The organism is Microcoleus sp. FACHB-1515 (genome assembly GCF_014696105.1).
Classification (GTDB): Bacteria; Cyanobacteriota; Cyanobacteriia; order Elainellales; family Elainellaceae; genus JAAUTJ01.
The window spans coordinates 1-57,379 of record NZ_JACJPO010000047.1 but is presented as its reverse complement, the minus strand read 5'-3'; the positions used below and the strand labels follow the sequence as shown (position 1 = coordinate 57,379).

The window sequence follows — 57,379 nt, the reverse complement described above, 5'->3', positions numbered from 1 at the left end:
ACACAGGCAGCTTAAATCTTCGCGGCCCCGCGCTGCCGGGATTGAGATACAAAACGCCGGCGCGCTCTTGAATCAAAGGTTTATGTGAATGGCCGCTGATGATCAGGTGAATTCCTGCTGATTGCGGCACGATCGAAAGCTCTTGAATAATGTGCAGCAGATGAATCGAAACGGCTTCAATTTGCAGCGTTTCCTGCTCCGGAATGGCTTCTGCCCAATCGCCTTTATCGTTGTTGCCGCGCACCGCAATTACAGGCGCGATCGATCGCAGTTTTTCTAACACCTCCGGCTTGCCAATATCGCCTGCATGAAGAATTAATTCGCAGCCTCGAAGTGCGTCGATCGCTTCTGGGCGAACCAAACCATGTGTATCTGAAATAACGCCAATTTTTGCAGCCATCAGGATATAAATCTTGCTTTAGATAAAAACTGATCGGACAAAGACGATCGCTTCCCTTCCGCTTGATTTTGCAGCAAAATCGTGAAGCTGCCTGCTCCTAATTTAAACTGCGGAAATAAGCGGTAACAAGGCAAGTTTGTCAGGTGCGATCGATAGCTTGCAAGATGGGGGATTTCGATCGCTTCAAACTGCGGAAACTTGCTCAGCAACCATTCTGCAACCTGTTCATTTTCTTCTAGTGAATAGGCACAAGTCATGTAGGCTAAGTAACATTGTGGCGCAACAATCTGAGCCGAGTTTGCCAAAATTCGCTTTTGCCGATTGGCGTTTTTGTTGATATTGACCGGATGAAAACATCCGAGGGCTTTGTCACCTTTTGCCAGCAAAGATTGACCTGTGCAAGGTGCATCCACGATTACCAGATCGATCGCGCCCGCAATCTCGTTTGCCAAAATCTGAGAATCAACATTCAGCGTTGCACTCTGCTGAATTCGGCAGCGCTTCAGGTTTGAGACGAGTGCGCCGATCCGCTTGCCGATTACTTCATTACAAAGCAGTAATTCCGGCTGTAGAGCTTGCCACGCAAAGATACTTTTGCCACCCGGAGAGGCGCACATATCCAGCGCAATCGAGATGGGTTGCTCGATCGCCTGCAAAACAGAAGCCGCAAACACCGAAGAGAAATCGAGACAGTAAAAATCGCCTTGCTGATGCAAAACGTTCTGTCCAGGTTTTGTGCCAATGGCTAATCGATCGACAAATTTCGGCTGCCAGGATAGCGGTTCAATGACTTCAAAAGGTGGCTCGATCGGGCGATCGTGACACCACAAAATGCAAGGTGAAAACGGCTGTGGCTGAATGAGCGCATCAATGAAGCCAGCTTGCTCGATCGGATCATCAAATAATCGCTGTGCTAGTTTGCGTAAGAGGTTAGAAGCTTCCATTTTTAAGACACTGCGATCGCTGATTCAATTAACTGCTGATGCGCTTTTATCAGTCGCAATGCACTTTCGCGATCGCTGCAATTGGTGACATCGATCGTATGAACAAAAATCCGACGTTTCTCCAGGTCATACTGATAGGTTTTGTCGTAATAGTCCAGCACAATATCAAATGCTTCTGCAAGTTTTTTCTGTCGAAGCAAATCGATCGCCTGCTGAGTTCGCAAGCCGCCCAAATGTTTGCGAATGCGATCGGTTGCGGTTACTAATTCTTCAATTTCAGCCGTGCCGTACATTTCAACTAATAACTTGAGGCGTTCCGATCGCGAACGGACAATCTGCAAAATCGGCGCTTGTTTCATCTGATTGAAAATGCCAATTGGAATGCGACAGCGACCGATGCCGCGACTTTCCGCTTCGATCCAAACGGGTCGATCGCGATCGAATTTCGCCCACTGCATTGCAATCAGATTTTCAAACTGCTCAGTACTCGGCTGCGGTGGCAAGCCCAACGCCCCGTAGCTGCTGCCGCGATGATTGGCGATCGCTTCAAGGTCAAGCACCTGCTCGCCTGCCGCCGCCAGTGCCGCCAGAATGTTCGTTTTGCCCGTTCCGGTCATGCCGCCCAGCGTCACGACGGAGAGCGATCGATCGTTCTGCCGCATTGCCCAGTGCCGAAACGCCTTGTAGCCGCCTTTGAGCGTCGTCACTTCAAATCCGGCCATGCCCAGCACCCAGGCGAGCGCCCCGCTTCGCATTCCGCCGCGCCAGCAGTGCAGCCGCACTTGGCGATCGGGCGCAATTTCCCTTGCCTGAGCGATGAATCCGGCGAATTTGCCGCCTGCGATCGCAAAACCGAGTTCGACAGCGCGATCGCGTCCCTCCTGCTTGTAGCAAATGCCAACTTGCGCCCGCTCCTCGTCCGTGAACAGCGGAAAACTGATCGCGCCCGGAATATGCGCCTGCGCGAACTCGCCCGGACTCCGCACATCGAGAATCGGGTGATCTAACGCTAAAAATTCGACGATCGCTGTCATGATTCGATCGTAATCGCTGCTTGCTTGGATGGCGGCAGAACTTGCCCGATGATGCGGCTGTGGGTGTAGCCTTTGGCGATGAGCGTTTCCAAACAGGCGATCGCTTCTGCTTGCGGAACGCTTGCCAGCAAGCCGCCCGCTGTCTGCGGATCGAACAAGAGCGGATAGTGCGGATGCTGTCGGAGTGCGGTGTGAACGAGGCGATCGACCCGCGAATTCTGTGGATGCAGCGAACTCAAAATTCCCTGTGTGGCAGTCGTGACGGCTCCATCCAATAGCGCGATCGCCTCCAGTTGCAGCGACACCGAAACGTTTGACGCCTGCACCATTTCGGCTAAATGTCCCAATAGCCCGAAGCCTGTTACGTCCGTGCAGGCATTCGCGTGATGCGCTTGCAGAACGCTGGCAGCGGCTTGATTCGATTGCAGCATCGAAGCGATCGCCCCTTCGATCCAGCGGCCTTTCGCCTGCAACCGCATATCCGCCGCAAACAGCGTCCCCGTCCCGATCGCTTTCGTCAAAATCAGCGCGTCCCCAATTTGCATTCCGCTTTTTCGCAGCAGGCGATCGGGCAGCGCAAAACCGTTACAGGTCAGGCCAAACGCCAGTTCTGTCCCCTCGATCGTGTGTCCGCCTACCAAAACCGCATTGGCCTGATTGAGAACGTCGATCGCCCCCGCCATCAGCGCATACAGCGTTTCTTCCTGCTTCGACTCGATCGCTCTGGGTAAGGTGGCGATCGCCAGGGCACTTTGCGGACTCGCTCCCATCGCAAATAGATCGCTCAGGCAGTGATTCGTCGCAATTTGTCCGAATAGATACGGATCGTTCACCAAATCGCGAAAGTAATCGATCGTCTGGACGAGGACGCGATCGCTCGGAACTCGCACGACAGCCGCATCATCCGGCGCATCTAGCCCAATCAATACCTCTTCCCGCTGCGACCACTCCGACTGCTTCAACCGCTGCAAAACGCTTTCTAACGTTCCACTGCCCACCTTCGATCCACAGCCCGCACACTGCATCACCGCTGGCTGTTCTGCCTCCCATCGGCTGCCGCTCTGGGAAGTTTGCCCGCTGCCTTCTGACCCCATCGGCTCCAGATCGCGGAACTTCTGCATGAACTGGCGATCGATCCGGTCTTTCCAGTTCCAAATCCAACCCGCCGCACCGAAGCAGAACGGGTCGCGAGAGGCGATCGCTGCTCCGGTTCCAGTTCCCAGCAAAATCAGATAGTTCTTCTGCGGCTGAAACGGGCGGAGCAATTCGCCTTGCAGGGCGCGACGCAGGTTTTGGGCGAGCGGCTGACCTTGCCGGACGGCAAACACTCCGGCTTTGGGGCGCGGATGATTTTGCATCGTGGCGACATCACCAGCGGCGAAAATTTGCGGATGCGACGATCGCAAGCAGTCATCCACCAGCACAAAGCCATCTTCATCGGTTGCCAAACCCGACTCGCGTAGCCAAGTTGCTGCCGATGCCTGCGTCACCCAGAAGACAAAAGCGCATTCGATTTCGAGTCCTGATTCGCAGCGGATGCGATCGCGCTCCACCTCGATCACCGATTCGTTTAGATGCAGATGAACGTTGCGATCGCGCAGCAGTTTTTCGACCTTTCGCGCAAACGTCGCGCTGCGGCTCGGCAAAAGTCGATCGCCCCGATGCACCAGATGCACCTGTAAATTTGCGGGAGGCTGACCGCACTGCTGATAAATTCGCTGCAAATTCGCCTGCACTGCCAGCGTTAGCTCCACGCCGCCCGCGCCACCCCCGACGATCGCCAGCGTCAACGGCTCCTGCGGATTTTCACGGACGCGATCGAGAATTTTCTGCCATTGGTCGAGAAATTTGGCGATCGGTTTGACGGCGATCGCGTATTTGTCTGCTCCGGGGACGGGCGCGACGGTCGGCGTACTGCCAATGCCGATCGACAAAACATCGAACGCGATCGGCGGACGGTTCGCACAAATCACGCGCTGATTGACGAGATCAAGTCCGACGGCGCGATCGACGACGATTTGCGCTTGGGCAAAGTTGCTCAGCGGTCGCAAATCAATGTGGCACTCGTCAAAGTCATACAGTCCGGCGACATATCCAGGCAGCATTCCCGAATACGGCGTTTGCACCACATCGGTAATCAGAGTGATACGAACACCCGGAATCGGTTTCATGCCAAACTGCTTCAGGGCGATCGCGTGACTGTGCCCGCCCCCAACCAAAACGAGATCTTGCGCGATCGGTGCAACCTGCATTTCAACCCGGAAAACTCACCTTTCTATGATGACGGCTGGCTGCGTTTCGATCGCAGCAGGTGCAAGGCTCAAAGCGCTTCGAGGTATTTTAGCAAGTCGGCCATTTCTTGCGGACTCGGCTGAAACTGCGGCATCGGCGGCGTTTGACCGCTGATCACCTGATTGATGATGCGTACTGAGGATTTACGTTCAGACACATGATGCAGATTTGGCCCCACCATGCCGTCAGCGTAAATGCCGTGACAGCTTGCACAGTTCATTTGAAAGATCGCTTCGCCCTGCTGGGCATTGCCCTTCAGCGCCAAAACGCTCTCGATATAAGGATCGGTGTGGCTAAACTGATAAACACCCAGCACGATCACCAGCAGGGCAAACAGCGCTGCCAGAATTGCCAGAGCAATCCCCTGAATCCAGGTGTCCGTCGTTGAAATCTGGTTATTCAAAAGATCTCTGGTCAACGTCTTGCAACAAAAAGGTTTTCAATTAATAAAATAACTTAAGTTTTTGAAAGTAGCCTAGCAAGGCGATCGCGAAACCTGAGCGCGATGCGATCGATATTGCTTAAAACTTCAAGATTTTGCTGAAATTTCGGCTGATTGTTGTGCAAATTTGCATTCGTCTAGTGGTAGCAACTCGCGATATGATGACGATATACAAACTTAAATGAAGCAATGTGACAGCGATCGTCCCCAATCGAGCGACCTAGTCGGGCAGACAGCGGGCGATCGACACGATAAACTAATGTTGTGACAAGGTTAAGGAGCAAAACTGTGGTTGAACCGTTGCTGTCTGGAATCGTGCTTGGCTTAATTCCCGTGACTCTGGCGGGTTTGTTCGTAGCCGCCTATCTGCAATATCGTCGGGGCAATCAGCTTGGTCTGTAAGCACGGTTAACTGAGTTCTCTTGGCTTGAGCTTGATTTCTATACTCCGATCGCTCTTCTAGTCGCTGCTTTTGCGCTAGAGGAGCTTTTTTCTCGCGAATTTGTCAGCCTCAAGCGCGTGAATCAATTGCAATCGCAGCATCTTGGAGGTTTCCAGGTTAAGCTAGAAGGGCGTAGGTGAGTGAGGCGATCGTCACGCTTGCATCCAGCTTCGGAACCGCGCATTGGTGTTGTTAATTCTTGGCGATGCTGCGAATTATTACTCAGCGATCTGAAGCAAAAGCCGAGCTGCGGCGAATTTGCGATCGAACTCAGGACGACCAGATCGTTCACAAAGAGGCGACCGTGCAGCAAGTCTTGCAGGCCGTGCGGCGACAAGGCGATCGCGCTGTCCTCCACTACACCGAAGAATTTGATCAGCAAACGCTCAAGCCTGAAGAACTGCGCGTCAGCGGGGCAGAACTCGAAGCCGCCTATCGCCAAGTTCCTCAAGATTTAATTGACGCAATTCAGCTTGCCTCCCGCAAAATCGAAGCGTTTCACTGCCAGCGAATTCCGAAAAGCTGGGTGCAGTTTGAGGCCGATGATGTCGTGCTGGGCAAGCGGTATACTCCGGTCGATCGCGCCGGACTCTACATTCCCGGTGGCCGTGCCGCTTATGCCAGCACGGTTTTGATGAACGCGATTCCCGCCCGCGTTGCCAAAGTACCGCGCATCGTCATGGTGACGCCGCCCGGAGCGGAAAAAGCCGTCAATCCTGCGGTTCTGGTGGCTGCACAAGAAGCAGGCGTTTCGGAGATTTATCGAGTCGGTGGGGCGCAGGCGATCGCTGCCCTTGCCTATGGAACCGAAACGATCCCCAAAGTAGACGTGATCACAGGTCCCGGCAACATCTACGTGACGCTGGCGAAAAAGCTGGTCTACGGCACGGTTGGAATCGATTCGCTGGCCGGACCTTCGGAAGTGCTGGTGATTGCCGACAGCAGCGCCAAGCCTGTTCACATCGCTGCCGATCTGCTGGCGCAAGCCGAACATGACCCGATGGCGGCGGCCATTTTGATTACCACTGATGCCGCGCTTGCATCTAACGTCGTCCTAGAAGTGAAGCAGCAGTTGATCAACCATCCGCGCCGACTGCTCACTGAGAAAGCGATCGCCCACTATGGCCTGGTCATCGTCGTCGATTCTCTTGCCACCGCCGCCGAACTCAGCAACGAATTCGCCCCGGAACACCTCGAACTGGAAGTGAGCGATCCCTGGAGCCTGCTAGAGCAAATTCGTCATGCAGGAGCGATTTTCCTGGGTCACTCCACACCCGAAGCCGTTGGCGACTACCTTGCCGGACCAAACCACACGCTGCCCACGTCCGGATCGGCTCGCTATGCATCTGCGCTGACGGTGGAAACCTTCATGAAGCACTCCAGCTTGATTCAATATTCGCAGACGGCACTAGAGCAGGTTTCGGGCGCGATCGAAGCCCTCGCCCTCGCTGAAGGTCTACCCTCTCACGCCGAATCGGTGCGGCTGCGCGTTCAGGAACCGCCCAACGAGGACGCGATCGACCTGGGCGAGGATTAGGACTGGTTTGCCCCCTAAATCCCCCACGAGTGGGTGACTTTGAACGACGCTCTTGGAAAGCCTGGCAAGGCTTTGAAAGCGCACCGTCATTAAACGACGCGATTTTGGCGGATGCATTCGCGGTACCAGTGGTAGCTAGATTTGGGAATGCGCTGCTGAGTCGGATAGTCAATGTAGATGAGTCCGAAGCGGCGATCGAAGCCCCACGCCCATTCAAAGTTGTCCATCAGGCTCCAGACAAAGTAGCCTTGCAGCGGATAGCCTTCCTGCGTTGCCCGGAGTGCCTGCCGGAAATGCTGACGCAGATAGAAGATGCGATCGGTGTCGATTACTTCGCCGTTTTTGAGCTGGTCATCGGCAGCGCAGCCATTCTCGGTAATCCACATCGGCAAATCCGATCGCCCCACCGTTTCGCTCACGTGCCGCACTGCCCAGTAGATGCACTCTGGCACGACTTGCAGCCAAGGCATGTGTAAGCGCGGATAGCCCGGAGGAACGTCGAGCAGTTCAAAGCCCGGATCGCGATCGATCGCCCGCACATACGTTCCCGTGTAGAGGTTCAGTCCCAAAGCGTCGATCGGCTGGTGAATGATGTCTAAATCTCCAGGCTGCATATCCGGCGCATCGCGGCCTAATCGATCGAGCAAGGCGGGATGATACTTGCCAGTCAGGGCGGGATAGAGCAGACCACCATTCGCAGCAGAGGCGAAGCTGGCAACCGGAAACGCAGCTTGCGCGGCGGCAATGTCGGCAGGCGATTCGGTGAGGGGAATCGTGACGACCGGATTATCCACAAGGGCGATCGAACAGTTGCCCGGTGCAGCCGTCCGAATCGCCTGAACCGCCATGCCGTGAGCCAGCAGCGCGTGATGCGACGTTTGCCACACGTCTTTCTGTCGCTTCACCTGCTTGCCCGGAGCGTGGGGCGGATGCCAGCCGACCGCATAGCTCAGATGCGTGAAGCAGGCAATTTCGTTGAGCGTCATCCAGTGCGAGACGCGATCGCCCAACTCTCTGACTACAACCGTCGCATAATCTGCAAAATCCGAAGCGATCTGGCGATTCTGCCAGCCCCCGTAAGCTTGTTCGAGGGCTTGCGGCGTGTCCCAGTGGAACAGCGTGGCGTGTGGCGTGATGTTGTGTTCGCGCAGCGTATCAACCAGTCGTTTGTAAAAGTCGAGTCCCTTCTGATTCACGGCTCCGCGTCCCTCTGGCAGGATGCGCGGCCAAGCGATGCTGAAGCGATAGTGGCGGATGCCAAGGTCAGCCATCAGCTTCACGTCGTCTGCGTAGCGGTGGTAGTGGTCGCAGGCGATCGCGCCCGTATCCCCATTCAGCACCTTTCCTGGCTTCTGGCTAAAGGCATCCCAGGTACTCGGCTTGCGGCCATCTTCTAGGGCTGCACCTTCAATCTGATAGGCGGCGGTGGCTGCGCCCCACCAGAAATTATCGGGAAAGCGATCGCTCATGTTGAATGTCGGGAATTGGGTGTGGGCGATCGAGCCTATCAAAAAAATTGAAGCTCAAATCGTCTTTCAATCTAGAAGCAGCGGCAGTTCAGGACATCCGGAAATTGACAGAGTTCAGTTTTGAACAGGTTCGGCTTGATACAAGCTCATGACGCGCTCGATCGCCAATCGCGACTGCGCTCCCAGCGTCAAGGGCGAAACGTGACCCGCTTCCAGATGAGCCGCCGCCGCGCAGCCGATCATGGCGGCATTGTCCGTACAAAACTTCATCGGCGGAAACATTACCCTGAGATTGTGTTTTGCTGCGGCTGCTTGGAGATGCTGACGTAGACCGCTGTTTGCTGCCACGCCGCCGCCAACTGCGATCGTGTTCAGTCCGAAATCCAAAGCGCAAGCGATCGCCCGCTTCGTCAAGGCTTTCGCAACAGTAGCCTGAAAGCTGGCCGCCAAATCGTTTACGGGCAGTTCGTCCTCCTGTAGCTTTTGAGTCAAACGCAGAACCGCTGTTTTGAGGCCGCTGAAACTCGAATCGTAGCGGTGAAAGCCGCCCTGCGGAAGAGAAACTTGGCCTTCGGGCAGCGGAAAAGCTTGGGGATTGCCGGATTGGGCGAGGCGATCGATCGCTGGTCCGCCTGGATATCCCAGCTTTAGCAGCCGCGCCACCTTATCAAACGCTTCACCTGCCGCATCATCGCGAGTTTGTCCCAAAGTTTCATAGTTGCCGCAGGCTTTGACGTGAATCAGGCTCGTGTGTCCACCGGAGACGAGGAGGCAGAGGAACGGCGGTTCCAACGTGGGATCGCTGAGGTAAGAAGCGTAAATGTGGCCTTCCAGGTGGTGAATGCCCAAGAACGGCTTTTGGTGCAGCAGCGCAAGCGTTTTGGCTGCGGTGAGACCGACTAGCAGAGCGCCGACCAGTCCGGGGGCACAGGTGGCCGCGATCGCGTCGATCGCTTCCCAGCCCAAATTTGCCTGCTCGAAGGCTTGGACGATCGCCAGATTAATGCCTTCCAAATGCTGCCGCGAGGCGACTTCGGGCACAACGCCGCCGTACTGCTGATGCGTCGTGATTTGTGAGGCGACGACGCTGCTGAGAACCTGACGATCTTGCACGATCGCCACAGCGGTTTCATCGCAGCTTGTTTCAATTGCCAGAACGATCGCCATTTCTACACCAATTCCGCTATCACTTATTGAAGTCGAATAAACCTATCTTAATAAATTTTATCAATCTTGAAAGACCAAAGTTTGAATCAAATTCATGGAGAAAGATTGATGTTGAAAAGCTTAACTTTACGTCGTTTCCCTTGAGCAGTATGATTGCTGGGAAGTTCGATAGTGTTTGTACAAATTCCTTTACTTTTTGTACAAAATTCTTTGTTTTTTGTAATCAAGGGAAACAATTCCAATGCGTCGATTGTTTGCTCTAGCCCTCATTCTATTTCTGTGGGTCGGTTTCACGCCTTCCGCCCTTGCAGAAGACAATTCGCCCGGTGGCCTTGCGCCCTGCGCGGATGTTCCGGCCTTTCAGCAGCGTGCCTCCAACGCTCGCACTCCTGCTGCCCGCGATCGCTTCGATCGCTACTCCACGTTGCTCTGTGGTCCCGAAGGTCTGCCGCACCTCGTTGTGGACGGTCGCCTCAGCCACGCTGGAGAATTCACCATTCCTGGCTTAATCTTCCTTTACATTGCCGGACTGATCGGCTGGTCAGGCCGTACGTACATCATCTGGGCACGGAATCAGAAAGAGCCGGAAATCAATGAAGTGGTAATCAACGTTCCCAAAGCCGTCAGCATCGTGCTGAGCAGCTTGCTGTGGCCGCTGCTGGCAGTCAAGGAACTGCTTAGCGGTGAACTAACCGCTAACGAGATGGAAATTCCCGTTTCGCCCCGCTAGGTTCTGCCACTCACTCACCAAAAGCGCGATCGACTCGATCGCGCTTTTTTGTTGCAAAAACTGTCTGACCTGCCATCTGCCTCCATCTGTTGTACAATACTGCCTCAAACGATTCCCCTTCAGGCACGATGGACACTCCCAGGCTGCACCCCGATACGATCGAGCAAGTCAAGCAGCGCGTCGATATTGTCGATATTGTGTCGGAACATGTCGTACTGCGAAAGCGGGGCAAAGATTTCACGGGGCTGTGTCCGTTTCACGATGACAAATCGCCCAGCTTCAGCGTCAGTCCAGGCAAACAGTTTTACTACTGCTTTAGCTGCGGGGCAGGCGGCAATGCGTTCAAGTTTTTGATGGAAATTGGCAAGCGATCGTTCGGTGAAGTCGTTCTCGATCTCGCTCGTCGCTATCAAATTCCCGTTCAGACGCTTGAGCCTGAGCAGCGACAGGAATTTCAGCGGCAGCTTTCCTTACGCGAACAGCTTTACGAAATTACGGCACTCACAGCGGCCTTTTACTCCCACGCGCTGCACCAGTCGGCAGGACGGGCGGCACTGGAATATCTGAAGCACGATCGCCAACTCACTGACGAAACCATCGCGCAGTTCAACCTCGGCTACGCGCCCGCCGGATGGCAAACGCTCTACGGCTATTTGGTCGAGCAAAAGCGCTTTCCGGTCGAACTGGTCGAGCAGGCGGGCTTGATCGTGCCGCGATCGAATCAGGGCGGCTACTACGATCGATTCCGCGATCGCCTGATGATTCCGATCTGCGATCTGACGGGACGAGTGATCGGCTTTGGCGGGCGATCGCTGGGCGATGAGCAGCCCAAATATCTCAACTCGCCGGAAACGCCGCTATTCGACAAAGGCAAAACGCTGTTTGCGCTTGACAAGGCAAAAGCGGCGATCGCCAAACAAGACTGCGCGATCGTGGTCGAGGGCTATTTCGACGCGATCGCGCTGCACACAGCCGGAATTGCTAACGTGGTTGCGAGTCTGGGGACGGCATTATCGATCGCGCAAGTCCGCCTGCTGTTACGCTACTGCGACTCAAAACAGGTCGTACTGAATTTTGATGCGGATGCGGCAGGCAACAAGGCGGCAGAGCGGGCGATCGGTGAAGTCGCAGATCTGGCCTATTCCGGTGAAGTGCGGTTGCGCGTCCTCAATATTCCGCAGGGCAAAGACCCCGACGAATTCCTTAAAACCAATTCAGCAGATGAGTATCGATCGCTCGTTTCCACTGCTCCCCTGTGGCTGGACTGGCAAATTTCCCAAATGCTGATCGATCGCAACCTCCGCCAAGCCGACCAGTTCCAGCAGGTGACGCAGCAGATCGTCAAGCTGCTGGGCGACATTGCCAACGCCGACACGCGGACACACTATGTTCGCCACTGCGCCGAAATCTTGAGCCAAAACGATTCGCGCCTTGTGCCGCTTTTGGCTGATAACCTGCTGGCTCAGGTGCGGCGTCAGCGCAGGCGATCGCCCGACGACACTCGAACACCACCGCCTCAACCGACACCCGGAGATTTTCTGGAGCAGGCAGAAGCAACGCTCTTGCGAATCTATCTGCATCTGCCGGAACATCGATCGAGCGTAATTGCCGCCCTAGAAGAACGTGACCTTCAGTTCAGCCTCTCTCATCACCGCTTTCTGTGGCGGCAGGTGTTGGAGCTAGCGGATCAGGAGGATTTGCTGTCGCAATTGCGCGATCGCTGCGCCGAATTTCCGACTCAGTTCAATGCGGTCTATCACCTCTTCCACCTTGAAGAAAAAATCGAGTGCGACCTCGTCCGCACCGGGCTGGTGATTAAAGCCGCTGCCGACTGTCTTGAGCGTGTGTTGTGCGAAAAACGCTATCGCCACTTCAGCGAACTGTGGCAGCAAACCGACTTCCTGACGGCGATCGAACTGAGCCAGTACTACCACAAGCAAATGTATGTGGAGAAAAAGCGCATTGACGAACTCGATCGCGATCGCTGCACGACCTTTGCTGACCTTGCTCAAGCGCCTTGGGTCGGCCAAAAAACCTAGGTGCGCCCATCAAGTAAATCCAGCCCGATGCGGAGTCGATCGATCGCAAACCGAGCCGATTCATTTCCGGCAATCAAATCCAGCATCAAATTCCGCAAAAAATCAGCCTGCTGCCGCTCCAAAATCACCAAGGGTCGCGGTTCGTTTGCCTGCCGAATCGCATCAAGCAGTTCATCGACCAGTCGCCGCTCGGCTCTGCGCTTGTAAGCCTCCAATATCAAATCGTGGTCTGATCCGGCATCAAATTCCGGTGAATCTTCTGGCATCATGGAAAAACTACCGTTGCGTGTAGAAACAACACCCGTGCGGTCTCGGTTCCAAGCTCGATCGCACGGGTGTTGTTTTGGTTGTCATTTGCAGCATACCACAGGTAACGCAAAACAACTCTATAAACTTCTAGGTAACTCTAAGTAGACCTTGAGATTGATGCTCGGTGACGCTCGGTAGAGTGAATAGCGGTACGATCGATCGATGAAAGTGCTGTCAGTTCTGCACTTCTGGTCAGTCAATATGCCAGCGAAAGCTCCTAAGTTAAGTATTTATGCTGACGATGATTTGAAGCGGGATTTGAAGATCCTGGCAGACCACGAACAGCGATCTGTCTCGCAAATGGCAAACATTCTACTGAAAGAAGCGGTAAAAGCCCGTTTAGATCATTTGAAAAGAGAAGAAAAGTTTGAGTAGCAGCAATGTAAAGACTGAAGCGGTACATGGCACAGAAGGACAGAATCAGCGTCGATGTCAGCGATATGCGTGAGCAGATCGATTGCCGTACCGATGTTGCATGGCAAGAACTATCCTTAGCTGGCAAAATTCGCACCCTTCTGAGAGAGCGCCTGGACCAGATGAAGAGTGGTGATAAACAAACTTGAAAGGAAGATTTTAGTTGCAGCAGTGTCAAGGCAGAAGCCAAGTGAATTGATTGAGTCAGTCACTGGAGAATGATTGCAAGATGGGCACGATCGCCCTTCGTCACTTGTGCGATTGTTGACCAGATGCCCGCAGGAATTGCGATCGAAGCGTCCGGTATAATCAGCGTCAGATCCTTTGCGCTTGCATCAGCCGTGATTGCAATCTACCCTGGTAGCTTCGACCCAATTACCCTCGGCCATCTCGACATCATTGAGCGGGGCTGTCAGCTTTATGAGCAAGTGATCGTCGTGGTCATGTCCAATCCCAGCAAGACGCCGCTGTTTACGGTACAAAAGCGAGTAGAGCAGATCCAGCGATCGACCCAGCACTTGCCAAATGTCGAAGTAGACAGCTTTGACGGATTAACCGTCACCTATGCCCAACTGCGTCAAGCTCGCGTCTTGCTGCGCGGCCTGCGGGCTGTTTCTGATTTTGAGAAAGAGCTACAAATGGCGCATACTAACAAAACCCTGTCCGATCGCGTCGAAACGGTTTTTCTGGCAACTTCAACCGAATACAGCTTCCTTAGCAGTAGTCAGGTCAAAGAAATTGCTCGCTTTGGCGGCCCGATCGACCACCTTGTTCCTTCATCTGTTGCTTTGGACATCCACCGATGCTACGTCCAGACTCCTCCACCTCCAACAGCGCCGCTCGAAGCAGTGGCGACGCCAACCGTAACGGAGCCAGTCCGCAAGATGGAACTGCCTATGGAGATGCAGCACGAGGAACGGTAGACATTCCCACCGAGCTAAACAAGCTCGAAGAAATGATCCTCGACAGTCCGCGCATTCCCCTCAGTCGGCGGACGCTGATCGACGAAGAGCAAATTCTCGACCAGCTTGATCTAATTCGCCTTGGTTTGCCCGCTGCCTTTCAGGAAGCTGCCGAAGTGGTACGCCACAAAGACGAAATTTTGCTGGAAGCCGAACAGTACGCGCAAGAAATTTTGGAATCTGCCGAACGCCGCGCCGCCCAAATTCTGGACGAAATGGGCTTGATTCGCCAAGCAGAACTGGAAGCGCAACAAATCCGCCAGCGCGTTCAGCAAGAATGCGAAGCCGCTCAAGAGCAAACGATGGCCGACATCGAGCGAATGCGCCGTCAGGCTCAGCAAGATTTAGAGGAAATGCGCCGCATCACGATCGCGGAGTGCGAAGATGTCCAAGCCGGAGCGGATGCCTACGCCGATCGCGTCCTGCGCGACATGGAGCAGCAGCTAGCCGAAATGATTCGCGTCATTCGCAACGGGCGATCGCAGCTTCAGGTAGATCCACCTCCTGCTAAACCGATCGATCCAACCAGTCGCGGATCAAATATGAGGAGCGATCGCCCTAAAAAATAACGCCGTCTGGCGATCGCAGCCGCTAAGATCGAAACAGACCGATCGATCGCACCATGACGACTGAACTTTTAGAACAAACCGCTACGCAAACGCCGCTGTTGGGTATGTCCCTAGCGGAACTCAGCGCTTGGGTGCAGCAGCACGGCCAGCCTGCCTATCGCGGAAAACAACTGCATCAGTGGATTTACCAGCAGGGAGCTAGATCGATCGCGGACATTTCGGTGTTTCCGAAGGCGTGGCGATCGAGCATGGCGGACGTGGCAATTGGGCGATCGGAACTGCACTATCGATCGGCGGCTCCGGACGGCACGGTAAAATTTCTGCTGCGGATGGCGGACGGACAGATTATCGAGACGGTCGGGATTCCGACTGAAAAGCGGCTGACGGTTTGCGTTTCCTCTCAGGTCGGCTGTCCGATGGGCTGCGATTTTTGCGCGACCGGAAAAGGCGGCTTTTTACGCAATCTTGCTCCGCATGAAATTGTCGATCAGGTGTTGACCGTCCAGGAAGATTTTGGGCAGCGGGTCAGCAACATTGTGTTTATGGGCATGGGCGAGCCGCTGCTAAATGTTGAGAATGTGCTGGTGGCTGTGCGATCGATCAACGAAGACATCGGCATTGGGGCGCGATCGATCACCATTTCCACAGTGGGCATTCCCAACGCGATCCGCCGACTAGCGCAGCATCAGCTTCAGGCGACCTTAGCTGTGAGTCTCCACGCCTCGAACCAAGCACTGCGTGAACAGCTAATTCCGAGTGCTCACAAGTTTTCGATCCAAGCGCTGCTGGTTGAATGTCAGGAATATGTGCAGACGACCGGACGGCGCGTCAGCTTTGAATATATTTTGCTGGGCGGCTTGAATGACCGACTGGAACATGCGATCGAACTGGCCGCATTGCTGCGCGGCTTTCAAAGTCACGTCAACCTGATTCCATACAATCCGATTCGTGAAGTCAGCTACAAGCGGCCTGATCCCCGCAGCATTCAAGCGTTTGTGCAGGCATTGCAGGATCGGCACATTGCGGTGAGTGTGCGGCGATCGCGCGGTCTAGAAGCAGATGCGGCCTGTGGGCAGTTGCGAGCGTCACAGGCGCAACTTGGTCGCGCTTAAATCGATCTAACGCATCCACATTCCGGGCGCATACGCTTCGAGGACGCTGCCTGTGCGCGAGCAGGTCAGCATGAAATAGTCGCAGGTCGGGCATTCGGTCTGCGTCTTTTCGCTCGCGAGCAAATGGCGCTTGGCAAAGCTGCCGCAGTTGGGGCAGTGAATCGACTGCACTGCTGGCGTCTTGAGTTCCTCGAACTTAGGGGTTTCTAACAGCATGGGTTTTAACTCGCGAAAAAGAATATTGAACTTGGTTATTCTCGGAAGTAACGGCTCAGAATTCAGCAAACAAATTTGAAGTTAGATTGCACCGAGAAACGTTACTTATCAATCAGTTTAATTATGTCAGCCTTTTCCGAAAGTGGCAACATCAACTCCTCCGTAGAAAGACGGGGATCGCTTGCACACTGGGCGATCCCCGTCTTGAGGAAGAGACAAAACAGCGATCGCAACTCCATCAACTCACCCGGCAATTAGCAGCAGCGGCGACACTTTTCGATCGAGGATCGCTCGTTGTTTCAGGCAAATTGCTCATAATTTGTGTGATAAATTACAAAATTCTTCTTTACAGTCAAAATTAATCTTTTCTACCAATTTGAGTAGGTCGTCACAGGCATTTTTAATAGTTTGTGCTAGACAATTGCCACTTTACCGCTGCCTTCTCTCCGCTGATAGATTTGTGTGCTCATTCAGTCGCGATCGCATTTGCCTCCAACTGTGATCCTGCGCTAGGCTAGCCTCCATCGTCTTGCCAAAACTGCTCGTGGAACCGCTGCCGCTCAAACGCTTGACTCAAGACCTGATGGACTCGATCGCAGACCAGGCGCGATCGAATTCGCGGCAGCGGCAGAACTATAACTTCCACGAGCATTCTGAGCGCGTTCAGCGATTTCTCAACGTGTTGCAGCCCGGAACCTATGTGCGCCCACATCGCCACCAGCGCGTTCCCGATGTGAACGGCTTTGAGTTTTTCCTGGTGATTCAAGGGGCGATCGGTTTGATCGTGATGAATGGAGAAGGCGAACCGATTGACACAGAACGGCTCAGTGCAGAAGGTGCAACTCGCGCGGTTGAACTGGCTGAAGGAACCTATCACACCCTGGTCGCACTTCAGCCCAATACCGTGATGCTGGAAATTAAAGAGGGTCCTTACGAAGTTCAAACCGATAAAGATTTTTTGCCGATGTTTCCGCTAGAAGGAACGCCGGAAGCCGCTGCAATCGAGCAGCAGTGGCGCAATTTGTTTTAGATGAGCGCACTTGCGATCGTAGTTCTGACTTGAAGCAAGCAACTTCGATAGACGGCGAAATCATTCAGCATTTCAGCCTTAAGGTAGGTGGAAAAATTTCAACTGCGCCTCAATACTGCAAGTAAATCAATAAATCTGTGTGGAGGATAACATGAGCAATCCGAACGTTGAATCTGACAGTTACGATCGCGGCATTATTCCGGCTGAAACGGCTGCCCGCGTGGAGCGAGAAGGCGAAGAATACAAGCACACACCAGACGACACTGATCCAGCCACTGAGGGCTACACAGTTGATAAAGAAGGCTTGGTGAACAACTACGCGATCGAGCCGGAAATGTATTACGAAGAACCGGGAGACTTGCAGGAAAAAGAAGCCGCCGAAGCCGCAGACCGAGAAGCGGAACTCGCGGAAATTAACGACACCGACGAATCCGGCAAGCTGACAAGCGACCACGACGATCGCGGCAAAGGCCCAGGTTTGGTTTAGATCGATTCACCAATCTTCACAGGGGCATGGCGTCACCGTGTCCCTGCCTGGATTAAATTCGACCTGCCAAATGCGCGAGATGCTTGATGCGGACGAGGTGAATCAGTTGGCGATCGGGATCGACTTGAATTAACCCTTTCGTGTGCAGCTTTTCCATGATGTAGGCTGCTTCGTCTTCGCGAATGTCTGCAACATCCGCTAAATCTTTGGTGGGAATGTTGAAAATGTCGGTTCCCTGTGGCGATTGCTGACCGTAGTTTTCCCCCAATGCCAAAAGCGTATTGGCGAGCTTGATGGCGGGTCGCTGCTGGCGGAGCTGAAAGCGAAAGTTGGTTTGGCGCAAACGGCGCACCATGAGTTGCAGCATTCGGTGGTGAAGCTGCGAATCGCGAAACAAGGTTTGGATAAACTTTTGGGCAGAAATGCTGAGCAGCTTGACAGGTGAGAGGGCAACCACATCAGTCGATCGCGGCGACTCGTCGAGAATTGCCATTTCCCCAAAGAAATCACCCTGTCCCAAAATTGCCAGCGTAACGACGGCTTCGCCTGCATGTCGCCGCACCTTCACCCAGCCAGATTCGACAAAATACACAGCGTTACCCCACGCATCTTCCATCAGCACGGCGCGATCGGCAGGATAGTCGTGTTCAGTGGCGATCGACAGCAGCCAGTCGAGCGTGTCGGGACTGGCGGCGTTGAAAAGCGGGAAAAGCTTACTGAAAGCTTCAGTCTGCATAAAAAAATGACAGTTTTAGAACTCAAACAACCATCCGCCGCTGGCTCAACGTGCAAAGAGCAAGCCAATTTCGATCGCGGGAATGCGCTGCCGTCAAAACTATACTACCCAGAATCGGCAGGAATCCTCCAAGATTTCGCGGAGGGATGAAATTTGTAATTGCAAAATTTAAGCCAGCGATTCCGCCTCGTTGAAGTCGATCGCTTCGTTTGCCGTCCGATCTGAGAAGTTGGAACATCCGTACATTCCAGGTTGGCGATCGCCAAGTCCGATGGCTTACCTGGAAAAGTACTTTTCGGACAGAGTCATGATGCAATCTGGTCAGCGCAATCTGAATGCTGCCGTGCCAATTTCGGATGCGGCTACGATTCGCGATCGCGTCAGTGCGAAAAACCGCAGCGACTTATTCAGCTTCAGCTTGACAAACACCAGCAAACTCAACTTGCAGTTTAGAAGCTCCGGTCGGGGAGCAAATCTGCAACTGATCCAAGACCGCAATCGAAACGGGCTGATCGATGCAGGTGAAGCGATCGCAGCCGAACGGATGCGTCCGCAGGGAAAAGCAATTCAGTCGAATCTCGCGGCAGGAACTTATTTTCTGCAAGTTTCCACAACCGGACGCGGCACAAACAACTACCGTTTGAGCTTGGCAACCACTGCGGCAGCACCAATCAAAGGATTGCCTTCCACACCTCCCGCCCCCAGCGTGGCCGAGCAGGTTTTGTCACTCGTCAACGATTTTCGATCGCGCAACGGCCTGACTTCGGTGCGGCTGAACAGACGGCTCAATGCTGCTGCTCAAGGACACAGCCAAAACATGGCCTCGCAAGATTTCTATAGCCACAACAATAAAGACGGTACGACCTTTGATCAGCGCATTCGCGCCGCCGGATATCAATTTTCGACTGCGGCGGAAAATATCGCGGCGGGCTATGCAACGGCTGCTTTGGTTGTAGACGGCTGGAGCAACAGTCCCGGACATCGAGCCAACATGCTGAATCCCAACATGCGAGAAATCGGCGTGGGACATGTTTTCCTCTCGGACGATCTGGGCACTGAGCAATGGCAACACTACTGGACATTGAAGCTTGCTGCTCCGCAGTAGGTTCGCAGCGCTGGTATCTCTTGTGCATCTACCAGCTTCACCTCAGCCCCAGCCTGTCGATCGCCCCTACGACTTCGGCTTATTCGTCGTGGCAATCTGCAACTCTTTCAACTGCTTGTCATCTACTGTTGAAGGTGCATTTGTCAGCAAACAGCGAGCCTGCTGCGTTTTTGGAAAGGCGATCGCATCGCGAATCGATTCTTCTCCGGCCAGCAGCATCACGAGGCGATCGAGTCCATAGGCAATGCCGCCGTGTGGAGGCGTTCCGTACTCAAACGCTTCGAGCAGAAAGCCGAATTTGTTGTGCGCTTCTTCAGCCGAAAGCCCGATCGTTTCAAAGACTTGCTGCTGCAAATCTGGCTGATAGATCCGCCGACTGCCGCCGCCAATCTCAAAGCCGTTGAACACCAAATCATACGCTTGAGCGCGAGCCGTTTTCAGGTCGGCTAGATCGTCAGGATGCGGAGCGGTGAACGGGTGATGCAGTGCTTCCAATCGCTTTTCATCTGCATTCCACTCGAACATTGGGAAGTCGGTGATCCACAGCAAATTAATTTTGTCCGGTGGAATCAGATTCAGTTCACGAGCGATCGTTTGCCGCAGTCGATCGAGCGTTTTGTTGACCGTATTCGTATCGCCTGCACCAAACAGCAGCAGATGTCCGGGTTTGGCTCCGGTTCGCTCCAGCAGTTCCGCTTTTTGTTCCGGACTGAGGTTGTCTTTGATCGCGCCGATCGTGTCAATTTCGCCATCGTCGCGGACGCGAATGTAGGCCAAACCTTTTGCACCTGCCGAGGCTGCTTCATTAAACAGATCGCCGCCCGGTTTGATTCGCACATTCGAGATTGCATCATTGCCACCGGGAATCGGCAGAATTTTGACGATGCCACCGCTGGCGATCGCGCCCGAAAATACCTTAAATCCTGAATCTTTGAGCAAATCGGAAACATCAACGAGTTCCAGTCCGTAGCGCGTATCGGGTTTGTCGCTGCCGTAACGATCCATTGCTTCGACATAGGTGAGGCGCGGAAAAGGGCGCGGCAACTCGATCTCTTTAACCGTTTTGAAGATGTGGCAGACGAGTTTTTCGTTCAGGTCGATGATTTCCTCGACCGACATGAAACTCATTTCCATATCAAGCTGCGTAAATTCCGGCTGGCGATCGGCTCTGAGGTCTTCATCGCGAAAGCAGCGAGCGATCTGATAGTAGCGATCGAGTCCCGACACCATCAAAAGCTGCTTGAAAAGCTGCGGCGACTGCGGCAGAGCGAAAAATTCACCCGGATTGACGCGGCTGGGAACGAGAAAATCGCGAGCGCCTTCCGGCGTCGATCGCGTCAGCATTGGCGTTTCCACTTCGATGAAGCCTTCGGCATCTTCAAGATAGCGGCGAATCGCTTTGACGATCTGATGGCGCAACTGTAGGTTACGGCTCATGCGATCGCGTCTGAGATCCAAATAGCGATATTTCAGGCGCAGATCTTCGCGCACCGTTTCGGTATCTGCCGTTGACACCTGAAACGGAAGCTGTTTGCGAACGGCATTCAGCAGTTCAATTTCTTCGGCATAAATTTCCACTTCGCCTGTTGCCAAGCGGGGATTGAGCGATTCATCGGGGCGACGGGTGACGCGACCCGTAATCCGCACCACGTACTCGTTTCGCAGCGCGTCTGCCGCATCATAAGAAGTCGGCGTTCGCTCTGGATCGCTGACAATTTGGGCGATGCCCGATCGATCGCGCAAGTCTAGAAAAATCACGCCGCCATGATCGCGACGGCGATCGACCCAACCATAAAGGGTGACGGTTTCTCCAATATGTTCGGGGCGGATCTGGCCGCAGTAGTAGCTTCGCATGGCTCGTAGAAAAGGACTGGCGCGATTAAAACCTCTCTATTATCCGCGATCGATCGTAATATCGCGCAATGATTTTGCGGCTGGTCTGTGAAGGCATCAATTCCCTTTCACGCCTGCAATCGCCAGCGATTACTTTGCGTCTAGCTACACCTCCGATCGCGAATCTGATTCGCTCACTTGCAGCAGATAGGGCTACTCAAAATCACAAAATCTTCTGTATGTTTCGGCAGCAATCCGGGGCGTGGGGCATTTCTGCTCTAAGCAAGGTCGTGTAGCAAAGTTCGATCGACAGCAAAATTTCTTAATCAAAAAATCGATTTTTAAGGACATGATAGCGCCCTACCCCTACATCAACGCCTCAAACTCACAAATCCTCTGAATTGGTTCCGTCCATCAAGATTTATCTTCGTTACACTTATTCACAGTAGTTGCTATTTTCCTGATCAAATCCAATGGCTGATACTCTCACCAAGTTGGCCTACCAGTCCTTCCAACAAGGCAAGAGCGTCTTCGGGCTGACTCATAAAGCTTTAAGTACGAGTTTATTAAACCTGCTGGCTCCGCGATCGGAACGCATTAATACCAGCGGCCTTTCTCCTGAACTGCTCCTCAAAGTGCAGCAGCGTTTGAATCAACTGATCGAAACCGACTGGGCAGATGTCGATCGCGGCGTCTACTCAGCCAGCCTCGTTTTTGATAATCCCTGGGCAGACTTTTTCCGCTTCTATCCGCTTTTGTGGCTGGATATGCCGCAGATTTGGGATCGCGCCAACCAAAAGCGCTACCAGGATTTTTCGGAAAACATCAAAACTGAGGGCTACCCCAGCTATTATCTGCAAAACTTCCACCACCAAACTGACGGTTATCTTAGCGATCTATCCGCCAATCTGTATGATTTGCAGGTGGAAATTCTGTTCAACGGCTCCGCCGATGCGATGCGCCGCCGCATTCTTGCCCCGCTCAAGCGCGGACTGGCCGAGATGGGCGCACCCAACACTCGCCAAACTCGCATCCTCGATGTCGCCTGTGGCACAGGCCGGACGCTGAAGATGATTCGCGGCGCACTGTCGGACGTGTCGCTGTACGGTTCGGATCTCTCTCCGGCTTATTTGCGAAAAGCCAATCAGCTTTTGTCGGAAGATCCGGGTGAACTGCCGCAACTGGTGCAGGCGAACGCCGAGGAACTGCCGTATCTCGATCGCTACTTCCACGCCGTCACCTGCGTCTATCTGTTCCACGAACTGCCCGCAGCCGTCCGCCAAACTGTGATCAACGAAGCGTTCCGCGTCATTGCGCCCGGAGGCGTCTTTGTGATTTGCGACTCAATTCAGATGAGCGATTCACCGGAACTTGCTCCGCTGATGGAAGGCTTTGCGGCCATGTTCCACGAGCCGTACTATCGCAACTACACCGTTGACGACATGGAAGCTCGTCTCAAAGAAGCAGGGTTCATCGACATCGCAACCGAATCGCACTTCATGAGCAAGTGCTGGTTTGCCCGCAAGCCGATCGAGCAGTAAGCGATTTGGGGTGGAGGGTCAAACCAAAACCCCAAGTCGTAAAAAATCAGACAAATTACAGAAGCGATCGCCTCCCAAAAAGCTACAGTTGGGATGGACAACGCTGCAAAACTATTAAAAACAATGACTTACACTTCTGGGACTGACGATGCAAGTCAAGCGCTGCTAACTGAAGAAATTGCTTCTGCCAATCATCTGGAGGTGATCGAAACGGTAATTAGCAGCTTGCAGGAAGATGACAGTGCGATGGTGAGCCATTCTGAGCAAGGCCACCTGTGGAAGTTCAAATATGGCAGCGTCGAAGTTTTCGTCCAGCTTACCGGAGAAACCGACGAAGACACGCTGACCGTTTGGTCGCCCATCCTCAAACTTCCGGTGCAAAACGAAGGCTTGCTGCTGCGAAAACTGCTGGAGATGAACTGGTCAAGCACGTTTGAAGCGCGTTTTGGCATCGTTGAAAATCAAGTGATTGTTTCTGCGACGCGGACGGTTGCGGAACTATCGCCCGGAGAAGTTTCGCGCAATATCACGGTTGTCGCCACTGTTGCCGACGACAACGACGAAGCGCTACAGGCTGAATTTGCCGCCAGCTAGCGTGACCGAGTGGCGATCGATTCCTCTGCTCACCGCGCCCGGATCGGTGCAGATGGCGATCGATTCGTGGCTATTTGAGCAATTCTGTCAGGGCAACCAGCCGCCCGTCCTGCGCTTTTACACCTGGAAACCGATCGCCATTTCACTTGGCTTTCATCAGTCACGCTATCCGATCGAGTGGCGCAATTTGTCCTGGCAAGGCGAAGCGATCGATTTGGTACGACGACCCAGCGGCGGACGGGCGGTTTTGCATCAGGGCGATCTCACCTATGCCGTAATCACGTCTGGCGAGGGAAACCGGATGCAGGCCTATCGATCGATCTGCGAATTTTTGATTGCGGGTTGGCGATCGCTTGGAATCAATCTCGACTTTGGTTCAGCCGGACGCGGCTACATTCACAATCCCAACTGCTTCGGAACGGCGACAGCCGCCGATCTCGTCATGCCTGAGGGCACGAAGTTGATTGGTAGCGCTCAGGTCAGACGCGGAACGGCAATTTTGCAGCATGGTTCGATTCGTCTGGAGCCAGATCGCGCTTTGTTTCAGCAGGTTTTTGGCACGGATGAGGCGATCAATGTCCCCACAATTTCACAATCTGATCTCATTTTCGCCCTCGAAGCGGCTGCGGAAGCTTGTTTTCAAATGAGTTTGCAGCCAGCACCGCTGACCGAAGCCGAATGGCAGCAGATCAAATCTCAGCCTGCCGATCGCGCAATTGCCTCAAGCTCCAGTCCGGGCGGGTAAACATTTTCCGCTCGGACGCGATCGACCACCGAAGCCGCAACTGGCAGCTTGAGCGCCCGTCCGATCGCCTCGACCACATCGCCGCGATCGATCACGCCCACCAGTTCACCCGCCGCCACAACCACGACTCGCCGCGTTGTTTCAAGCTGCTCGACCACGCTGCAGAGCGAAGTGGCTTCATCCACGATCGCCAGTCGATCGATCGACTCCATCACGCTCGTCACAGGTGCAGTTCCGACGCAAGACCCAGAAGCCGCTTCTGGCCAGATGATGCCGCAATCTCGCTGATTTTCAATGACGCGATAGGTGGCGGGCGACTTTGTGGCGAGGTCGTTCAGACTTAGGTGAGCGTCGATCGCCTGTAAATCTCGCCGCATCACGTCACTGGCCTTCAGTCGCAACAGCGCATCTTGCAAATTGGCAACGCGACGGTAAGCGCTGGCGCTGCGGATGCCAAAGTAGCCCAGCAGCGCGATCCACAAGCCGCTGATCGCTCGGAGCGAGGTGACAAAATACAAAGTGATTCCCGCTGCGATCGCAATCCAGCACAGCGTTTGGCCGACTCTGGCCGCCCAGCGGACTCCCTTTTGCCGACTTCCGGTCGTCTGCCAAATTGCCGCCTTCAGGACTTGTCCACCATCTAGCGGCAAACCGGGAATCATGTTAAACAGCGCCAAAATCAAGTTGATGCTCGCCAAGGTTTCCAGCACGATCGCGGCAGGTTCCGGGAGGGGCAACAGCAATCGCAACAGCAGCAGCAGAACGCACAGGCCAAAACTGACAGCCGGGCCAGCGATCGCCACGTGAAACGCCTGCTGCGGCGTTTTCGATTCAGACTCGATCGCCGCCACGCCGCCGAACAGAAATAGCGTGATCGATCGAACCGAAATGCCTTGCGATCGTGCCACGAGACAGTGGCCGAGTTCATGCAGCAAAACCGAGGCAAACAGCAGCAGCGCCATTGCAAATCCGGCACTCCAAGCCGTTGAACTGCGCCAGTTTTGCTGCTGCCAGCTTGAGCCAAAATGCAGCGTAAATAGAGCGAGGACGAAAAACCAGGAGGTGTGCAGTAGGAGCGGAATGCCAAACACCGAACCGATTTGCCAGTAGTTTTTCATGGCTGATTTGCTCCGCTGCTGCACTTGCCGCTGTTTACATCCTAAATTGCTCAGCGAAGATGGTAGGCTCTATCTAAGAAGCTGTGTATTAAAATAGCGAGTTTTTGAGTGGGAGGGATACGAATGAAACGATTGGTGAGCGTCCTGGCAGTGGTGTTGGTGCTGCTGGCTGGCTGGCTGGGCGGAACGCAAATGGCGATCGCCACGCCGCTAAATTCGGTTTTCACGTCGCCCGTGCTGGCGGTGCGGAATGCCGCCGATGACCTGCTGGGTGAACGGGGTTCCAAGATTGACCTGAACAACACAAACGTCCGCGCCTTTACTCAATATCCCGGCATGTACCCAACGCTGGCGCGGATGATCGTGAAATATGCGCCGTTTGAGTCGGTCGAAGACGTGCTGAACATGCCGGACTTGAGCGATCGTCAAAAGGAAATTTTGCGCTCCAACTTCGACAATTTCACCGTCTCTGACCCCAGCGAAGTGTTTGTCGAAGGCGGCGATCGATTCAATAACGGCATCTACCGCTAGACTGTGCTTTAAAAGCCGCACAATCCCCTCCAACCCTCCTTATCAAGGAGGGAGCCGAACCACGACTCAAACGCCCCCTTTTCAAGGGGGATTTAGGGGGATTGCCCAACGGTCATGCCATCCCGAAAGGCTGTTAAAACATGCCCTAGAGGGTTTGGATTCGTTCATTTTGTTATTTCGCGATCGCTCTTTGTAAAGTAGGGATATGGATGCCATCTGCATCACGCCCCGCCGCACAAGGAGCGATTTTTCATTGGAACAGTTTGATGTGTTGATTGTGGGCGGCGGTGCAGCCGGACTGTATGCCGCCCTTTGCCTCCCTTCCGATCTGCAAGTTGGCCTACTGGCAAAAAATCCGCTGTCCGACTCGGCGAGCGACTGGGCACAAGGCGGCATTGCGGCAGCGATCGCTCCCGAAGATTCACCGATTTTGCACATCGAAGACACGCTTAAAGCTGGAGCAGGCTTGTGTGAACCTGCTGCCGTTCAGCTTTTGGTCGAACAAGCAGCAGACTGTGTGCGATCGCTAGTTGAAATGGGCGTCGGCTTCGATCGATCGGGCAACGATCTCGCCTTGACGCTAGAAGCGGCTCATTCCCGGCGGCGCGTCCTTCATGCCGCTGATACAACCGGACGAGCGATCGTGACAACGCTCACCCGCCAAGTGTTGAGCCGCAAAAATATTCGCGTCCTTTCGCCCGTGTTTGTTCTTGATTTGTGGATGGTCGGGGGGCGATGTCAAGGAGTTTGCTTGGTTCAAGGCAACGAGATTCGCTGGATTGCGGCACGGGCGATCGTGCTGGCAACCGGAGGCGGCGGGCAAGTCTTCGCGCAAACGACCAATCCAACCCTCAGCACCGGAGATGGCGTGGCGATGGCGTGGCGATCGAACGCCCGCTTACGCGATCTGGAATTCATGCAGTTTCACCCGACCGCACTGACCAAACCGGGAGCACCCCGCTTTTTGATTAGCGAAGCCGTCCGGGGCGAAGGCGCACATTTAGTAGACGGACAAAATCGCCGCTTCGCCTTTGACTATCATCCCGCTGGCGAACTTGCGCCCAGAGATGTCGTCAGCCGCGCCATTTTCACGCATCTCCAGCGCACGGGCGAGGCAAACGTTTGGCTGGATTTGCGATCGATCCCGGTCGATCGCATCCGCCACCGCTTCCCCAACATCATTTCGGTCTGCCAGCAGTGGGGTGTCGATCTGTTCCACGAACCAATTCCGGTTGCGCCCGCTGCTCACTACTGGATGGGCGGCATCCTCACCGACTTGGACAGCCGCAGTTCAATTCCCGGACTTTATGCGCTGGGCGAAACGGCCAGTACCGGAGTGCATGGCGCAAACCGACTCGCCAGCAATTCGCTCCTCGAATGTCTTGTCTTTGGAGCGCAACTGCGATCGATCGATCTGCCCGATCCGCTTCATCTTCCTGCCGCTTCACCGACTGGTGCGATCGATTTCACGCTTGATCCGACTGTGGCCGAAATTCGATCGAACCTGCCGAAGCTGGTTTGGCAAAGTGCGGGAATCTGTCGTGATGGAAAATTGCTGGAGGAAGCGATCGCGCAGGTTCACCAGTGGCGACAGGCATTTGCCGCACTGTCGATCAGCCAAACCTTGACGCAGCTAGAACCCGGACGAACTTTAGCCGCCCTTGACTTTAACGCTGTTCGCGACTGGGGCGAAACCCGCAACCTGCTCGACATTGCCGATTTGATCCTCAAAAGTGCAGCTTTTCGCGAAGAAAGTCGGGGTGGACACTATCGATCGGACTTTCCGCAAACCAATTCGGCTTGGCAGGTGCATACTCTGGTGCAGGGCGATCGCTGCTGGAAATCCGATCGCCTCCAACAGGCCGCTATGCCATAGGATTTTTGCCAGCAGGCCGCTTGAGTCGGACAAGCGCACTCGCTTGAATGTGTTGCGAGTTTGCTGCCTCGTCGCTCTTTGCCTGAATTTAATCACGTAGCGATCGCAAACTCAATGCTCTATATCTAGAGTCTGGTTTCCAAGAATCTCCTGTTCAAATCACAGATGTAGTGTCATAATCAACAGCAAGCAGTCGCGCTGGTCGCTGCTCATCCGTCAGAAATTATGTCCTACACGCTCTCTGCCGCCAAACTCCAGACCTACTACCGCTGCCCGCAAGCCTACTATTTCCGCTACGAACGGCGCGTGCAGGGAGCGGCCTTCTTCAGTTCAGCCGCGCTGGGAACTTCACTGCATCAAGCCTTGGCGCAAATCTATCAGGATTGGCACTATCAAGACCCGGTTCCCCGCTTCGAGTGGATTGAACACTGCTGGGGACAACAGGCCACAAACTTGACGCCCAATCAAATTAGCGAAGGGCGCGGCATTTTGCGACGCTATTACGAAAGCTTCATTTCGGGCAAAAGCGCGATGCGTCAGCCTGTGGCGGTTGAAGGCAAAATTCAAGGCAGTTTGTGCGTCGAAAATCTAGAGTTTGTCTTGTCAGGACGCTACGATCGCCTCGACTATCTTGACGATGGACTCGAACTGATTGACTACAAATCCACCAAAGATCCAGAGCCGATTCTAGAAGATGAAATCGATCTGCAAATTGGCCTTTACTATCTTGCTTTGGAGCAGCACTATCAGCAGGCACTCAAGCGGTTGACGCTGCTGTATCTGCGGACGGGCGAGCAAATCAGCTTTGATGTCACGCCCGATCATCGGCGGCAGGTGGAAAGCGTGATTAGCGAGTTGGCCGTGCAGCTTCGGCACGATCGCCAGTGGCTTCCCTTCCCCGGTGAGCAGTGCGATCGCTGCGCCTATGCCCGCTACTGTCCGGCGATTCAGGCAGAACCTGAACCTTTGCCAGAGGATGCCAAACCCGAATCTGGGCTACAACTGATGTTGAGCATTTGAGTGAAGCGTGATGTGCGGCAGATATACCCTCAGCCAGTCTGGAGACGCGATCGCAGCAGCATTTGGCCTCAGCGCACCCAACCTGCCGCCGCGCTTCAACATCGCCCCGACGCAAAATGTCCCCGCTGTTTTGCACACAGAACGCGCTCACACCCTGCAACTGCTGCACTGGGGATTGATTCCAAGCTGGGCAAAAGATCCGGGCATTGGCGCCAAGATGATCAATGCACGAGCCGAAACGATCGCCGAAAAACCATCCTTCCGCAATGCCTTTAAGCGGCGGCGCTGCCTGATCATTTCGGATGGTTTCTTCGAATGGCAACGACGCGAAAAGCGCAAGCAGCCGTTTTATTTTCGCGTCGGGGCAGGTGAACTTTTCGCCTTTGCGGGACTGTGGGAACATTGGCAGGACGCCAGCGGCACTGAGATTCATTCCTGCACGATCGTCACGACGAGTCCCAACGAACTGATGGCAGACATTCACGATCGAATGCCTGTGATTTTGCATCCGGAAGATTACGATCGCTGGCTTGATCCCGCCGCCAATTCCTCGGATTTACAGCCGCTCCTGCGACCCTACGAAGCCGATCGAATGCAGCACTATCCGGTCAGCCTGGAAGTGAACAATCCCAAGCACGACAGCCCGACCTGCATTGAACCTGTGGCCGCATGAAGCTGAAGCAGACGATCGAAGCGTGTCGCCACGAAATTTCGATCGCTGCTCCTGATGCGGATTCTGCCTCGCTGATTCTGAGTTTGCTTTGCTTGCAGTTTGCTCAGCAGCGCCATTTAATTTCGCCTGTGCAAAATTGCGCTCAGGCGGCTTCCGCTTTGGTGGAACTACGCGATCGCGGCCTGCCGCTTCCGCAAACTTGGCTGAATCCGCCGCTGTTTTCTGCGGCGCTGTTCGATCGCCTTGCGAGTCTGACCGATTCGATCGATTGCTTCGCTCACGTGTATGAACTGCTGCAATCGCCGCATCAGCAGCGGGCGCATGGCGTTTTCTACACGCCGATCGAAATTGCTGATTACATGGTCGAGCAGGCTATACGTTGCCCAATCTCGACGATTCTTGATCCGGCCTGTGGTGGCGGCGTTTTTCTCTTGCGGGCTTACGAAAAATTGCTGAAGCAGAACGGCGATGCGGTTCCCGGACGCGGTCGCTTTGATCTGCTTAAACGCTGCATCTTTGGCGTGGATATTGATCCGGGGGCGGTGGCGATCGCACAAATTGCCTTATTGCTGAAAGCGATCGAAGGGGTATCAGCACCAACGCAATTTCCTAATCTCGATGCCAATCTTCAGTGCGGCAATGCTGTTGTTCATCCGTCTTCAGAACTGCTTCAACGCCAATATGATGCCGTGATTGGCAATCCGCCTTATCTTGACGCGGAGCGGATGACGCTCACCTGTCCGGACTGGCGGCAGTACTGCACGCAGCACTTTCGAGCGGCCAGCGGCAACTGGGATTTGTTTTGCGTGTTCATCGAGCAGGGATTGAATCTGTGTCGATCGCGCGGCATCACCAGCATGATCGTTCCCAACAAATTGATTTCAGCCGATTATGCAGCCGCCGCGCGATCGCTGCTCGCCCAAGACAATCAGCTTCTTTCCCTGCGTGATTACTCGCAGCAACGAATTTTTGCCGCCTCGGTTTATCCGATCGTCTTTGTTGCCCAAAAGCAAGCACCGACGCGATCGGCCACGATTCGCTATGAGGTGGTTGGCATCGGCGTTGAGGAAACGCACTGGCTCTCGTCCGATCGCTTCCTTGCCAATCGCCCCTGGCTGCTGTCAGCCAATCGATCGCCGCTGACGCAACTGCAAACGCTGCCAACCTGGAAATCGATCGCGCAAATTCACGCAGCGGCAACGGTGAGCGAGGCTTACCTGCTTCAGCCATTCATCACTGAAGCGCAGGCAGAAGCGGAATTGCGATTGATCAACAGCGGCACGATCGATCGCTACCGCATCCGCTGGGGCGAAAAACCGCTGCGCTATTTGGGAAAAACATTCGATCGCCCAGTCATCCGCCTTCCGATCGATCCCTGCTTGCACAAGCGACGGATACAGGCTTGTCAACCCAAGCTGATCGTGGCAGGAATGACGCGACAGTTGGAAGCCGCGATCGATCTTGAAGGCAACCTTTGGCCGGGAAAATCCACCTGCGTGATTCGCTCGGAAGCGATCGATTTGCGCTATCTGCTGGGCTTGCTCAACAGTCAGGTTGTCGATGCTTATTTCAAGCTGCTGTTTTCGGGAAATCAATTGCAGGGCGGCTATTTGCGCGTCGGTTCTGCCCAACTGCGATCGCTTCCTTTGCCAGTTGAAGATCGATCGAAACGCGATCGATTGATCACACTTGTACAAGCACGACTCGACGAAACAATTAGTACAAAGATCGCGGAGCTGGAACACCAAATTGAACAGCTTGTTTGCGAACTCTATCACCTGACTGATGGCGCGATCGCAAAGTTGAAATCACCATAAAGAATCACTGCTTAAGTTTTATTAAAAAGATGTTTGAGTCACCGATGAAAACAGGCGATCGATCGACCTCCATGAATCTGACTATCAACTGGTTTTCCAGCGACAGCGAAGCGTTGCCCTGCATTTCACCGCAAGATCTGCAAGCAATGGACGCGCTATTTAAAAATCTTGATCCAGAAAGCGTAGAGCACGATTTGCTGCTTCAAAAGCCGCCTGCGATCGATCCGCTCGAATGGGACCTTGTTGACTTAATTGCGTAGGGTTTACTTCAAATCTAGCAAACCGTTTTCTTTCAACTTTGGATTAAAGCGAACTTGCATCTTCACGCCTCGCGCTTCAAGCTGCGCCATCACGTCAGATTCGACTCGTCTGGCAACTTGTTTTAGCAGCTTCATCTGCGTCAGTTCATCACCTGCGGCAAACGCCGATCGCTCTTCGGCGGTCAGCGCTGTTTTCGCGTCGATCGCCTGTGTCCAACCCGCTTCGTCTGAGCCATTTCCTGATGGAACTACGCCATTCTCAGCGATCCAAGCGGTACGAATTTCTTCAAGAATCGCGCGGCTGGGGCGATCGATCGTCTGCACCTTCAGCCAGTAGCACTGCTGCGGACGCCGCACCAAATGCTGTTTCAAACTAAGGCTCACATCGCGAGAATAACCAATATATTGCAGCGTTTTTTCCGCATCAAAAATGGCATACACGCCTATTCCTTCAAACTGAGAATCTAGTTCGCCTTCAGAATTGAGGAAGGGAAGAAATTCTAAAGAAGCAAGCGGCGCGATCGACATTTTTGATATCAGCACTGACAAAAAGGCTGGGAAGAAATCCTTTCCCAGCCTAAAAGATTCTCAGGAGATGAGGAGTAAAGAATTGTGCAACGAGCTTAGCTTGTCTTCACAAATGTCCATTCCAGCGATTCAACGGGCGCAGTTTGCATTGCTTCAATCAGTTCGTCATTGTCTTTGAACTGAAGCTGATTTACCATCAGCGCATCCACATTGACCGTGAAGCGATCGTCTTGAAACGGCCAAGGCACAACGGTGATGCAGCCGTCCGCCTGCTCGATCAGGTCATAGCGCACGCCGTCCGGCCCTTTGCTGATTTCGAGGGCACGCTGATCGGCAGGAACCTTGCCCTGACACAAGATGAGCGACAGGCGATCGCACCACTGCATAAATGCATAGGACTCAGCAGCTTGATCCTTGGTGATGCCCAAGCTTTCGATCCAGCGTTGCTGATTGGCAATTTGCTCATCGAGAAATTCGTCCATTTCCTTTGAGCTACCGCGCTGCGGTTCGTTCAAGCGGCTCATATGCATCGACGTGAGCAAAGCCACCCAGCGTCCGCGATAAAGCGAATTTTTCACATGGGTTCGCATTCGATCGAGCGACTTTTCCAAATCGTCGTCATCGATCGTGTCGAGCATGAAATCCATTGGCGCTCCAGCTTTGGTCAGGTGGTCGCCTTCCCACTCGCGCTCTAGATCGTCGTGGTGGCCGATCGCTGCCATGCTTTCAAAGATGCGGGGTGGCGACTCCGATCGCTTCCACTGGCCGCCAAGCTGTGAGGCAAGCAGGGCATGAGCACGATGATAGATGATCTGCCAGCCTTCTTGCGTCTGTTTCACAATCATTTCGATCGACTCCTAACGACTCTGCAACAGTTGCAAAAGTTTATATTCTTCTTTATCTCCTGCTTTGGTCATGCAAAAGATCTATCTAGAGTCGGGATCGGCGCGATCGCCCTCAAAAGTTGAATCAAGATATTATGAAGCACAAAGCTCAAGTGTAGCGACGCACATTTGAATTTTTCGTTCGGCTCTACCCTAGTTAAAGCTACCGAGAAAACACTTGATTTACAGTCAATCGATGTAAATCGAGGGGAACCTTTGAAGAAATAGAGAGTCAAGCAACCTCAGGCGATCGCCCATTCAGCATCGAACCTGCATCCAGCCAAAACGCTCAAAGCCGTGACGTTCAACGCTTAAACCTGTCACAGCATTCAGCATCTCTCGTCTTTCGTGTCAGGTTCGGCCAATACCAGGCAACGCAGCTTAGAGTTCGGCTAATTCACGAAATTTTGCAAGAGGGGTTAGGCAAAATCGGAACGGTGTTGAAAAGAACTTTTGCAACTCTGACCCTATGAAAGATGCCTTGAATTTGAAGCAACCGTCAGAATGAACGCGAATATGCAAACCAGAACCACCATGACGAAATTGACCTGGGGACTCGTAATTGCAACCTACAATCGCGAAAAAATTTTGCCAGGTTGCTTGAAGCTAGCGATCGAGCAAACCTGTCCCCCCTCTGAAATCATCGTTGTGGATGCGAGTCCCCATTGGGAAGCGACTCGCGATCGCGTGATGCGCGAAATTGCCCCACTCGCTTCAGGCTTACGCTGGGTCTATGAAGGAGCAGTGCAGCCTGGGTTGACGCAGCAGCGCAATCAGGGAATTGCTCGCGCTACAGCAGATGTGGTGTTTTTGATCGACGACGATTCGTTGATGTATCCGACCTGCGCCGAAGAAATTATGCGGGTGTACGAGGCGGACACGCAGCGTGCGGTGTGCGGCGTGCAGGCAAGCTTGGCCGATGAACCGCCATCGGAAATGACGATCGCAGACGATCGCAAGCAAACGGGCTGGTCGGAAAAGTCACGAGGACTCAGCGCAAACCGTTTATTTCAGCTTGTTTGGCGCTATTTGTTTTTGATGAATGCAGAGGAGTTGTGGATTGCCTATGATGGCACAATGCCGCAGCATCTCGTTCCAGACTCGATCGCACATCTCAACGTGCATCCCCTGCCATTGTTTCACGGCTGCCGCATGACCTATCGGCGCGAGGCGATCGCCCAAACGCAGTTTGAGCCGATGCTGCGGGCGTATGCTGCCGCTGAAGATTTGGATGCTAGCTATCGCGTGTCGCGGCGTGGCATTTTGCTCGAAGCAGTCGCAGCCAAGCTGCACCACTTCAACAGCGGCAGCAGTCGCCTATCGCGCTATCAGGTAGCGGCACTGTCGGCACTCAATCAAGCTGCTTGCCTGCAAAAACACTCGAACAACATCGATCGCGATCGCCGCAAGTTCTATCTACTAACGGCGCGTCGTATATTGGCAGAACTGTTCAAAGACACGCTCAGCCGCCGCTGGAGTTTGCCGCAGATGCGCGGCATGATCACAGCGTGGCGATTAGCCGATCGCGTTTTTGCCACGCCCGCCAGCGAACTCGGCCAGTGGTATCCCAATTTTCAAAAAGCGCTGATCGCAGGAGAGCCGCTGCCCGTTGCAGCGATCGCCAACTTAGAAGGCGAGCCGATCAAAACAAACTAGGCAGAGTTTGAAAGTGCAGAGGATTGAGCGCTGAGAAATGCTATCTCAATGCTCAGTCCTCGACACCATCTCAAACCTCAAGCCAGATTCATCACCCAGTTCACTAATGTCCGCACGGCGAATCCGGTTGCTCCGGCACTGTTTAGCGCCGTTTCTTTATCTGTCCACACGGGACCAGCCACATCGAGGTGCGCCCAAGGTGTTTCCTGCACAAACTGCTTGAGAAACAGTGCAGCGGTAATTGCACCGCCCGGACGAGGGCCAGTATTTTTCATATCGGCCACAACGGACTTGAGGCCATCAAAATACTTTTCTTCCATCGGCATTCGCCAGAACTTTTCGCCCGCCAAATTTCCGGCTGCCAGCAGTTCGTTTGCCAAGGCATCATCGGATGTCCACATTCCGGCAATGTCGTCACCCAGCGCTACGACGCAAGCTCCCGTCAAGGTCGCCAGATCAACGATCGCATCCACGCCCAGCTTCTCAGTAAACACCAAGGCATCCGCCAGCGTCAGCCGTCCTTCTGCATCCGTGTTGTTGACTTCGATCGTTTTGCCGTTCGATGCGGTGAGAATGTCGCCCGGATGAATGGCGCGACCAGAAATCATGTTTTCCGTAACAGCACTGATGAAGTGAACCTCGACATCTGCGGGACGAACCAGAGCGATCGCTTTGGCGGCTCCCAAGGTGGCGGCGGCTCCGCCCATGTCGGTCTTCATCATTTCAATGCCGCTGCCCTGCCCTTTGATGTTCAACCCGCCGGAATCGAACGTCAGTCCTTTGCCGACGATCGCGACTTTGCGGCGCGGCGTTCCAATCGATCGATAGGTGAGGTGAATAAATTTCGGCGGCAGATCTGACGCTTGCGCCACGCCCAGAAACGCGCCCATGCCCAGCTTTTCGCAATCTTCGCGCTCCAGGATTTCAATTTCCAAATTCGACTCGCGAGCGATCGCTTCCGCCGCTTCTGCCATCGTCACCGGATTGACGATATTCGCTGGAGCCGCAACGAGTTCCCGCGCAAAGTTGACGCCAACGCAAATTTGTCGAGCCAGCGCGATCGCCGCTTCCTGGTTGCCCAGGTTCAGCAAATCAACGCGCTCCAAACTGTGGCCGCTGTCGCCCTCGGACTTGAAGCGATTGTCTTGATATAGCGCCAGTTCCATCCCTTCGACGATCGCCTGCGTACTGAGTGCAGCATCTTGATTCCACACAGGCAAATCAACGCCCAAGGTTTTCACTTTTTCGCGCTTTGCCAATCGCGCCACGCTTGCCGCCGCCCGCCGCAAACTGTTCAGCGTCAAGTTCTCCGCCTTGCCCAAGCCGACGATCGCGACTTTGCGAATTGGGCTGTTCGCGCCGACGCGAGTAATGGCGCTGCTGCCTTCTTTGCCCTTAAAGTCAATTTCGCTGATGAGTTCGGCCAGCGTTCCTGAAAGTTTTTGGTCAAGTGCGGCCAAATCGCCCGTCAGTTCGATTCCCTCTTCGGTCAAACCGATCGCCAAACAGTCGCCCGACCAGTCCAATCGTGACGTTTCAATGCCTTGAAAATCCATGCTTTTGCGTACCTATTCTGCTTGCGTATTGATTAGTCTATCGTGTGCTTCCAGATGCGTCAGGACAAGAGAATCGATCGCATCGTCCTCAAAAAATGAAATGATCAACCCTAAGAATTCTCGATGCTATGTTGCAGCATTTTATCGTTCAGCATCGTTATGATCTCAATATAAAGCGCATTCACCATAGTTATTTGTCTATATTGATTTACGTTCCGCCTTTCAGTGTCAACCAATAGGACAATTCTATGTTTGCTCAATTTCCAGAACGGCAAATGCACCTGGTTCGCTGGGTGCTGACGATCGCGTGGCTGCTCGTCATTGCCTCACTGTTCTACGATCCCTGGACGCCCGCACTCACCGAACCCAATCATCCTTGGAGTCCCTTTCGACTGCCAGAAACTTGTGTTGAAGTGCAGGGCAACTGTTTAGCAGAGCAGCCATATCCGCTGGGAGCAACAATCTTTTGGGGCGCGATCGTCCCTTCGGCAATTTTCATTTTGCTCGTCTTTGGTCACGAAGTTTGGCGGCGCATTTGTCCTTTGTCGTTTCTGTCACAAATTCCCCGTGCGATCGGCTGGCAAAGGCAGTTTAAGCGCGAGAATCCCAAAACTGGAAAAGTCCGCTATGAAATCGCCAAAGTCAAATCCGATTCTTGGCTCGGCAGAAATTATCCTTACTTGCAGTTCGGCTGGCTATTTGTTGGCTTGTGTGGACGCATTCTATTTTTTAATGCCGATCGATTCGTATTAGCTGGCTGGCTGTTGTTTACGATCGGAGCAGCGATCGCAGTCGGCTATTTTTACGGCGGAAAATCCTGGTGTCAATATTTCTGTCCGATGGCTCCTGTGCAAAAAATCTACGGTGAACCGGGCGGATTATTCAGCAGCAAAGCCCACATGAGCGATTCAACGATCACGCAATCCATGTGTCGCACCGTCCTACCCGATGGCAAAGAGCAAAGTGCCTGCGTTGCCTGCCAAAATCCCTGCATTGATATTGACGCAGAGCGATCGTATTGGGACGGCTTAAAGCAGCCTGAAGAATCATTTTTGTATTACGGCTATGTCGGTTTAGTCGTCGGCTATTTCGTCTATTACTATCTCTATGCAGGCAGTTGGAGCTATTATTTCTCTGGCGCTTGGGCAAGACAGCCCGATCAGCTTGCCTCACTGTTTGATCCGGGTTTCTATCTGTTTGGTCAGGCCATTAACATTCCAAAAATTGTGGCTGTCCCGCTAACGCTGGGACTGTTTACGGCAATTTTCTACTGGCTCGGTCGCCTCCTGGAAAAGCGCGTCAGAGCCTACACTCGTCGCCGCAAACTGAATTTATCTCCTGAAGTCATTCGCCACCGAATTTTCACCATCTGCACCTTTTTCATCTTCAACTTCTTCTTTATCTTCGCGGGTCGTCCGCTGATTCAGCTTCTTCCGATCGCGATTCAATATACTTATGATATTGGGTTAGTATCGCTCAGCACACTCTGGGCTTACAAAACTTGGCGGCGCAGTCCTGACTTATATTCGCGGGAAAGCTTGGCAAGTCGATTCCGCAAACAGCTTGAGAAATTGCAGCTTAATGTGTCGCAATTTTTGGAAGGTCGATCGATTAGCGATCTCAACACGCATGAAGTTTATGTACTTGCCAAAGTGCTTCCCGGTTTCACCAAAGAAAAGCGACATCAAGCCTATAAAGGCGTTGTTCGTGAAGCATTGGAAGAAGGCTACGTCAACTATTCCAGCAGCCTCGGTGTCCTTCAGCAAATGCGGCAGGAGTTGGGAATTACTGATGATGAACACCGTCAAGTTTTGGATGAATTGGGCATTGAAGATCCGGAATTGTTGAATCCCGATCGCCAGCGCAACCTGGAAAATCAAATCCGACTTAATGGCTATCGTCGATCGCTCGAACGGCTGATGTCACTTCAGCAACGCCAGCCCGACTTCGATCAATTCATCCAGCAAGATTCCACAGAAGTTCGCGACTTGCGTAAACAATATTCGATTACGCCACAGGAAGAAGCTTGGATCTTGAGCGGGCTTTCACCAGAAGCTGCGATCGTCCGTCGTACTGAATTCTTGATTGCCCAACTTCCTGATCTGATTGCATCCTATCGCGCTTTGAATCAGCCGATTTTGCGAGAACATCGCGCTGTGTTGATGTTGCTACGTGAAAGCATTCACCACAAAAAAGAACTGATTGCTCGCAGCATTTTAGAAGCGTTGGTGTCGCTGAAAAACGACCCGACTGCGATCGATCTGGCTCGTGCTTTCGGTCAGCTTAACTCAACTATCTTGGCAGAATTGCTAGAGGCTGAAGATTGGCGCGATCGCCTGCATCCTGAAGTTTTGCAACTGCTGACTCGAATCAACGAACAGCCCGCTGCTTGCTCGGTTGAAGCTGCGCCTGCTGAAATTCTGGTGCACCTCAAAGCATTGCTGCAAGATCAAAATCCGCTGATTCAAGCCGGAAGTTTGTTTGTAATTGCTCAGCTTGATCCGGCTGAAAGCAAAGCGATCGCCGCCAATTTCCAGCACGAATCGATCGCGCCGCTCGTGCAACAAACCGCGCAGTTAATCAGCTCTCTCGATGCTCATCCGCCGCTGACGGCTTTTCCCCAGCTAGAAAAAGTCGTGTACTTATTTAACAGCGATTTCTTCCATCGAATGCACAGCGAAACCTTGATTGCGCTGAGCGATCGCGCCAGCATTCGCAGCTACAAAGCCGGAGAAATGATTACCGAAGCGGGCGATACCTGCCGCGAGTTGCTGTTACTGGTCGAAGGTGATGCCAAAATTTACTTCCACCTTGACGATCAGGAAAAGCGAGTTGAAAGTTTGCGCCCCGGTCAAACCTTAGATGAACTGGAAGTGTTGGCGCATAGCGAAACGAAAAATACGATCGTGGCCGACAGCGAACCAACTCGAATTCTCGCCCTTCCCGTCGATACGTTCGATGATCTGCTGGATCACGACCACGATTTTGCGCGGCGCGTTTTGGAACTGGAAAGCCGTCAGCTACAGCGCTTTATTCGATCGCTCCAGCCCGCTTGACCTACGCCTGCAAGAATGACACAAGCTGCTCTAGCTTCGTCCAGCCTGCGCCCGATCGCAAAATGTCTTTCGCCATCGTCACGCCCGCCGCATAAGTCGCCGGATCGCGGGGATCGCCCGTCACCAATCCGCCGACCATCAGCGCAAGCGCGGCATTGAGGGCAACAACTTCCTGCTGAGCGGTTGTGCCGCCGCCTTGCAGGAGCGATCGCAAAATTTCGGCGTTCTCCGCTGCTTCGCCGCCGCGCAAGGCACTGGTCGGGGCAGCAGTCAGCCCGATCGACTGGGGATCGATCGCCACCGCTTGCACCTGTCCATCTGCGAGAACGGCCAGATCGGTCGGGGCAGAAAGTCCGGCCTCGTCCAGCTTTTCGCGTCCGTGCAGGACAATGGCGCGATCGCGTCCCAAAAGCTGTAGCGCCTCCGCCACCGTTCCGACGAGGGCAGAATCAAACACGCCCATCACTTGACCTGTAATCGGTAGCGGATTGAGCAGCGGCCCCAGCAGGTTAAAAATCGTGCGGACTTTTAGCGTCCGGCGAATCGGCGCGACTGATTTCATTGCCGGATGCCAGCCCTGAGCAAACAAAAAAGTAATTCCTACTTCGGGTAGGGCAGCACGGATACGATCCGGTTCAGCCGCCAAATTGACGCCCAGTGCTTCCAGGACATCTGCCGTACCAACGCGACTTGATGCTGCTCGATTGCCGTGTTTTGCGACGGGAATGCCTGCGGCAGCCGCCACAAACGCCGCTGTCGTCGAAATGTTGAACGTGGATGCACCGTCGCCGCCTGTGCCGCAGGTGTCAATTAGAGGTGTGGGAAGCTCGATTGCCGCCAGGCTGCTGGCGATCGATTGCGCTTGCAGAACTTCCGCCATGCCTGCCAGTTCACTGGCCGCAATGCCCTTAATTTGAAGCGCCGTCAAAATAGCACCGGACAACACGGGCGGAATTGATTCCATCAGCCAGCCGCGCATCAGATCTGCCGCCTGCTCGATCGACAGCGATTGGCGATCGAGCAGTTGTTGCAGCAGCAGTGACCAGTCGAGTTCAGCAGGCGCAAGCACAGAAGAATTGCTCATGGCGGGCGATCGTCCAAACAACAATTTTCTATTCTTGCCCATATTGTCTACCGTTCGGAAGAGGCTGCTCTAATTAAGAAGAGGCTGCTTCGATCAAACAGTCTTTCAGCGCGTAAACCACTTGATCTTGCTGCTCGATCGACAGTTCCGGAAACATCGGCAGCGACAGCACTTCTCGCGCCATCTGCTCGGCAATGGGAAGCTTCACCTCGGCATAATTTTTTTCATACACAGGCTGACGATGCAGCGGAATCGGATAGTACAGCATCGTATTCACGCCCTGCTGCTGAAGCTGCGATCGCACCGCATCGCGATTTTGCAGCCGAATCGTGTACTGATGCCACACGGTTTTGCCACCGGGGATCGGACGAGGTGCAATGATTCCCGGAATGCGATCGAACAGTTCGGTGTAGCGATCGGCCAGTCTTTGCCGCTGGGCATTCCACTGGTCAAGATAGCGCAGCTTAATTTGCAGAATCGCCGCTTGAACAGCATCGAGCCGACTGGTCAGGCCGATATCTTCGTGGATGTAGCGTTCGCGTTCGCCATGTGTCCGCAGCGATCGAATCTTGCGAGCAAGCTGGGGATCGCTGGTTGTCACTGCGCCGCCGTCGCCACAGGCACCCAAATTTTTCGTTGGATAAAAACTGTAGCAGCCGATGTGTCCGATGCTGCCGACTCGTTGACCGTTCCATTCTGCGCCGACTGCCTGAGCACAGTCTTCAACCACGTAGAGATTGTGGGAGCGAGCGATCGCCATCAGCCGAGCCATGTCCACAGGCTGACCAAACAGATGCACAGGCACGATCGCCTTGGTGCGTGGCGTAATTGCGGCTTCAATCAAGCTGAGATCGAGGTTGAACGTTTCCGGCTCGATATCGACAAAAATCGGAGTTGCACCCGCTGCCGTAATCACTTCTGCTGTTGCAAAAAACGAAAACGGCGTCGTGATTACTTCGTCACCTGCCTTGATCCCCAACGCTCGCAGCGCCAGAAACAAAGCATCGGTTCCAGAATTGCAGGAAACGCATTCCGCCGTGCCAATGTACTGCGCGAACTGCTGCTCGAAATTTTGCACGATCGGCCCATTAATATATTGCGCTGATGCTAAAACCGCCATCACAGCCGCATTCACTTCATCCGCGATCGATTGAAACTGTCCGACCAGATCAAGAGGGGGAATAGAATTCACGTCGTCACACCACATCAAGTTGGAAATTGCTTCAGGTGATCGCACGATCCACCCGAAACGCTGATTCTAAATTTTTACTATTATTTCCGCTTCTGTTTAGAGATGGCTGCGGCGATCGCAATGTTTCCGGCTTGATCTAAGGCAAATTTGCGATCGCTGCTTCCAGCTTCCAGCGGCAGATGGTGCTACCTCGACTTGATGAAAAACTGTAACGCCGAAACCGCAATTCTTGACGAAGTTGTCCTGATTTCTTCTCAAACCCTCTGTTGAAAGAAGTAGAACACTCAACTGGGAAGAATCTAAATGATTACTTGCATCTCAATCTTAACTCTTGGCTTGATGCTGAGCTTGACGGTTGCTCCTCATGCGGCGTTTGCAGCGAACTCACAACCCCCTTCAAACCCGCAGCCCGGAACCTCCTCGCTCTATCGAGGCAGTGGCCGCTAACGAGCCATTGTCGCCAATTCATCGCCTTTGTGCTTAATTCGGCGAAAATCGCTTTGATTTTTCAGAAATCAAGGGTGGTGAAGCCGTCTCGGATGTATCAGAATAATTTAAGCTTAGGGTGATTTGACGGATGAGTTGAGCGACAATGCTCTATTCGGTTCGCTAAGTCTTTTGTTTTCCGTGCACTCGATCGCTGCTGAGTAGAACATGACCAATGACCTCGATCTGATCAAGCGACTCAGTCCCAGCGCAATGGATCAGATCATGCTGTATCTGGCCTTTAGCGCTATGAGAACAGGCGGACATCGGCATGGCGCTTTTTTAGATGCCGCCGCCACCGCTGCCAAATGTGCAATCTACATGACCTACCTTGAGCAGGGTCAAAATTTGCGGATGACCGGACACCTGCATCACATCGAACCGAAGCGGGTCAAAGTAATTGTCGAAGAAGTGCGACAGGCGCTGACGGAAGGCAAGCTGCTGAAAATGCTCGGTTCACAAGAGCCGCGCTATCTGATTCAGCTTCCGTATGTGTGGCTGGAAAAGTATCCTTGGCAGCCAGGACGATCGCGCATCTCCGGCTCAAATCTCACAACCGATGAGCGCAAGCAGATTGAAGCCAAACTGCCGGAAAATCTGCCGGATGCCCAGTTGCTCAACGCCTTTGAGTTCATCGAGATTATTGAATTTTTGCACGCACGATCGCAAGAAGATGTGCCGATCGATCGCCAACTGCCGCTGAGTGAAGCACTGGCTGAACATATCCGCCGCCGCCTGATCTATTCCGGCACGGTGACGCGAATCGAATCGCCTTGGGGAATGCCGTTCTACGCTTTAACGCGAGCTTCGTACTCGCCAGCGGACGAAGAAGAACGCACCTACATCATGGTGGAAGATACGGCTCGCTATTTTCGCTTGATGAAAGACTGGGCAGATCGTCAGGCCAACGTGATTCGCATCTTGGAAGAATTGGATATTCCAGTCGATCGAATTGACGATGCGCTAACAGAACTTGATGAACTGCTGCGCGGCTGGGCCGATCGCTATCACGCGGAAGGCGGCTTTCCGTTCATCTTGCAAATGGTCGTCGGCCAAAAAGATTTGTAAGATTTTTGCAGAGGAACGCTAGCCTAATCTTCTGCTGATGCATTAGGATTGAAAGGTTGTAGAGTCGGCACCTCGGTCATGGCGCAGCCAAAGAAAAAGACATCAAAGTCCAAGCGAGACAAACGCAAGGCAACCTGGAAGCGCAAAGCTGCACTCCAAGCTCAAAAGGCTTTGTCGCTGGGCAAGTCGGTTTTGACTGGACGCTCTAGCAGCTTTGTGTATCCCACGCAGGAAGAGGATGAAGACGAAGAGTAAGCCAACGCAAGCTGACTCGATCGCGCTTCAAGGCAGGGTTTCACCACCCTGCTTTTTCATGGGCAAATCGGCTGAAATAAGCGTTGTGGGGAACGATCGCCACTGCTGCCCTGTCTAGAATGGAGTTTAAGCCCCCGCTGTTGCGCTCTGCTTCCTCCTCATGAAATTTCAAATCGCTTTGACCACGCTGGCGATCGCGCTGGCAAGCATTCTTCCGGCTCGCGCTCAAACTCCGGGCGATGTGCAAACCGCACCGACCGCGCGTCAAGTCCTCGAAGCCTGCCAAGCTGGACGCGCCCCGGAACTGCTGCCCAACCCTTACACCGACGTTTCACCGAGCGATTGGGCTTACACGGCAGTGATCAATATGTACTACTGCGGCGCATTCCGACAGGCCACACCCGACTCGCTGATCGACCAGCTTGCAGGCGATCGGCCTCAATCTCGAACGCCGCTGCCTGATGCGTCTTCGCAAGCAGGACAGGGCGTAACCGAGTGGGTGCCGCTTCGCCAATAGTCGCGGCACAACAGTAGCGGGCAAAGGGCAGGCGGTTTCGACCCCAGCCCTCACGAAAACTGCTGAGCGTAAAATCTGGCGTAGCGATCGCCATTCCTCAAAAGCTCCTCGTGCGTTCCGGATTCAACAATTTGCCCTTGCTCAACAACCAAAATGCGATCGGCACGGCGGACGGTGGCAAGGCGATGGGCAATGATGAACACGGTGCGATCGATCATTAGTCGCTCTAGCGCTTGCTGAACCAGCAGTTCCGATTCGGAATCGAGCGCACTTGTGGCTTCATCGAGAATCAGAATGCGCGGATTGAGCAGGACGGCACGGGCGATCGCAATTCGCTGTCTTTGTCCGCCCGATAGATTCACGCCGCGCTCACCCACCCAGGTTTGATAGCCATTGGGAAACTGCGAGATGAACTGATGCGCGTTCGCCACTTTTGCCGCCTGCTCGACCTGAGCGCGATCGAACTGTGGTTGACCAAACGCGATATTTTGCGCGATCGTCCCGGAAAACAACACGGTTTCCTGCGGCACAATTCCGATCTGTCGGCGTAGACTCCGCAAAGTCACTGATTGAATATCCACACCATCAATCAGAATTTGTCCGGCCTGCGGATCGTAAAAGCGCGGCAGTAAATTTACCAATGTGGTTTTTCCGGCTCCGGATGCGCCGACAAGGGCGATCGCTTCGCCAGGAAACGCCAGCAGGCTCACCTGTCGCAAAATCGGGCGATCGCTTTGATAGGCAAAGCTGACGTTGCGATATTCGACTTTGCCTGTAACGGGCGGCAGCGGCACGGCGTTGGAGCGTTCCACGACGCTCGGCGCAATTGCCAGCAGTTCAAAGACGCGATCGCTCGATGCTTCGCCCTGCTTGAATTCGTTGTAGTTGTCGGTCAGGTGGGCGATCGGATCGATCAAAAGACCAACAGCGGCGACATAGCTGCCGAATTCCTTCCCGGTCAGATTGCCCTGTGAAATTTGCCAGCCGCCCAACAGCAACAGCAGCAAGACGCTGAGCGCATACAAAAAGCCGACGACCGGAAACTGCACGGCTCTGAGCCAAGCCGCTTGGTATTTTGCCTGGCGATTGTGTTCCGCAGCTTGAGCGAATCGATCGACCTCATAGTCTTCTGCCGCAAACGCCCGCACCAAACGAATTCCGCTAAACACCTCGGTCAGCAAAGAAGAAAGATCCGAGACAAGATTTTGGCTGCGGCGCGAAAAATGCAGCATTCGATCGCCAAACCAGCCGATGATCACGCCCAACAGCGGCGCAGCGATCAAGCTTGCGAGGGTAAGCTGCCAGTTGAGATAGATCATGTAGCCAAAGACGACGATTAATTGCAGCACGCAAGGCACAAAGTCGTGAAACACCTTGTTGACGACTTCCCCAATGCGATCGACATCTTCCGTCAAGCGATATGACAAATCTCCGGTTTGTGTCGTCTCAAAGTAGCTCAGGTCGAGCGTTTGCAGATGTCGGTAAATTCGCTTGCGGACGTTGAGCGCGATCGCCAGTGCCGCCTTCGCCATCAGCGCATCTTGGCCGTATTGCGCCAGCTTTTGCACGAGGAAGCAAGCCGCCGTAATCCCCGCTAGTCGCGCCAGCGTTGGAACATCGCCTTGCACCAGTGCGCCCAGCAGTTCGCCCGCCAGCCACGCCAGCAGCGGCCAAAAGGCGGTAAACACGCAGGTACACAGCAAGGCCAGCCCGATCGTTTGCCGTTGCGTTTGTAAAAACGGCAGCAGTTGCCGATAGCTCGATCGAAATCGTTTCAAGATGCGTCACACCAAACTTGTGTTGCTAGCGTATCAAGTTTTCGATCGAGCCAAGGCATTGCCCAATATGTCAAGCTGAGGAATCAACTTCAATCTCAAACGCTTGCACCTTCATCAGCATTTAACTCAGCCCGATTCGATCGCGCTGGTCAATCAGATGCGCTGGCAGTCGATCGCGCTTCCTGACGGTGCAGCCGTTCGCACCTGCTTTGTTCAGCAAGGGCGGCAAGGCTGTGCCTCTGAGTATGCGATCGTCTTACTGCACGGATTTGACAGTTCCTTGCTGGAGTTTCGAGCGATTCTGCCGCGACTGGCGCAGCACTGTTGCGTTTGGGCGATCGATCTGCTGGGGTTTGGCTTTAGTGCTCGTCAGCCGCAGATGCAGGTCAATCCGATTCGCATCCGGCAGCATCTTTTCCAGTTTTGTCAGCAAATCGAACAGCCGATCATTCTGGTTGGCGCGTCGATGGGCGGTGCGGTGGCGATCGATTTTGCCTTGCATCATCCCGAACGAGTGGAAGCGATCGGGCTAATTGACAGCGTTGGATTTTCTGGCAGCGTCGCCGGAGAGTGGTTGCCACCGATGCTCGATCGTCCGGCGACCGGATGGCTGCGACTGCGAAAGCGGGCGGCACTGGAAGCAGCAGTGTTGAGCGGAAATATCATTTTGGCAGATGCGATCGCTTGTGCGCTGCTGCATCAGGAATTGCCGTATTGGGCAGATGCGATCGCATCCTTTACACGCAGCGGCGGCTATGGATATCTGGCTCAGCAAATTTCCCAAGTTGCTCATCCCACATTGATTTTGTGGGGAACAAACGATGATGTGTTGGGCACGGCAGACGCCAAAAAATTTGAGCAGGCGATCGATCGCAGTCAGCTTCAGTGGTTGCCCTGCGGTCATTTGCCGCATTTGGAGCAGCCGGAGGCTGTAATTTACAAAATCTTGACTCTGTTCGCCATTGCCAAAAGATAGAATTATCAGATACTGATCGGAAAGAAATTTTTCCGAAAATTTGCGGTTCTTGGCGGTTCGATCGATTCGGGCGCTGTAGAGTCACTTAACAAAAGCGGAAAGCCGCGTTTCGCTTTTGACCAGGTAAGGACTGTGATTGATCTTATCCCTGTGCCTATGAGCAGTGAACCGCTCGATCGCCCTGGCGACGTTTTGATCATTGATGATGTGTCTGCAAATCTGCGCTTGCTGTCGGATATTTTGACGCTCAAAGGCTATCGCGTCCGCGCAGTCACCAGCGGTCAGATGGGGCTGCTGGTCGCACAAACTGAGCCGCCAGAATTAGTGTTGCTCGACATCTCAATGCCAGAGATGAATGGCTATCAAGTGTGCCAGCAGCTCAAGGCTGATCCCCGCACGCACGACATCCCCGTGATTTTCATCAGTGCGATCGGCGAAACGGGCGACAAGGTGAAAGCCTTTCAGGTTGGCGGTGTGGACTACATCACCAAGCCGTTTCACGTGGCCGAAGTGCGATCGCGCGTCCAAACGCATCTGACGATCTATCGCTTGCAGCAGCAGTTGCAAACCCAAAACGCCCGCCTCAAAGTCGCGGAAGCGAAATTTCACAGCATTTTTGACAACTGCCTGGACGGAATTTTTCAGATCACACCGCAAGGCCGCTACCTCAGCGCCAATCGCGCTCTAGCCGGAATTTATGGCTACCGTTCGCCGGACGCCATTTTGAGCGACGATCGCGACTGGAACAACGATTTTTATGTGCGAGCGGGACGGCGCGACGAACTGCGATCGTATCTGCGCCGCTACGGGCAAGTATCGGATTTTGAGTCGCAAATTCATCGCAAAGATGGCAGCAAAATTTGGATTTCTGAAAGCGTCCGCGCCATTTACGATGACGAAGGTGAACTGCTCTACTACGAAGGATCGGTGCAAGACATTACCGATCGCAAACAAATGGAAACCGAACTGCGTAAGCAGCGGCAAGAAACTGAACGCCTGCTGCTGAGCTTGCTGCCGCAGTCGATCGCCGAACGCCTCAAGCACAAACCGCCTGCGGAAACGATCGCCGATCACTTTGATGCAGCAACGGTGCTGTTTGCCGATGTGGTCAACTTTACGCGACTGTCTCAAGAAATTGCGCCCGCAGAACTCGTCGAACTGCTCAACCAAATTTTTTCGCAGTTCGATCGCGTCGCGGCAGATCACGACCTCGAAAAAATCAAAACGGTAGGCGATGCCTACATGGTGGCCGGAGGCATTCCCACGCCGCGCCCTGACCACTGCACGGCGATCGCAGACATGGCGATTGCGATGCAGCAAATTATTGCTCAGGTGCGATCGCCCAATGGCAATGATTTGCAGTTACGCATCGGCATCAGTACTGGCCCTGTGATTGCAGGCGTAATCGGCAAGCAAAAAATCGCGTATGACCTCTGGGGCAATACGGTCAATTTTGCTAGCCGCATGGAGTCGCAGGGTGCTCCGGGCAAAATTCAAGTCTGCGCTCAAGCTTACGATCGCCTCCGCTGCGACTACGAGCTTCAGCCGCGCGGCATCATTTCGATCAAAGGCATCGGCGAGCAAATGACCTACTGGCTCGAAGGCAAAAAAGGGCAGTAAAGCTAGCAGCAAACGAGCGATTTTGAATTGCTCGAATTGCTCGAACTGACGTTTCTCAACACTTCGGGTGAAGTCGATCGCCCAGTTTGGCATCTCCAAACATTCCGCCTCGAAAGCTTCATCGTGCCCTCACCTAACGCCCCAAACCGCAGTGCTAGCGTTGGGGACGAGACGATTTGTTAGAGAGAGCAACAGCAATGACGGCGATTATCGGCACCGCATCCAACGATGTGCTGTTTGGGACGGGAGGAGATGACTACTTTGACGGCAAAGCGGGTGAAGATGCCTTCAACGGCAGCTTTGGCAACGACACCTATCTCGTCATCAATCCGGGCACGGTGATCATTGAATATCCCAGAGAAGGCTTTGATAAAGCGATCGTTTCTTTTGACTACACGCTGCCCGATAACGTCGAGAACCTTGATTTGGAAGCTGGCATTTTCGGCAGAGGCAATCGCTTCAACAACCTGCTCGAAGGCAATCGATCGAACAACGTCCTCAAAGGAGTCAGCGGTCGCGATATTCTCTACGGCTTTGACGGCAACGATACGCTTGACGGGGGTGGCGGCAACGATCGCCTGTTTGGAGGCGGCGGCAGAGATACGTTAATTGCAGGCGACGGGTACGACGAACTAGATGGCGGCAGCGGCAACGATACCTACATCGTCCAAAGCTACAGCTTCAAAATCATCGAGCAGCGGACGGGACGATCGAAAGACACGCTCAGAATTCCCCTGAATTACACGCTGGAAAAAACCGGAATCGAAAATTTGGTATTGCTCGGTCGCGCTCGGTTTGGCACGGGCAGCGCGGGCGACAACACCATCAGCGGCAATCGCTTCGGCAATGTGCTGTCTGGACTGGAAGGCAACGATTCGCTGCTGGGCGATCGCGGCAGTGACATTCTCTATGGCAATCAGGGCAACGATTTGCTGCGCGGCGGCAGCGGCGACGATCAGCTTTACGGCCAAAATGGAAACGATCGCCTGCTGGGTGAGCAAGGTAACGATCAGCTTGTGGGCGAAAGCGGCAACGATATTCTGAACGGCTGGGGCGGCGGCAAACTCGAACGCGATCGACTCACAGGCGGCGAGGGAGCCGATCGCTTTGTGATCGGGCAAAGCTTAACGGACAGTGCCTATCTCGGATCGGGCTACGCCACAATCGTCGATTTCGATCGATCCGAGCGCGACCAGATTCAAATCGGTGCTCCGCTCAACCGCTACAGGCTGGTCAACCGCAATTCGATCGGAGAGGCAAAGGCCGACACCGCCATTTATAAAGGCCGAGATTTGATTGCGATCGTTCAGGATGCCAAACTATCGCGTCGCGATTTCATTGTGGCGTCTCTTTGATCTGTGGCGATCGGCTCAACTGCGATCGCCACAACCCTCTCAAAATTCAAAAGCAAGCTACAGCGTCAACGATTGCGGATCGGTTTCAATCAGCTTCGCTAAGTCTTGCAGGAAGGCGGCAGCATCGGCTCCATAGATGATCCGGTGATCGCACGTGATGTTCACCTGCATTTGCTGCTTGACGCCCATCATGCCGTCTTTGGTGGCGACCACTTGCGGACGCGATGCACCGATCGCCAAAATTGAGCCTTGTCCGGGTGGCAGAATCGCGTCGAATCGATCGACCCCAAACATGCCCAGATTGGACAGCGTGAAAGTTCCCGTGCTGTATTCGTCGGGCTGAAGCTGCTTGCTGCGGGCGCGATCGACCAGATCTTTCCAACTGCGCGAGAGCGAATAGATGTCCATCTGGTCAGCCTGCCGCAGCACCGGGGTAATCAGCCCACCATCCGGCATCGCAACGGCAACGGCGATATTGATTTCGCCACTGTACTGAATGCCTTGATCGGTGTATCCAGCGTTGACGATCGGATGTTTCTGCAACGTCACAGCGACGGCTTTCGCTAGCAGTCCGGTCATCGTCACGCCCTTGGACTTGATTTGCTTGTAGAGCGCGTTGAGGTTGTCCGTCGTGATCGTGTAGCCGACGTGGAACGTGGGAACCTGCAAGCTTGCCATCATGTTGCGGACGACGGCTTGCTGCAAAGTGTTGAGCGGCTTCACCTGACCAGGAGCGACTGGAGCAGGCGCAGGCGGACGAGCGGCAACTGGAGCGGGGGCAGGCGGTGGAGGCGCAACCGGGGCGGGTGGCGGGACAGGCACAGGGGGTGCGGAAGTTTTGCCTGCGGCGGCTTCGATGTCTTCCGCAACGATGCGACCATGTGGGCCGCTGCCTTGAATGCCTGCGAGATCGATTTTGAGTTCTTTGGCGAGTTTGCGAGCGCGGGGAGATACGATCGTTCGTCCGCTGCTCGCTCCATTACTGGCTCCATTGCTCGTTCCGTTTTGGGCGACTGCGGCGGCGGATTCTTGGACAGCAGGTTCGCTGGCAGCAGTGGCTTCTTGCACGGCAGCGGCGGCGGGTGCGCTGGCTTTTTGCTTGGCGGTTTCGATTTCGGCTTCGGTTTCGGCAACGAGGGCGATCGCCTCCCCAACTGGAGCCGACTGGCCTGCCTCGACGATAATCGTTGCCAAATAGCCTTCATAGAACGATTCCACGTCCATGTCGGCCTTGTCGGACTCGACAATCACGACGGTTTCGCCTTTTTCGATTTTGTCTCCGGGCGATTTTGTCCAGGAGACGATCTTGCCTTCGGTCATGGTGGAACTGAGGGCAGGCATGAAAACTTCGTGAATCATGGAGCGGCTTTCCGAGTCAGTAATTAAGAGAGATACCAGTCAGATATTCTACATCGGTTGGAGACGGCAAAATGTGCGATCGATCGCATTTTGCGATTGAATGCTTCTCCTAAAAGGTAGATTGTGGAGCGCTAAACGTCGCCGCGAATTTCCTGCACAATGCCGTCACGCAGCAAAATTTCGACCTGCATTTTGCGAATCAGGTTGTCGCCCGCTTCAACGCGAAAGAAACTTTCGACCTGAAACTGATTGACTTCCTGGTCGAGTTCCAAAAGCTGTACCTGCTGAAGCTGCTGCAAGATCTGATTTTTCTTTTCGAGCAGTTCGCTTTTCTTTTGGTTGACCTGAAGCTGAATGTTGCTGACCTGCTGCGTCACAGCCGGATCGTTCGGCTGCGGACTTTGCCGTTGAATTTCGGCGGCCATGCGCTGACCTTGCCCGTCGAGCTGCTGAAGCTGCGAGTCAAGCTGATTGATTTGCGCCTGTAGCTGCTGCTGCACCTCTGCTTTCCAGCGATCCGTCACAACAGCTTTCACATTAACGGCTCGCTTCAGAAGCAAATGAGGTTTTGTGACTTCCATGACTGCGTTTGCAAGAGATTGAAAAGAATCGATCGCCCTTAAACGCCTGTTAATTCAGGCTCAGGCGAACATCTCGTCAATCATATCGCGATAGCGCTCCATCACAACTTGGCGGCGAATCTTTAGCGTCTGCGTCATCATGCCGTTTTCCATCGTGAAGGGTTCGGTGAGAATGCGGAAAACGCCGATGCGATCGTCCCCTCGATATCCCGGTCGATTCTTGACTTCGCGCAACAGTTCTCGCTTGAAAAGCTCTTGCACCTGCGGACTGCTCAGCGTCAGTCCGGTTTGACCATCTTCACTCAGTTCGGTTCCCTGCTCGATCGCCCACACCTTCAAAGCCTCGATATTCGGAACAATCAAAGCACCGAGCGATCGCTCATCCTGTCCCACCAGCATGATTTGATCGATATACGGGCTGCGGAGGCAGGCATTTTCGATCGGCTGTGGCTCAATATTTTCACCGTTCGAGAGGACGATCGTATCTTTGGCGCGTCCGGTAATCACCAGATCATCTTGCTCAGTCACCAGGCCAAGATCGCCGCTGTCGAACCAGCCGTCGCGATCGATCGCCTTGGCCGTTGCTTCGGGATTTTTGTAGTAGCCCTGCATGATCTGCTGTCCGCGCAGCAGCACAACTCCGCGCTGTCCGGGCGGCAGGGGATGGCGCGTTTCGACATCCACAATTTTCGTTTCGGTGTGTGGAATGGGCTGCCCGTCTGCCCCGCGCAGATTTCGCCAGGGTCGGCGGACATGCGTGACGGGCGAAGTTTCGGTCAAGCCATAGCCGCCCAAGATCGGAATGCCAACGATTTCGTAGAAGTCTTCCAGGTAGTCTGCGATCGAGCCGCCGCCGCTGACAATGAACTTTAGCTGGCCGCCCGTTGCCGCCCGCACTTTGCCGTAGACGATGCGATCGCCCAGCTTGTGCAGCGGCCACAAGACGATCATTTGAATCGTGGCAACGATGCGATCGATTGCGGAAGGATGCAGATTGCTCAGATTCAGATTTTGAACGACGCGACGGGCGCAGACATAGCGCTGGCTGATTTTGAAGAAGCGATCGATTAGCTTTTGCTTGCTCAAAGGCTGGTCGCGAAAGGTTTTTTGCACACCTTCATACACCGATTCCCAAATGCGCGGCACGCTCACCATGTAGTAGGGCTGGAAGTTTTTCAAGTCCTGTTTGACATAGCGAATGTTCGTGTAAATCTGCGTACAGCCGCGCGAAAAGATGAAATATTCAAACGATCGCTCGTAGCTGTGCCAGATCGGAAGAATGCTCAAAACGCGCTCTCCCGGCAGCGGCTGAGCAACAGCGGGAATATTTTCTACCTGCGAAAGCAAATTGCCGTGACTGAGCATCACGCCCTTCGGCTGGCCGGATGTACCGGAGGTGTACATCAGCGTCGCGAGGTCTTGGCGCGTCCGGGGTGCGGGCTGGAGCGGCTGCGATCGCCCCAGTTCGATCAGTTGGGAGAAATTCAGGATTTTGGCGGAATGAGTAGCGGTGGGCGTTTCGTCGCTGAGCAGGACGATGAACCGGAGGGGGAGGCGATCGATTTCTGCGCCCAATTTCTTCAGCGTCGCTTGGTCTTGCACGACGAGGGCAACGCTGTCGCTGTGTTCGAGGATGAACAGGAGTTCCGATCGATCGGCTTGTGTTCCGCGAACGGCATCCGCCGCACCTGCCGTCATGATGCCTTGATCGGCAATCAGCCAGCGCGGACTGTTATCGGCAAACAGCGCCACGTGATCGCCTGCCCGGATGCCCATCGCCTGCAAACCAGCCGCAAACCAGCGCATCTGCTCGTACAGTTCGCGATAGGTCAGCGTCATTGGCGGCTGACTGTGCGGATCTTGAACGGCTACCACGTCGGCAACGTCGGCTCGCTGCGCCAAGCGCGGCCAAATTTCGGGAATCGATTGGGCTGTGCTGTAATCGAAGTCGCTCGAAGTTGTCATCACTATTTCTCCGCAAGACCGCTATGAAATAGTGTGACTTACGAAGGATGCAGAATAGCGATCGCAGTATTGAAAATTTTTGACTGTCACAATCGATCGAGTCGCGAGAAAATATCCTGTGCGGCTCGGTTCCCTCCTTTTTTATGGGGTTGGGGAGGATCAATGCCTTTTCATACACACCCTAGGCCATCACCATGCCACCATCAATGTTGAACACCTGTCCGGTGATGTAGGCAGCGGCAGGATCGGCGGCAAGAAACTGTACCAGTCCGGCGACTTCTTCGGGTTGGCCGTAGCGTCCGAGTGGAATGAACTTGAGAATATCGTCGGCTTTGACATCGTGCGTCATGTCCGTCGCGATGAAGCCGGGCGCGACGGCATTGACGGTAATTGCACGGCTGGCAAGCTCTTTGGCGATCGACTTGGTAAATCCAATCACGCCCGCTTTGGCCGCACTGTAGTTGGCCTGTCCGGGATTGCCCATCAAGCCGACGACCGAAGTGATGTTGACAATGCGCCCGGATTTTTGCTTCAGCATGATCTTGCTGATGGCGCGGGTGCAAAGAAATACGCCTGTCAAGTTCAGGTCAATCACCGCTTGCCAATCGTCCGGCTTCATCCGCAGCAGCAGCGTATCTTTGGTGATTCCGGCATTGTTCACCAAAACGTCGATTCGTCCCCATTTTTCCATCACGCCATTGACCAGCGCATCCACCTGATCGGCCTGAGACACATCGGCTTGCAGCGCGATCGACTGGCCGCCCATCTCGGCAATTTTGCCCACCACTTCTTCTGCCGCGCCGCTTGAACTGGCATAGTTGACGGCGACTTTTGCGCCCTCGGTTGCCAGTGCAAGCGCGATGGCGCGACCGATGCCGCGAGATGCTCCGGTGACGATCGCAACTTGATTTTGCAGACGTGAGTTCATGGGAAAGTTGGGAGTCGAAAGTCGAGGGTCGAAAGTTGAAAGTTGGGAATTAGCGAATCCGCAATACCCCAACAATCTTAAGGCATTTGGGGATCGCGGCAGGTTGGAAAATTTTTGCACTAGGATTGGGGCAGCAACAATTTCCTCAAAATATTTATGGCAACCAAAAAGGAATTTGCGACGTTTCAAGAAATGATCGAGGGCAGCGATCGCCCCTTGCTGATTGATTTCTATGCGCCTTGGTGCGGTCCCTGTCAGATGATGGCAAAGATTTTGGAACAGGTGAACGCTCAAATGCACGATCGCCTTCAGGTGGTGAAGATCAACACGGACAACTACCCCGACTTGGCAACGCAGTACGGCATTCAGGCGTTGCCGACCTTGGTGCTGTTTAAGCAGGGTCAACCTGTAAAGCGGATTGAGGGCGTTGTGCCTGTCGATAAGCTGATTGAGCATTTGCAGTCGATCGTCTAGCAATCGTCTAGCAAGTGCTGAAGTCAAGCGGAACCATCCCTTTGCTGAAAATTGTGCGGAAGCAGGGAATAACTAAATTGCTTTGTTTCCGCATCGATTTGCATGACTTACTCAAAAGCCGATCTCGATCGCCTCTTGCGCTTACGCAACGAACAGCCCGAAGCCACAGATGCGATCGACGCCCAAATTTACCAGCAGTTCTTGCAGACGCACGCCGTTCTTGTGCTGGATATGGCTGGATTTTCGCGGCTGACGATTCGCTACAGCATCATTCACTTTTTGGCGATGGTGCAGCGGCTCGCCTCGATCGCCATTCCTGTGATCGAGCAGCACCAAGGCCAAACGGTGAAGCGCGAAGCCGACAATCTCTTCGCGATTTTTGACAGCGTGACCGATGCGATCGACTGCGCGATCGCGATTCAGGCGCGACTGGCTGCTGTGAATGTGCATTTGCCAGACGCGCAAGATCTACATGCGGGCATTGGCATTGGCTATGGCGATGTGCTGCGGGTGGGCGATAACGATTTATATGGCAGCGAGATGAATTTGGCCTGCAAGCTGGGTGAAGATCTGGCGCGATCGGGTGAAATTTTGCTGACCGAAGCGGCTTATCGGCAGGTGCAGCATGAAGGGCGGCAGTGGGAACCGCTGACCGTTTCCATTTCTGGGCTTGACCTAATCACCTACAAGCTTCAAGTCGGTTGAACGATCGATTCGGCGGGCTGCAACGGCAACTCCAGCGGCAGTGCGCCAAGATTGCCTTTGCGAAAATCGTTGAGCAGTTGACGTGCCGATCGCTCCACATCGCCCTGATAGCGGTGGTCGGCCAAATCGCGGATGTAGCTTTCTCCCGTCAGATGGGTCGGATCGAGGCCATAGCGCGATCGCAGTGCTGCCCCGACATTCATTCCAGCCGGAAGCTGATTGAGCAAATCGATCAAGCTAGCAGCAACGCGCTGATTATCATACGATGCCTCGCCAATGTCGTCACAGATTGCCAGCTTCAGTGCCGCCTGCTGGTCGTTGAGACGCGAGGGCAAAACGCCCGGAGCATCGAGCAGTTCAAGCTGGTCAGAAATCCGAATCCAGCGCAGTTGTCGTGTGACGCCGGGACGCCGAGCGCTTTCGACCACGCGCCGATTCAGCAGGCGGTTAATCAAAGCAGACTTGCCAACGTTGGGAAAGCCAATCACAACGGCTCGCACCGCACGAGGCAACATGCCGCGATCGCGCCTGCGCTGATTCATTTGCTCGCCTGCAATTTTGGCGGCTTGGGCAACTGCGGCAACGCCTTTGCCGTGCTGCGCTTCAGTGAAATAGGCGGTTTCACCTTGCGCGGCAAACCAGTCGATCCATTTTTGATGCAGTGAGGGGGGAATCATGTCGAGCCGATTCAGCACCAAGACGCGGCCTTTGTTGCCGACCCACTGATCGATTTGCGGATGCTTGGTCGTCAGCGGAATGCGAGCATCGCGCACTTCCAGCACCACGTCTACCCGCTTAAGCTGCTCCTGTAGGGCGCGTTCGGCTTTGGCAATGTGGCCGGGATACCACTGAATGGGCGGTGAACTCATGCGGATGCGGAGAAAAAGATTCGTTTCTATCGTAGCGGTGAGTTGCGATCGCCGTTTGCAAATCCAAGTTCAGCCGCATCTTTCAGCCGATCGAGCGGAAATTCCCCAATGCTTCAAAATCACGGAATTCTCAGCATTGGGGAAAGCGCGATCAGGGCAAATCGAAGTCGTCGGCCTGAAGCGGAACGCGCTTGGTCAACATCCGCATGAACTCACCCGGATTCGGCGTCGGAATTAGCTGCGTCCATTCGCTGGAGTGCGCGATGTTCGATCGATGCAGCAGTCGCACAAATCGATTGACGACCGGACGCGAGCCGACAGCCAGCAGGCGCAGCACTTCCGGGTCATACACGGGCGGCAGCGCGATCGGGCGCGGCGGTTCCGGTTCAAGCGGGATGAGGCGATCGGGCGGAAATTCAAACGGCTCGATCGCCTCGTAGTCTTCGTATTCGTAGGTCATTCGATTGTCTCCAGTCGGTGAGCATAGAAGAATGCAGGGGCAGACCGCACCTGCCCGCTGCACTACCGCCTCCATGCACAACGAAGCCGCCTCACTGCGACAGCAAGACGGCCAGCAGATACAATCGAAGCTAGCCTTCAGGCTGGACAGATCAGTTTTGAGGGTTAGTTCCTTGGGTGTGTGTCCGCACTCCCTTGGAACGCTTCGGCGCATCAGAAAAAGCGATAACTGAGGCTACAACGCCTGGAAAAATTTTGCAAGCGTGTGGGGGCGATCGTGCTTCCCGGAACAAATCAGCTTCGCTGGCCGCGCAGCTTGCGGAACGGTATCAAGCTGAGGCGACAACTAAGAAAAGTGAACATTTCGGCCTAATCACCTCCAGCAGCATACTATGCGGAAAGGTTCGGCATAATTACCAAAATTAGGATGTTATGCAGAATGTTTCTGCATATTCACCCGTTACGGGATCTTACAGCAATCCTAAATAGGAGATGAACAGTAGCCGTACATAAATGCTTTGGCAAAAGCAAAGGTTTGACAATGTGTGACTAATTGAAACAGAAACTTGACCGACCCAAATCTT

General features: G+C 54.0%; 54 protein-coding genes (1 of these 54 cut by a window edge). 30 read left to right on the top strand and 24 right to left on the bottom strand.

The window, feature by feature from the left end:
- The 5 genes from H6F67_RS16585 to H6F67_RS16565 all read right to left on the bottom strand — a co-directional run.
- A protein-coding gene (locus H6F67_RS16585) for a metallophosphoesterase family protein (protein WP_190767726.1) crosses the window boundary here: on the bottom strand, nucleotides 1–400 show its 5' portion. 65 nt of this gene lie to the left of the window's left edge; only the first 400 of its 465 coding nucleotides appear in the window; its start codon is at nucleotides 398–400; the stop codon falls past the left edge of the window.
- Nucleotides 400–1,344 carry an RsmB/NOP family class I SAM-dependent RNA methyltransferase gene (locus H6F67_RS16580; protein ID WP_190767725.1) on the bottom strand — a complete coding sequence of 315 codons (945 nt, stop codon included), beginning with the start codon at nucleotides 1,342–1,344 and terminating at the stop codon, nucleotides 400–402. Before H6F67_RS16580 ends, H6F67_RS16585 begins: the two co-directional genes overlap by 1 nt.
- 2 nt (nucleotides 1,345–1,346) lie before the next feature.
- On the bottom strand, nucleotides 1,347–2,378 hold the full coding sequence (gene mnmH, locus H6F67_RS16575) for a tRNA 2-selenouridine(34) synthase MnmH (protein WP_190767724.1): 1,032 nt from the start codon (nucleotides 2,376–2,378) through the stop codon (nucleotides 1,347–1,349).
- The gene (selD, locus tag H6F67_RS16570; protein ID WP_190767723.1) at nucleotides 2,375–4,630 is read right to left on the bottom strand and encodes a selenide, water dikinase SelD; all 2,256 of its coding nucleotides are present in this window, start codon (nucleotides 4,628–4,630) and stop codon (nucleotides 2,375–2,377) included. The genes mnmH and selD overlap by 4 nt, the downstream gene beginning before the upstream one ends.
- A gap of 68 nt (nucleotides 4,631–4,698) precedes the next feature.
- Nucleotides 4,699–5,073 (bottom strand): cytochrome c, encoded by a 375-nt coding sequence (locus H6F67_RS16565; RefSeq protein WP_190767722.1) that lies wholly within the window; start codon nucleotides 5,071–5,073, stop codon nucleotides 4,699–4,701.
- Nucleotides 5,074–5,400: 327 nt separating this feature from the next.
- Here H6F67_RS16565 and petG point away from each other — a divergent pair, with 327 nt between their 5' ends.
- Nucleotides 5,401–5,514: a cytochrome b6-f complex subunit V gene (gene petG, locus H6F67_RS16560; RefSeq protein WP_072234340.1), complete on the top strand. Its 114-nt coding sequence runs from the start codon at nucleotides 5,401–5,403 to the stop codon at nucleotides 5,512–5,514.
- 245 nt (nucleotides 5,515–5,759) lie between these two features.
- On the top strand, nucleotides 5,760–7,091 hold the full coding sequence (hisD, locus tag H6F67_RS16555; RefSeq protein ID WP_190767721.1) for a histidinol dehydrogenase: 1,332 nt from the start codon (nucleotides 5,760–5,762) through the stop codon (nucleotides 7,089–7,091).
- Nucleotides 7,092–7,180: 89 nt separating this feature from the next.
- Here hisD and H6F67_RS16550 read toward each other — a convergent pair whose 3' ends face one another.
- Both H6F67_RS16550 and tsaD read right to left on the bottom strand, forming a co-directional pair.
- Nucleotides 7,181–8,560 carry a GH1 family beta-glucosidase gene (locus tag H6F67_RS16550; protein WP_190767720.1) on the bottom strand — a complete coding sequence of 460 codons (1,380 nt, stop codon included), beginning with the start codon at nucleotides 8,558–8,560 and terminating at the stop codon, nucleotides 7,181–7,183.
- 114 nt (nucleotides 8,561–8,674) lie between these two features.
- Nucleotides 8,675–9,727: a tRNA (adenosine(37)-N6)-threonylcarbamoyltransferase complex transferase subunit TsaD gene (gene tsaD / locus H6F67_RS16545; protein WP_190767719.1), complete on the bottom strand. Its 1,053-nt coding sequence runs from the start codon at nucleotides 9,725–9,727 to the stop codon at nucleotides 8,675–8,677.
- Between the two features lie 241 nt (nucleotides 9,728–9,968).
- Here tsaD and H6F67_RS16540 point away from each other — a divergent pair, with 241 nt between their 5' ends.
- Complete coding sequence (locus H6F67_RS16540) at nucleotides 9,969–10,457, top strand: Photosystem I reaction center subunit III (RefSeq protein WP_190767718.1); 489 nt, start codon at nucleotides 9,969–9,971, stop codon at nucleotides 10,455–10,457.
- Nucleotides 10,458–10,585: 128 nt separating this feature from the next.
- Nucleotides 10,586–12,496, top strand: coding sequence for a DNA primase (gene dnaG, locus H6F67_RS16535; RefSeq protein ID WP_190767717.1), 1,911 nt, complete (start codon nucleotides 10,586–10,588; stop codon nucleotides 12,494–12,496).
- On the opposite strand, the gene H6F67_RS16530 is transcribed toward dnaG, so the two are convergent.
- Nucleotides 12,493–12,765 carry a hypothetical protein gene (locus H6F67_RS16530; protein WP_190767716.1) on the bottom strand — a complete coding sequence of 91 codons (273 nt, stop codon included), beginning with the start codon at nucleotides 12,763–12,765 and terminating at the stop codon, nucleotides 12,493–12,495. The two genes, dnaG and H6F67_RS16530, sit on opposite strands and share 4 nt — an antisense overlap.
- A 202-nt stretch (nucleotides 12,766–12,967) precedes the next feature.
- Between H6F67_RS16530 and H6F67_RS16525 the strand changes: the two genes are divergently transcribed.
- The 3 genes from H6F67_RS16525 to rlmN all read left to right on the top strand — a co-directional run bounded on the left by H6F67_RS16525 (nucleotide 12,968) and on the right by rlmN (nucleotide 15,862).
- Nucleotides 12,968–13,180: a ribbon-helix-helix domain-containing protein gene (locus H6F67_RS16525; RefSeq protein WP_190767715.1), complete on the top strand. Its 213-nt coding sequence runs from the start codon at nucleotides 12,968–12,970 to the stop codon at nucleotides 13,178–13,180.
- Nucleotides 13,181–13,560: 380 nt separating this feature from the next.
- Nucleotides 13,561–14,142, top strand: a complete 582-nt coding sequence (gene coaD, locus H6F67_RS16520; protein WP_313926846.1) for a pantetheine-phosphate adenylyltransferase — start codon at nucleotides 13,561–13,563, stop codon at nucleotides 14,140–14,142.
- Nucleotides 14,143–14,803: 661 nt separating this feature from the next.
- A complete protein-coding gene (gene rlmN / locus H6F67_RS16510; RefSeq protein WP_190767714.1) occupies nucleotides 14,804–15,862 on the top strand; it encodes a 23S rRNA (adenine(2503)-C(2))-methyltransferase RlmN in 1,059 nt (352 codons plus the stop codon).
- Nucleotides 15,863–15,868: 6 nt separating this feature from the next.
- Here rlmN and H6F67_RS16505 read toward each other — a convergent pair whose 3' ends face one another.
- Entirely contained in the window at nucleotides 15,869–16,078 is a 210-nt protein-coding gene (locus tag H6F67_RS16505) for a replication restart DNA helicase PriA (protein WP_190767713.1), read from the bottom strand.
- Nucleotides 16,079–16,607: 529 nt separating this feature from the next.
- On the opposite strand from H6F67_RS16505, the gene H6F67_RS16500 reads away from it, so the two are divergent.
- Nucleotides 16,608–17,108 carry a WbuC family cupin fold metalloprotein gene (locus tag H6F67_RS16500; RefSeq protein ID WP_242020673.1) on the top strand — a complete coding sequence of 167 codons (501 nt, stop codon included), beginning with the start codon at nucleotides 16,608–16,610 and terminating at the stop codon, nucleotides 17,106–17,108.
- A gap of 151 nt (nucleotides 17,109–17,259) precedes the next feature.
- Entirely contained in the window at nucleotides 17,260–17,595 is a 336-nt protein-coding gene (locus H6F67_RS16495) for a hypothetical protein (RefSeq protein ID WP_190767712.1), read from the top strand.
- Between the two features lie 52 nt (nucleotides 17,596–17,647).
- Here H6F67_RS16495 and H6F67_RS16490 read toward each other — a convergent pair whose 3' ends face one another.
- Nucleotides 17,648–18,331 carry a Crp/Fnr family transcriptional regulator gene (locus H6F67_RS16490; protein WP_190767711.1) on the bottom strand — a complete coding sequence of 228 codons (684 nt, stop codon included), beginning with the start codon at nucleotides 18,329–18,331 and terminating at the stop codon, nucleotides 17,648–17,650.
- Nucleotides 18,332–18,638: 307 nt separating this feature from the next.
- Between H6F67_RS16490 and H6F67_RS16485 the strand changes: the two genes are divergently transcribed.
- The gene (locus tag H6F67_RS16485; RefSeq protein WP_242020672.1) at nucleotides 18,639–19,436 is read left to right on the top strand and encodes a CAP domain-containing protein; all 798 of its coding nucleotides are present in this window, start codon (nucleotides 18,639–18,641) and stop codon (nucleotides 19,434–19,436) included.
- Between the two features lie 66 nt (nucleotides 19,437–19,502).
- Here H6F67_RS16485 and aspS read toward each other — a convergent pair whose 3' ends face one another.
- A complete protein-coding gene (gene aspS / locus H6F67_RS16480; protein WP_190767710.1) occupies nucleotides 19,503–21,290 on the bottom strand; it encodes an aspartate--tRNA ligase in 1,788 nt (595 codons plus the stop codon).
- Between the two features lie 452 nt (nucleotides 21,291–21,742).
- On the opposite strand from aspS, the gene H6F67_RS16475 reads away from it, so the two are divergent.
- From H6F67_RS16475 to H6F67_RS16465, 3 genes are all read left to right on the top strand, one after another.
- Nucleotides 21,743–22,810, top strand: a complete 1,068-nt coding sequence (locus tag H6F67_RS16475; RefSeq protein WP_190767709.1) for a class I SAM-dependent methyltransferase — start codon at nucleotides 21,743–21,745, stop codon at nucleotides 22,808–22,810.
- 123 nt (nucleotides 22,811–22,933) lie between these two features.
- The gene (locus H6F67_RS16470; RefSeq protein ID WP_190767708.1) at nucleotides 22,934–23,404 is read left to right on the top strand and encodes a YbjN domain-containing protein; all 471 of its coding nucleotides are present in this window, start codon (nucleotides 22,934–22,936) and stop codon (nucleotides 23,402–23,404) included.
- Nucleotides 23,405–23,456: 52 nt separating this feature from the next.
- Entirely contained in the window at nucleotides 23,457–24,149 is a 693-nt protein-coding gene (locus H6F67_RS16465; RefSeq protein ID WP_190767745.1) for a biotin/lipoate A/B protein ligase family protein, read from the top strand.
- Here the strand turns inward: H6F67_RS16465 and H6F67_RS16460 are convergent.
- On the bottom strand, nucleotides 24,101–25,267 hold the full coding sequence (locus H6F67_RS16460) for a site-2 protease family protein (RefSeq protein ID WP_190767707.1): 1,167 nt from the start codon (nucleotides 25,265–25,267) through the stop codon (nucleotides 24,101–24,103). The two genes, H6F67_RS16465 and H6F67_RS16460, sit on opposite strands and share 49 nt — an antisense overlap.
- A 123-nt stretch (nucleotides 25,268–25,390) precedes the next feature.
- On the opposite strand from H6F67_RS16460, the gene psbU reads away from it, so the two are divergent.
- The 6 genes from psbU (at nucleotide 25,391) to H6F67_RS16430 (ending at nucleotide 31,444) form a co-directional block, all read left to right on the top strand.
- Entirely contained in the window at nucleotides 25,391–25,798 is a 408-nt protein-coding gene (gene psbU, locus H6F67_RS16455) for a photosystem II complex extrinsic protein PsbU (protein WP_190767706.1), read from the top strand.
- A 205-nt stretch (nucleotides 25,799–26,003) separates the two neighbouring features.
- Nucleotides 26,004–27,674, top strand: coding sequence for an L-aspartate oxidase (gene nadB, locus H6F67_RS16450; RefSeq protein WP_190767705.1), 1,671 nt, complete (start codon nucleotides 26,004–26,006; stop codon nucleotides 27,672–27,674).
- Between the two features lie 225 nt (nucleotides 27,675–27,899).
- Nucleotides 27,900–28,694: a PD-(D/E)XK nuclease family protein gene (locus H6F67_RS16445; protein ID WP_190767704.1), complete on the top strand. Its 795-nt coding sequence runs from the start codon at nucleotides 27,900–27,902 to the stop codon at nucleotides 28,692–28,694.
- Between the two features lie 10 nt (nucleotides 28,695–28,704).
- Nucleotides 28,705–29,367, top strand: coding sequence for an SOS response-associated peptidase (locus H6F67_RS16440; RefSeq protein ID WP_190767703.1), 663 nt, complete (start codon nucleotides 28,705–28,707; stop codon nucleotides 29,365–29,367).
- The gene (locus tag H6F67_RS16435) at nucleotides 29,364–31,184 is read left to right on the top strand and encodes an Eco57I restriction-modification methylase domain-containing protein (RefSeq protein ID WP_190767702.1); all 1,821 of its coding nucleotides are present in this window, start codon (nucleotides 29,364–29,366) and stop codon (nucleotides 31,182–31,184) included. Before H6F67_RS16440 ends, H6F67_RS16435 begins: the two co-directional genes overlap by 4 nt.
- Nucleotides 31,185–31,213: 29 nt before the next feature.
- Entirely contained in the window at nucleotides 31,214–31,444 is a 231-nt protein-coding gene (locus H6F67_RS16430) for a hypothetical protein (RefSeq protein WP_190767701.1), read from the top strand.
- Between the two features lie 3 nt (nucleotides 31,445–31,447).
- Here H6F67_RS16430 and H6F67_RS16425 read toward each other — a convergent pair whose 3' ends face one another.
- A complete protein-coding gene (locus H6F67_RS16425; RefSeq protein WP_190767744.1) occupies nucleotides 31,448–31,984 on the bottom strand; it encodes a GIY-YIG nuclease family protein in 537 nt (178 codons plus the stop codon).
- Nucleotides 31,985–32,067: 83 nt separating this feature from the next.
- Nucleotides 32,068–32,817, bottom strand: a complete 750-nt coding sequence (locus H6F67_RS16420; RefSeq protein ID WP_190767700.1) for a DUF3891 family protein — start codon at nucleotides 32,815–32,817, stop codon at nucleotides 32,068–32,070.
- Nucleotides 32,818–33,390: 573 nt separating this feature from the next.
- Between H6F67_RS16420 and H6F67_RS16415 the strand changes: the two genes are divergently transcribed.
- Nucleotides 33,391–34,512 carry a glycosyltransferase family 2 protein gene (locus tag H6F67_RS16415; RefSeq protein WP_190767699.1) on the top strand — a complete coding sequence of 374 codons (1,122 nt, stop codon included), beginning with the start codon at nucleotides 33,391–33,393 and terminating at the stop codon, nucleotides 34,510–34,512.
- A gap of 77 nt (nucleotides 34,513–34,589) precedes the next feature.
- Here the strand turns inward: H6F67_RS16415 and H6F67_RS16410 are convergent, their stop codons facing one another.
- A complete protein-coding gene (locus H6F67_RS16410; protein ID WP_190767698.1) occupies nucleotides 34,590–36,068 on the bottom strand; it encodes a leucyl aminopeptidase in 1,479 nt (492 codons plus the stop codon).
- Nucleotides 36,069–36,316: 248 nt separating this feature from the next.
- Between H6F67_RS16410 and H6F67_RS16405 the strand changes: the two genes are divergently transcribed.
- The gene (locus H6F67_RS16405) at nucleotides 36,317–39,124 is read left to right on the top strand and encodes a cyclic nucleotide-binding domain-containing protein (protein WP_190767697.1); all 2,808 of its coding nucleotides are present in this window, start codon (nucleotides 36,317–36,319) and stop codon (nucleotides 39,122–39,124) included.
- A 1-nt stretch (nucleotide 39,125) separates the two neighbouring features.
- Here the strand turns inward: H6F67_RS16405 and trpD are convergent, their stop codons facing one another.
- Nucleotides 39,126–40,208, bottom strand: a complete 1,083-nt coding sequence (trpD, locus tag H6F67_RS16400) for an anthranilate phosphoribosyltransferase (RefSeq protein WP_190767696.1) — start codon at nucleotides 40,206–40,208, stop codon at nucleotides 39,126–39,128.
- A gap of 73 nt (nucleotides 40,209–40,281) precedes the next feature.
- Nucleotides 40,282–41,400: a DegT/DnrJ/EryC1/StrS family aminotransferase gene (locus H6F67_RS16395; protein ID WP_313926845.1), complete on the bottom strand. Its 1,119-nt coding sequence runs from the start codon at nucleotides 41,398–41,400 to the stop codon at nucleotides 40,282–40,284.
- A 654-nt stretch (nucleotides 41,401–42,054) separates the two neighbouring features.
- On the opposite strand from H6F67_RS16395, the gene hetR reads away from it, so the two are divergent.
- From hetR to H6F67_RS16380, 3 genes are all read left to right on the top strand, one after another.
- Entirely contained in the window at nucleotides 42,055–42,954 is a 900-nt protein-coding gene (gene hetR / locus H6F67_RS16390) for a heterocyst differentiation master regulator HetR (RefSeq protein ID WP_190767695.1), read from the top strand.
- A 78-nt stretch (nucleotides 42,955–43,032) separates the two neighbouring features.
- On the top strand, nucleotides 43,033–43,209 hold the full coding sequence (locus H6F67_RS16385) for a 50S ribosomal protein L32 (protein ID WP_190767694.1): 177 nt from the start codon (nucleotides 43,033–43,035) through the stop codon (nucleotides 43,207–43,209).
- Nucleotides 43,210–43,369: 160 nt separating this feature from the next.
- On the top strand, nucleotides 43,370–43,726 hold the full coding sequence (locus H6F67_RS16380; RefSeq protein ID WP_190767693.1) for an S-layer protein: 357 nt from the start codon (nucleotides 43,370–43,372) through the stop codon (nucleotides 43,724–43,726).
- A 50-nt stretch (nucleotides 43,727–43,776) separates the two neighbouring features.
- Here H6F67_RS16380 and H6F67_RS16375 read toward each other — a convergent pair whose 3' ends face one another.
- Nucleotides 43,777–45,507: an ABC transporter ATP-binding protein gene (locus H6F67_RS16375; protein ID WP_396798206.1), complete on the bottom strand. Its 1,731-nt coding sequence runs from the start codon at nucleotides 45,505–45,507 to the stop codon at nucleotides 43,777–43,779.
- A 100-nt stretch (nucleotides 45,508–45,607) separates the two neighbouring features.
- On the opposite strand from H6F67_RS16375, the gene H6F67_RS16370 reads away from it, so the two are divergent.
- From H6F67_RS16370 to H6F67_RS16355, 4 genes are all read left to right on the top strand, one after another.
- Entirely contained in the window at nucleotides 45,608–46,480 is an 873-nt protein-coding gene (locus tag H6F67_RS16370; protein ID WP_242020671.1) for an alpha/beta fold hydrolase, read from the top strand.
- A gap of 156 nt (nucleotides 46,481–46,636) precedes the next feature.
- On the top strand, nucleotides 46,637–48,100 hold the full coding sequence (locus H6F67_RS16365; protein ID WP_190767691.1) for an adenylate/guanylate cyclase domain-containing protein: 1,464 nt from the start codon (nucleotides 46,637–46,639) through the stop codon (nucleotides 48,098–48,100).
- A 27-nt stretch (nucleotides 48,101–48,127) separates the two neighbouring features.
- Nucleotides 48,128–48,283, top strand: a complete 156-nt coding sequence (locus tag H6F67_RS16360; RefSeq protein WP_190767690.1) for a hypothetical protein — start codon at nucleotides 48,128–48,130, stop codon at nucleotides 48,281–48,283.
- Between the two features lie 14 nt (nucleotides 48,284–48,297).
- Nucleotides 48,298–49,455, top strand: coding sequence for a calcium-binding protein (locus tag H6F67_RS16355; protein ID WP_190767689.1), 1,158 nt, complete (start codon nucleotides 48,298–48,300; stop codon nucleotides 49,453–49,455).
- 57 nt (nucleotides 49,456–49,512) lie between these two features.
- Here H6F67_RS16355 and H6F67_RS16350 read toward each other — a convergent pair whose 3' ends face one another.
- The 4 genes from H6F67_RS16350 to fabG form a co-directional block, all read right to left on the bottom strand.
- A complete protein-coding gene (locus H6F67_RS16350; RefSeq protein ID WP_190767688.1) occupies nucleotides 49,513–50,814 on the bottom strand; it encodes a dihydrolipoamide acetyltransferase family protein in 1,302 nt (433 codons plus the stop codon).
- 131 nt (nucleotides 50,815–50,945) lie between these two features.
- Nucleotides 50,946–51,395, bottom strand: coding sequence for a YlqD family protein (locus tag H6F67_RS16345; RefSeq protein ID WP_190767687.1), 450 nt, complete (start codon nucleotides 51,393–51,395; stop codon nucleotides 50,946–50,948).
- Nucleotides 51,396–51,455: 60 nt separating this feature from the next.
- Complete coding sequence (locus H6F67_RS16340; protein WP_190767686.1) at nucleotides 51,456–53,360, bottom strand: long-chain fatty acid--CoA ligase; 1,905 nt, start codon at nucleotides 53,358–53,360, stop codon at nucleotides 51,456–51,458.
- Between the two features lie 181 nt (nucleotides 53,361–53,541).
- Nucleotides 53,542–54,288, bottom strand: coding sequence for a 3-oxoacyl-[acyl-carrier-protein] reductase (fabG, locus tag H6F67_RS16335; RefSeq protein WP_190767685.1), 747 nt, complete (start codon nucleotides 54,286–54,288; stop codon nucleotides 53,542–53,544).
- 156 nt (nucleotides 54,289–54,444) lie between these two features.
- On the opposite strand from fabG, the gene trxA reads away from it, so the two are divergent.
- Complete coding sequence (gene trxA, locus H6F67_RS16330) at nucleotides 54,445–54,762, top strand: thioredoxin (protein WP_190767684.1); 318 nt, start codon at nucleotides 54,445–54,447, stop codon at nucleotides 54,760–54,762.
- Nucleotides 54,763–54,864: 102 nt separating this feature from the next.
- On the top strand, nucleotides 54,865–55,467 hold the full coding sequence (locus tag H6F67_RS16325) for an adenylate/guanylate cyclase domain-containing protein (RefSeq protein ID WP_190767683.1): 603 nt from the start codon (nucleotides 54,865–54,867) through the stop codon (nucleotides 55,465–55,467).
- Here H6F67_RS16325 and ylqF read toward each other — a convergent pair.
- Together ylqF and H6F67_RS16315 are read right to left on the bottom strand one after the other, a co-directional pair.
- Entirely contained in the window at nucleotides 55,455–56,336 is an 882-nt protein-coding gene (gene ylqF, locus H6F67_RS16320) for a ribosome biogenesis GTPase YlqF (protein WP_190767682.1), read from the bottom strand. The two genes, H6F67_RS16325 and ylqF, sit on opposite strands and share 13 nt — an antisense overlap.
- 151 nt (nucleotides 56,337–56,487) lie before the next feature.
- Nucleotides 56,488–56,796: a hypothetical protein gene (locus tag H6F67_RS16315; protein WP_190767681.1), complete on the bottom strand. Its 309-nt coding sequence runs from the start codon at nucleotides 56,794–56,796 to the stop codon at nucleotides 56,488–56,490.
- Nucleotides 56,797–57,379: the final 583 nt, after the last annotated feature.

Coding starts and splice junctions, on each gene's coding strand:
- trxA (WP_190767684.1), top strand. CDS start 54,445: ATGGCAACCAAAAAGGAATTTGCGACGTTTCAAGAAATGATCGAGGGC.
- H6F67_RS16530 (WP_190767716.1), bottom strand. CDS start 12,765: ATGATGCCAGAAGATTCACCGGAATTTGATGCCGGATCAGACCACGAT.
- H6F67_RS16440 (WP_190767703.1), top strand. CDS start 28,705: ATGTGCGGCAGATATACCCTCAGCCAGTCTGGAGACGCGATCGCAGCA.
- H6F67_RS16540 (WP_190767718.1), top strand. CDS start 9,969: ATGCGTCGATTGTTTGCTCTAGCCCTCATTCTATTTCTGTGGGTCGGT.
- H6F67_RS16415 (WP_190767699.1), top strand. CDS start 33,391: ATGACGAAATTGACCTGGGGACTCGTAATTGCAACCTACAATCGCGAA.
- H6F67_RS16410 (WP_190767698.1), bottom strand. CDS start 36,068: ATGGATTTTCAAGGCATTGAAACGTCACGATTGGACTGGTCGGGCGAC.
- H6F67_RS16420 (WP_190767700.1), bottom strand. CDS start 32,817: ATGATTGTGAAACAGACGCAAGAAGGCTGGCAGATCATCTATCATCGT.
- hisD (WP_190767721.1), top strand. CDS start 5,760: ATGCTGCGAATTATTACTCAGCGATCTGAAGCAAAAGCCGAGCTGCGG.
- H6F67_RS16550 (WP_190767720.1), bottom strand. CDS start 8,560: ATGAGCGATCGCTTTCCCGATAATTTCTGGTGGGGCGCAGCCACCGCC.
- H6F67_RS16490 (WP_190767711.1), bottom strand. CDS start 18,331: ATGCAGACTGAAGCTTTCAGTAAGCTTTTCCCGCTTTTCAACGCCGCC.
- H6F67_RS16380 (WP_190767693.1), top strand. CDS start 43,370: ATGAAATTTCAAATCGCTTTGACCACGCTGGCGATCGCGCTGGCAAGC.
- H6F67_RS16405 (WP_190767697.1), top strand. CDS start 36,317: ATGTTTGCTCAATTTCCAGAACGGCAAATGCACCTGGTTCGCTGGGTG.
- H6F67_RS16365 (WP_190767691.1), top strand. CDS start 46,637: ATGAGCAGTGAACCGCTCGATCGCCCTGGCGACGTTTTGATCATTGAT.
- H6F67_RS16385 (WP_190767694.1), top strand. CDS start 43,033: ATGGCGCAGCCAAAGAAAAAGACATCAAAGTCCAAGCGAGACAAACGC.
- H6F67_RS16430 (WP_190767701.1), top strand. CDS start 31,214: ATGTTTGAGTCACCGATGAAAACAGGCGATCGATCGACCTCCATGAAT.
- H6F67_RS16465 (WP_190767745.1), top strand. CDS start 23,457: ATGGCGATCGATTCGTGGCTATTTGAGCAATTCTGTCAGGGCAACCAG.
- nadB (WP_190767705.1), top strand. CDS start 26,004: ATGGATGCCATCTGCATCACGCCCCGCCGCACAAGGAGCGATTTTTCA.
- ylqF (WP_190767682.1), bottom strand. CDS start 56,336: ATGAGTTCACCGCCCATTCAGTGGTATCCCGGCCACATTGCCAAAGCC.
- H6F67_RS16580 (WP_190767725.1), bottom strand. CDS start 1,344: ATGGAAGCTTCTAACCTCTTACGCAAACTAGCACAGCGATTATTTGAT.
- H6F67_RS16435 (WP_190767702.1), top strand. CDS start 29,364: ATGAAGCTGAAGCAGACGATCGAAGCGTGTCGCCACGAAATTTCGATC.
- dnaG (WP_190767717.1), top strand. CDS start 10,586: ATGGACACTCCCAGGCTGCACCCCGATACGATCGAGCAAGTCAAGCAG.
- rlmN (WP_190767714.1), top strand. CDS start 14,804: ATGACGACTGAACTTTTAGAACAAACCGCTACGCAAACGCCGCTGTTG.
- H6F67_RS16495 (WP_190767712.1), top strand. CDS start 17,260: ATGAGCAATCCGAACGTTGAATCTGACAGTTACGATCGCGGCATTATT.
- H6F67_RS16340 (WP_190767686.1), bottom strand. CDS start 53,360: ATGACAACTTCGAGCGACTTCGATTACAGCACAGCCCAATCGATTCCC.
- psbU (WP_190767706.1), top strand. CDS start 25,391: ATGAAACGATTGGTGAGCGTCCTGGCAGTGGTGTTGGTGCTGCTGGCT.
- H6F67_RS16525 (WP_190767715.1), top strand. CDS start 12,968: ATGAAAGTGCTGTCAGTTCTGCACTTCTGGTCAGTCAATATGCCAGCG.
- H6F67_RS16475 (WP_190767709.1), top strand. CDS start 21,743: ATGGCTGATACTCTCACCAAGTTGGCCTACCAGTCCTTCCAACAAGGC.
- hetR (WP_190767695.1), top strand. CDS start 42,055: ATGACCAATGACCTCGATCTGATCAAGCGACTCAGTCCCAGCGCAATG.
- H6F67_RS16315 (WP_190767681.1), bottom strand. CDS start 56,796: ATGACCTACGAATACGAAGACTACGAGGCGATCGAGCCGTTTGAATTT.
- aspS (WP_190767710.1), bottom strand. CDS start 21,290: ATGCGAAGCTACTACTGCGGCCAGATCCGCCCCGAACATATTGGAGAA.
- tsaD (WP_190767719.1), bottom strand. CDS start 9,727: ATGGCGATCGTTCTGGCAATTGAAACAAGCTGCGATGAAACCGCTGTG.
- H6F67_RS16355 (WP_190767689.1), top strand. CDS start 48,298: ATGACGGCGATTATCGGCACCGCATCCAACGATGTGCTGTTTGGGACG.
- H6F67_RS16345 (WP_190767687.1), bottom strand. CDS start 51,395: ATGGAAGTCACAAAACCTCATTTGCTTCTGAAGCGAGCCGTTAATGTG.
- H6F67_RS16350 (WP_190767688.1), bottom strand. CDS start 50,814: ATGATTCACGAAGTTTTCATGCCTGCCCTCAGTTCCACCATGACCGAA.
- selD (WP_190767723.1), bottom strand. CDS start 4,630: ATGCAGGTTGCACCGATCGCGCAAGATCTCGTTTTGGTTGGGGGCGGG.
- H6F67_RS16460 (WP_190767707.1), bottom strand. CDS start 25,267: ATGAAAAACTACTGGCAAATCGGTTCGGTGTTTGGCATTCCGCTCCTA.
- H6F67_RS16325 (WP_190767683.1), top strand. CDS start 54,865: ATGACTTACTCAAAAGCCGATCTCGATCGCCTCTTGCGCTTACGCAAC.
- H6F67_RS16485 (WP_242020672.1), top strand. CDS start 18,639: ATGATGCAATCTGGTCAGCGCAATCTGAATGCTGCCGTGCCAATTTCG.
- H6F67_RS16470 (WP_190767708.1), top strand. CDS start 22,934: ATGACTTACACTTCTGGGACTGACGATGCAAGTCAAGCGCTGCTAACT.
- H6F67_RS16445 (WP_190767704.1), top strand. CDS start 27,900: ATGTCCTACACGCTCTCTGCCGCCAAACTCCAGACCTACTACCGCTGC.
- fabG (WP_190767685.1), bottom strand. CDS start 54,288: ATGAACTCACGTCTGCAAAATCAAGTTGCGATCGTCACCGGAGCATCT.
- H6F67_RS16505 (WP_190767713.1), bottom strand. CDS start 16,078: ATGCTGTTAGAAACCCCTAAGTTCGAGGAACTCAAGACGCCAGCAGTG.
- trpD (WP_190767696.1), bottom strand. CDS start 40,208: ATGAGCAATTCTTCTGTGCTTGCGCCTGCTGAACTCGACTGGTCACTG.
- mnmH (WP_190767724.1), bottom strand. CDS start 2,378: ATGACAGCGATCGTCGAATTTTTAGCGTTAGATCACCCGATTCTCGAT.